The following is a 57,671-nucleotide window of genomic DNA, read 5'->3' on the forward strand; positions in this document are numbered from 1 at the left end:
TACGTGAAAGCAGCTGTCACAGGCACAGATAACTTTACAGGGGTAGAATCCACAAAGGAATTTACAATATCACAGGCGACTAACGGCTGGACAGAGAACCTTGCTATAACGGGCTGGACATATGGGGAAAAGGCAGTATCTCCAACAGCCAAGGCAATTTTCGGTAATGTGATTTTTACTTACAGTGATTCAGAGAAAGGAGCCTATACAGATGCCGTTCCGACTGATGCAGGCACTTGGTATGTGAAGGCAGCTGTCGCAGGCACAGACAACTATACAGCGTTAGAAGCTACAAAGGAATTTACAATATCACAGGCAGCTAACGGCTGGACAGAGGACCTTGCTATGACAGGCTGGACATATGGGGAAAAGGCAGTATCTCCAACAGCTAAGGCAATTTTCGGTGATGTGATTTTTACTTACAGTGATTCAGAAAAAGGAGTCTATACAGATACCGTTCCGATTGACGCAGGCACTTGGTATGTGAAGGCAGCTGTCACAGGCACAGACAACTATGCTGGGGTAGAAACTACCCGTGCCTTTACGATCACTCCAAAGAATATAGACAATAACAGCCAGATTGTCATACCTTACATTAAGAGTGATAAGGATGTAGAGAATCTTGTCATTAAGGATGGCGACAAGGAGCTGAAAAGGGGCACTGACTATGATGTTAATAAGAAGCAGGACGGCAGCAAAGTCACTGTCACGATCACATTTAAAGGGAATTATACAGGAACAGTTACAAGGACTTATACAGTAGAGAATAAAAAGCCGTCTGACAACACAGATACGCAGAAAGCATCCGACACCACGAAAAATGATAAGAACAGCGCTGTACAAACAGGTGACACCACAACTACCGGATTGTGGGCAATGCTAATGGCGTTATCCGCCGGAACGGCCGCACTCCTAAAAAGCAGGAAACGCAAGAAAGAAACAGAAGAATAACAACAAGTCATAGGCTGTCTTAAAAAGGCAGCCTCATGGATCAATCAAAATGGTTCAGGCTTTACTGCTCTTTTACTTAAACACAATAGAATAAAAACAAAGAATCACCAGAACCAGCAATTTACTGGATCTGGCGATTCTTAATTAAGGAGTTTTTTACAGCCCCTGATATTTATCTCAAGACAGTTTCCATCAATATTCAATATTAAGCACTATATCCTGATTGTAATCGCCGAAATTTTTTCCAAACAGGTTAAAACCGCCGATATATACCGCATCCGGCTTATTCCCAATGCGCACAGTGATATATGGGGCGCCGTCCAGATCCAGGTCTTCTGCACAAATCATCGAAACCTGCTCACCATTTATAAATGTTCCCTTCTGCTGTATCTCCCAGGCAGTCTGCAGGCCATACTGGCTGGAACCATTCGCAACACACGGCGGAGTCAGCCGTCCTCTTCTCTTTCCGAAATCACCAGGACATGTAAAAGTCCCGCATTCTCTCCCGTTTATCCAGAGAGTAATGTCCGACTTCCAGTCTTCCCGATATCCCGGAGCTTCAGAACAGATCTCCATAGAAATTAAAATCTTCTTCGGCTTTTTCCCCTTGGGAACACCATTTGGAAACTCATATTCAACATAGCCGGAGGACGTCCACAGCATCCCCGCCTTAAATCGCTGTGGCGTATAAAAGAAATATTCTACATCTTCATTTCCAATTGTACCATCCGTTGTGCACAAACCACAGGTAGGCGTAACCTCGCAGCGGCTGTAAGCCCCCACCGGCATCTCTACGCTGTATACCTCGTCTATATTGATATCCTTGCGTACCAGATCTATGATGGCATGGTCTACTTTACGTGTACAAAGCTTCTGGCCTCCTCTTGTTCCGGGCTGTTCCTCCATACGGATCAAGCCTGCCTGCTCCAGGATCTTCAGATGATAGGCTGTACTTGAGGCAGGCAGGTTCATCTGCCTTGCTATCTCTCCGATAATCAGGCTCTTGTCATACAGCAGCTGCAAGATCTCCACACGCTCTGGAGAAGAGATCGCCTTTCCCAGACCACACAGCACCTCCATATTTTCAACATCATAATTCCCAAACTTTGCCATATCCACCTCTATGCTGTACACAGGCCCTCGCAGCGGCTGCAAGGGGCATCATTTACAGCAAGTCCTTTATTTTTTTTGCAAGATAAAGCGGAAAATTAGTAATCGCTCCATTTTTCAAATATCCGCGCTTTGATAAACGAAGTGCATGGGCAGGTTCATGTTCGGCAATATAGCTTTTGAACGATGGTGCAGATTTATCTTCACCGCCCTTTACTTCCACTGGAATAATTTCCGTGCCGTACTGAATTACAAAATCAATCTCTCCTTTTTTGTCAGAGAAATAACGCGGTTCCACTTCAAACTGACCACGAAGCTGCTGTAAAACGTAATTTTCAGTCAGCGGCCCCTTAAACTGATAATCAGTCTTTAAGAGGATTGCACTATTATCAATACCGGCCATATGTTTGAGCAGGCCGGTATCAAAGACGAACAGCTTAAAGCAATCCAGCTTGTCAAAAGCGGAAAGCGGATGCTCCATCTTAGAGACATTGTACACACGGTTCAGCATACCGGCAGATACAAGCCATTCGATTGCTTCTTCAAAATCACGCGCCCTGCCGCCTTCACGGACAGCTCCATACATGAACTTCTCATTTGGTTTGGCAAGCTGTGTGGGGATGCTTCTGAAAACCATGAGGATACGCCCGCTGTTGACCTTGCCATTATGCTTGGAGAAGTCATTTTCATAGACTTCAATCAGTTCTCTTTGAATGCGGGAAACTTTGGCCGGGTCTTTATATTTTATCCAGGAAGTGACACACTCCGGCATACCGCCGATGATAAGATAATTGTTGTACGCTTCCAGCAGGCGATTGTGGAATATTTCCTCAATGTGCTGTTCTTTCGTAATACTTAAATAGTATGCATATAAGGCTGGGTCCGTCGCTTCCAAAAATTCGTCAAAGGTCAATGGGTAGAGGTCAAGAAGATTGACCATGCCAACCGGGTAAGATTTTGGCTGTGCAAGGAGTGTACCCAGAAAACTGCCCGCTGCAATCACATGGTATTCATTTGCTTTTTCCTTAAAATATTTTAGGGCATTGAGAGCTGAGGGACATTCCTGAATCTCATCAAAGACAATCAGCGTTTTCCCCGGTTCAATTTTTTCTCCTGCAATCAGGGAAAGCAGTTCAACAATCCGTTGTGGGGTTTTATTCGTCTCAAAGATGGATTTCAGTTCCTGTTCTTCATCAAAGTTGAAATACACGAAGCTGTCATAATAGCTCGTTCCAAATTCTTTCATAATCCATGTTTTCCCAACCTGTCTGGCACCTTTTAGCACCATAGGTTTGCGGTCTTCACTGGATTTCCACTGTATTAAATCTTTAATAGCGTTGCGCTTCAAGACAATCACCCCCCTTTCTATGTGTTCTTGTATAGTGTAACACGTTTTTCCCGTGGTTACAACTTTGTTTTTGTACATTTTTTCGATATATTTATGCCTGATTTCACACGTTTTTCAGAAACACTATTTTGCTGATAACTTAATCCACAGACAACAAAAAGACCACCCCTGGTCTTTGTTTTATGCAAAGAACAGGGGTGGTTTTTTGTTCCCATTTTAGATAAATAGATTGAATGAAAGGACTGAGAACCATGACTTCAAGCAGTAAGGGGGCAGAAAATTGGAAGCAATCTATATCCCCTTCACTGCCTCTGCATTCTCCGCAGCAGCTCCCCTCCATCAGCCAGCACTGTGGTACCTGTCATAAAACTAAATGCATCGCTCACCATACACGCCACTATATCCCCGATGTCTTTTGGACTTCCGATTCTCCCCAGCGGTATGGATTCCAGCTTTGCATCCAGTATTTCCTGTTTTGAATAGATGGCTTCGTTAATTTTGGATAGTATGACTCCGGGTGCACAGCTGTTGACCCTTACCCCGTATGGGCCAAGGCTGGATGCCAGAGATCTTGTTATCCCCTCCAAAGCATATTTAATACTGGAATACACCGCCAGATTCGGCATGGCGCTTATTCCATTGACTGATGAGATAATGACTATATTCCCACTTTTCTGTTCTTTCATGCGCTTTCCGGCTTCGATAACACCGTACAGGGTTCCTTTATAGTTGATATCCAGCAGCCTTTCCATCTCTTCATCTGTGGTATCAAGAAGCTCTGCCCGGACATTGATGCCTGCATTTGCCACAAAGATATCCAGAGGATGCCCGCTTTTGTCATATTCCTGAAAGAAGCAGCGCACTGCGTCCGCATCGGATATATCTATAATTGCAGAGTCACAGCTTCCCCCCGCCTCTCTGATACATTCTTCTGTCTGGCGCAGGCCTTCCCGGTTTCTGCCCAGCAGTGTCACATGCGCCCCAAACCCGGCCAGTGAAACTGCGATCCCGCGTCCGATACCTGAACTGGCCCCAGTGACTGCAGCGTACCGCCCGGCCAGTGACAGTGCTTTTTCCATATACTCTCGATTCACATCCATGCCTCCTTTGCATTATTGCGCATCATTCCTTTATGGCTGTTTCCCTATATATGCCAGGATGCCTCCATCCACGTACAGGATATGCCCGTTTACAAAATCTGAAGCTTCTGACGCCAGGAATACCGCAGGTCCCATCAGATCCTCAGGGGAACCCCAGCGGGCGGCAGGCGTCTTGGATATGATAAACTGGTCAAAGGGATGTCTGCTGCCGTCCGGCTGCTTTTCCCTGAGCGGCGCTGTCTGAGGTGTTGCAATATATCCCGGCCCGATTCCGTTGCACTGGATATTATATTCACCGTATTCTGAACAGATATTCCTTGTCAGCATCTTCAGGCCGCCTTTTGCAGCCGCATAGGCTGACACTGTCTCCCTCCCCAGTTCGCTCATCATAGAACAGATGTTGATGATTTTTCCATGTCCTCTCCTGATCATCCCCGGTATGACGGCCTTGGAAACTATAAATGGGGCATTTAAATCCACATCCACCACCTTTCGGAAGTCTTCTGCAGTCATCTCTGTCATCGGGATCCTTTTAATAATTCCTGCGTTATTTACCAGGATATCTATTTCTCCGACCTCTGCCTCAACTCTTTTTACAAAACTGTTTACAGCATCCTCGTCTGTGACATCACACACATATCCGCAGGCAGTTATCCCCTTTTCCCTGTATGAAGCCAGACCTTTCTCTACCAGTTCCCTGTTAATATCATTAAACACGATCTTTGCCCCTGCCGCTGCAAAAGCACAGGCAATTGCAAAGCCAATCCCATAGGAAGCGCCTGTCACAAGTGCTGTCTTCCCTTCCAGTGAAAACATATTTTTACTGTACATTCCCAATTTCTCCCATTCTTTAACTGTTTTCCTTCCGCCTAAAAACTGATTATGGTTTTTACAGAAGCGCTGTCACCTTTCATCATTTCCTCAAAAGCATGCTGTATCTCTTCAATAGGATAGACAGCCGTTATTATTTCTTTTGGACGGATCTTTCCTTCCTTCATCCACTGCAGAACTTCCGGAAAACGCCCGCAGTTCATCCTTGAGCCCGCAAGAGTGAGTTCCTTTTTTGTTATGTATACAGGAGGGATCTCCATAGGCTTCCCGTCAAATGCGATAACTGCCACTCTGGCAAAGGGAGCCGCAAGTTCGACAGCTGACTGAGTAAGAGCGGACGCCCCTACAGCGTCAATGATCACATCAGCGCCGCCCGGAAAGAAGCTCTCTGCCGCTTCTTTCAAGTCCTCTCTGCGTGTATTCACTGTCCTGTCCGCTCCAAAGGCCGCAGCCCTTTCCAGTTTCTTATCTTCTATATCGGATATGAGCACCGAAGCCCCCAGGCCTGCTGCCGCCTGCAGCACTGCCAGACCGATCGTTCCGGCCCCGATGATCACTGTCCTGTCACCCGCTTTCAGCTGTGTCCTCCACAGGATATTAGACGCCACAGAAAATGGTTCTGCCAATGCCGCCTCCTCAAAACTCAGATCTTCCGGAAATACATACAGCCTTCTGGCATCCGCTATAATATAATCCTGAAACCCTCCATCCATCTGGACTCCAAAACACTTCACATCCTCACAGACATTCTCATGTCCTGACACACAGGTCCTGCAGTGTCCGCAGGAAATGACAGGATCCATTACTACACGGTCACCCGGTTTTAACCCGGCTGCATCCTCCCCTGTCTCTACTACGATCCCGGCCAGTTCATGGCCCATGACCCGCGGCAGCTCTACGTCAGCCCGTCCTTCCCTGAATATATGGAAGTCAGTCCCGCAGATGCCCGCAGCCTTCACCTGCACCACTGCCTGTCCCCTGGCAGGTTTTTTATTAAAAACCTCTTCTGTTACCTCTATTTTCTGTACCTCTGTCAGCTTTGCTACACGCATAAAAATTCTTCTCCTTCCTTAATATGTATCCTCATATGGTGCTGACGGTCCCCTGCCGCACCACCCCCACGGTGAGAAGAATATTAGAAAAAGCTCTCTGGTCCGCACTCTCTATCACGACCCTCACTGAGCCAGAACGGCATGCTTCATAAAATTCATCTCTGGAATACTTTTTCAGCTCCACTTTTTCCAGTAAGTTCTTATAATCCAGAAAAACCTCCGGTTCTCCCTGCAGGTCCGGCGGACAGATGACTTCTGCTCCTTCTGCATTTATCAGATGCAGAAGTGCCTCCAGAACCTGAGAGGACGTGGGCAGCCCCGGGGAGAGATTCATATATATCCTCTCTGCCTGTGGATTTGTCTGGCTCTCCAGCGGGAAATTCCCGCTTCCTATCAATACTTTATCCCCGTGCCCGCATTTTGACAGCGCGGCTATTATTTCCGGATTCACACATCCTGTTTTCAGCATAATTTCTCCTTTCAACTCAAAACAAAAGTTTCTTCTTTTAACCCTGTCAGGATTTCATATCCTCTTTCTGTTACAAGTACCTCATCTTCTATCCTGACGCCTCCCAGCCCCGGAACATACACTCCCGGCTCAATGGTTATCACCATGTTTTCCTGAAGCCTTCCGCTCACATTTTCATCAATTGTCGGCCATTCATGGCTGGTAATCCCCACGCTGTGCCCCAGATGCGGGTTAAAATACTTTCCATACGGATGTCCGGCTGCAATATCAGCTGCTTTCTTTATCAGCTCCTGCATGGGCAGGTCCGGCCTCACCATTTTGATGCACTCCGACTCCATATATCTCACCAGTTCATAAAGGCTTCTCTGCTCTTTCGTGCATTCTGAGATACAAAAGGTCCTCGTCCAGTCTGATGAATATCCCAGGTATTTTGCTCCGAAATCCAGCAGTACAAGATCGCCTCTTTTTATCCTCTTATTTTCAGGAACCCTCGTTACCACCGCAGAGCGCTGGCCTGATATAAGTTTCATAGTAAAAGGCACACCATCGGATCCGTTCCTGCGCATATGGTACTCAATTTCTGCAGCTGCTTCCAGCTCTGTTATTCCAGCCCTTAAGAAAGTTTTGGCATACTCCATGGCATCTGAAGCTATGGCCGCAGCCTGTTTTATTCTTCTTATTTCATCCTGTGATTTTATCAGACGAAGCTCTGCCATCTTTGGGCCTATGTCTTTTATCATCCGGGCCAGCGGACGCAGAGCCAGGTATGTGGGCAGGTCCGTCTGGTCATATACAATCCATAGAAGAGACATATCCTCCCTGCGCAAAAGCTCAGTTAATGTTTCCAGATAAGCTTCCTTTGTATTTTCATAAGGCACAGGTTCACCAAGACCTGAAAGCTCCTGTTCCTCTATCTGTCCCTGCCACTTACGGGGATACACAAACTTTTTAACGCCAGAAGCCAATATGACTGCAGTCATGCCAATCTGTTTCGGCCTTCTGGCTGTTGTATAAAAGCCTGTGAAATAAAAAATATCCGCCTCCCCGGTGAGCAGGACCGTCCCCTCCCATTTCTGTCCATCCAGGCCCAGCATACTGTAATCCCGCTGTCTGGCCTGACCCGAAACGTTGTAATCCCGCTCTTTTTCCTGCTCTTTCACGTCCATGCTCCCTTTCTCACTGTTTCTTTTGCTGCATTTTACTGTTCTTATCAAGCGAAGTTCCTTGGCGCACTGCCTCTATACACGCACAGTTATCCGCCTTAGCCAGTCCCATATCTGCTGCCTTATTTAAAATGCTTATCGCCTGGCAAAGCGCCGGCATGGAAAAGTTGCAGGACTTGCTCAGCCTTTCACATATCTTCAGATCCTTCAGGGCATACTCCACAGGAAATGCCGGTTCATAATCGCCGTCCCTGATGGCCTCATATTTACTCTCCAGATAATAATTTCTGGCTCCTCCATATGAGACAGCCCTGGCAAAGTCATCTACACTAATCCCATTCAGCTGTGCCAGGGTAAGTGTTTCGTTTACCGCTGCCTGTATTTCATGGGACAGTGCATTCTGGCAGATTTTCATAATGATTCCTTTCCCATTTTCTCCCATACGGATTATATTTTCCCCCATATAGGACAGGACGGGATAGATCCTGTCAAAAACATCCTCTGTACACCCGGCATATATTCCCAATTTTCCTGATATGGCCGCAGCTTTTGATTTCACTACGGGACAGTCCGCAAATCCGGCCCCTGTCCTTTCCTGTACAAGCCTGGCTATTTTAAGGGAAACGTCAGGGTCAATGGTACTCATATCGATCCCCGTCTTATCCCGGGTCAGCGCAGGAAGCATCTCTTCCCACACTGCCAGCGAATGCTCAGACCTGGGAACCATAGTGATGATGATATCACTGCTCTCTGCCACTGCCAGGCTGCTTTCACATGCTATGGCCCCTGCTGCCTCAAGCTCCCGGACACGTTCCTCCTGTACATCATATACATAGACCTTATCCTGGTGTTTTTTCACAATATTGGCACACATAGCGCCGCCCATTGTACCCAGCCCCACAAACCCTATTTTCATACTAAACTGCCTCCTGCCCTGCGATACCCTTTTTCATGCAGTACTTCCTCCTGCCCTGCGGCACCCTTTTTCATTCAGTACTTCCTCCCGCCAACGCAATATCCCGGTTCATCCTTTCTGCGTCCGCTTTCTCCAGCTCTATGTTCCCGCCCTTAATATAATCCAGGACATGAGCTTCCTTCCGGCCTCCTCCCAGGATGATCAGATTTTCAGCCTTTGCAGAGGTCCAGGCCACTACGAGGTTAGCTGTATTACATTCGTATTTTCTGCACAGATCCTTCCAGCCGTCCAGCATCTCTATGATACGGAGCCTCAGTTCTGTCCGGTACCATTTGATATTGTTGCGTAGGTTTCCTTCCGGCACCACATAGTCCATGCCGATCTTACCGCTCAAAAGCCCCTGTTCAAGGGGAGAAAACGCCTCAAATGTAATGCAATTTTCCTGACAGACGGGCAGATACTTGTCCGCCTTGTCCTGATCCAGCATACTGAACCTTTCCTGAAGCACATCTATTTCCCCGTAGCTTAAGTAATCCTTGATCTCCTTTTCGGAACAATTTGAAATTCCAACTGCCCTGATCTTTCCCTGGCGCTTCAGTTCCATAAGGGCATCCATAGTCTCCGATACCGGGACCAAAAATGGCTCTCTGGCCTGGTGATGCGTTATGTACACATCTATATAATCTGTACCTAAATTTTTCAGGCTTTCTTCCACGTCCAGCATGATAGCCCGCCTTGAGAGATTTCTCCTGCACACCTTTCCGTCCCGTTCTATTATGACAGCGCCCTCATCATCCCTCCACCAGAATCCGCACTTTGTCTGTATGACCAGCTTCTCTCTTGGAATTTCCCTGATCGCTCTGCCAACCAGTCTTTCACTGTAGCCAAATCCATATGCAGGCGCTGTGTCGATGGTGTTAATCCCATGCTCCACAGCAGAATGTATCGCCTTTAAGGACGCCTCATCGTCCTGCGCCCCCCACTGGGCATCCCCGCCCATAGACCATGTACCCAGCGCGATGGCTGAAGCCGTAATACCTGATTTGCCTATCTGCCTTGTTTTCATTTTCCCCTCCTGTTTACTCTTAACCAGACAGCGGCCATGGAAGCGGCCGGCCCGGACAATACTTTTCTCTGGATTTTTCTTTCCTTTCATCTCCTACCAGTCGCACAGGCTGCCGTCCAAAGGACGGCGGCAGACAGGAATATAAGCTCTTTTATACGGATATCTTCTGGCAGCATCCTCGTCAATGTCGCAGCCGATGCCCGGCGCATCCTCCATATACAGATAGCCGTCCTTATAGACAGGTCCGCCTTTTACCACTTCCTTTACTGTGTCATCCACAGTCCCGTCCTCCTGGATCCCGAAATTATAGGCAGATACATTCATGTGCCAGTTGACTGCATGAGTGACAGGCGATACGTCATTCGGACCATGCCATGCTGTCTTGATGTCATAAGTCTCCGCGATAGCCTGTATTTTTTTCGCCTCTGTTATGCCGCCGATACGGATGATATCACAGCGTATAAAGTCCAGCCACCTGTTCGTGATCCCGGGCAGGCATTCCCACCGGCTCTTGTACAGTTCTCCGAAAGCAATAGGCACATTTGTGTGTTCTCTGACAGACTTCAGACTCTCCGCACAGTCAGGCGCTATGGGATCCTCTATAAAAAACGGATTATAGGGTTCCAGCTTATTCATGATATACACTGCCCTCTCGGGGCTGAAGCGCTCATGCAGGTCGAAGATAATTCCCACTTCCCTGCCTACTACTTCTCTGATCCTGATAAAGTAGTCTATCATGGCATCTGCCCAGAACTCCGGATCCCAGTCCTCTGTCTTAGGCATGTTCTGGACGGCATCACTGCCTAATGTCCCGTTTGCCGAAGGAAGACCCGCACGCAAGCGGATGACCTTCAGCCCCTTATCTTTCACAAAACTGGCGGCCTTCTCTATCTTCTCTTCATTTGTCTTTCCAAGCACATGGGAGTAGCAGAGCACCTTGTCCCTCACCTTTCCTCCCAGCAGGGAGTACAGGGGCAGTCCTGCCCTTTTGGCCTTGATATCCCACAAAGCCATATCGATCCCGCACAGAGCGCTCATGATGATATTCCCGCCCCGCCAGTAGGAGCCCCTGTAGATTAACTGCCAGATCTCCTCAATATTGTCAGCATCCATCCCTATCAGCATGGGCCTTAAATATTCCAGTGTGAGATCCTCCACCGCCTTCTCTCTTCCATTCAGGGATGCATCCCCGATGCCATAGATCTTTGGGTCATCTGTCATTATCTTGATAAACAGATAATTCTGCTTTGGACATGTTAAAATTGTTTTGACTTCTGTAATCTTCATCTGTTAATCTCCTCAGTCAGCTTCAGTCTTTGGCCGCAGCTTATCACCTGTCTTTAAGTTCCACTCCTCCGTCAGCTCGCACAGACCGTAGTATGCAGGTTTAGGATTATTCTCATAGTCCAGCAGCCCATCAAAATCAAACGCCTGAAGCCTGAATTTTTCATTTGGATGTCCGGCCAGAAATTCTGCCCATTGCGCCGGCTCATCGGACAGGCTCCAGCATGTCACGCCCTGCACACAGTCCATACTGTAAAAGAGAGTGGAAAACTTCCTGTACCATTCCTCCTGAAGGCGGGCATCCCATGGCCTGTGCCAGTACTTTGTGACAGGTACGGGCCTGTTGCCCATGTGGAACCTGCATCTGCCGGTATTTGAAGGAGTAGACACCTCTGTGAGCTGGATCGGCAGGTGGTATCTGTCATGCCACCAATTTATCATTTCCATAGTATTAAACAGATCGTATGGATAATCATGGAACTGCAGTCCCAGCACGTCCACCTTTATCCCCTCCTGCTTACATCTGTCAAGAAAATCAGCGATGGACACACAATACCTGTTGGGCACAGATTCCGGCAGCCCGTAGCTCTTTTTCCAGTCCCTCACTTCCGGGATGGAATTTTCATCAAACCCGTAATTTCCCTGCCATTCATCATAAAAATTCACCATTAGCTTTGTTTTCGGAGATAATCTCCGGATGACCTGGTAGACTTCTTTACAGATCTGAAAATGCTGGTCAAATGTAAAATTAAATGGATTGCTCTGAAGGGGCTCATTGAAATCTACATAAGTAAATGCATTTGGCCTGCTGGATAACATATATTCAGCTCTCTCAACCACCAGCTTCTTAAAAGCCTCATAGTCGTGATTGCCATACCTGGCCATCCAGTTTTCCCCTTCCCACCAGTCACTGAACCAGACAAGTGCATGGCCCCTCACCGGAATATTATTTTCTGTACACCAGTCCAGCATCTCAAATATCATGTCGTAATGCTTCTCACCTTCGTTTGGCTCCACGCATCCCCAGTGTGTAGGTATCACAGCTTCCCCGAACAGCCTGCTGAAATACTTCTTAAATACATCCCCTCCATCTGTAAATCCTTTCATGCACCCCATAAAGCAGAAATCATCCCTGTCTCCCCTGTCAGATATCTTTATCTGTGCCTCCAGCAGAACTAACTGCTCACCTGCTTTGAGTATTTCACAGAGCGCTTTTTCTACATCTTCATCTGTAAGAGATAAGAGAAGTTCTTCTGCCCTGCCTATTCTCTTCCTTATTCCCTCAAGCTCCAGATTATATTTTCCTGCCGCTTCTTCCAGATGGCGTTTTACTCTGAAGAGCCTGCTTTTTGTGGCCTCCCTCCAGAAATCTCTGATTTCTTCTGACGGCTCATATCCTTTTTCCTCATTATCCGCGAACAGTATTGCTCCCCCGAATCCCTGCACATCTACCTTTGACATAAATACAGCCCTGTCTATAGTGGCTTCAAAGCAGATCACACCATCCTCATGCCTGCCATAATTCTTCTGCGGATTTCTCCCGGTATCGTACATTACATAAGTCCCCAGAGTACTCTTCTGTTTCTTCCATTTATACTGCATCTTCTCTCTCCTTCTCCATATATCTAATTTCTTACTGCCTTTTAGTTATCTCATCCCATCCAGGATTCTGCTGATCTCCTCCATCTGCTGTTCTGACAAAGGCCCATACTCAAGAGCTTTCGCATTATCCATAACCTGCTTCGGAGTCTTAAATCCCGGTATTGGGATCGTCCTTGGGCTTCTCGCCCACAGCCATCCCAGCGCTCCCTGTGCCGGAGTCCTTCCGCCTTCTGTCAGTATCTCCCTAATGCTTTCCACCTTTGACAGAAATTCAGGATTTGGCCTTCCATCCTTGAAAAATTTCATATACTCAGGTGCATTTTTCCCGCGTATATCATTATCCTTCAGTGTAGTCTCCGGCCTGAACTTTCCTGTCAGCAGCCCCATGGCCAGCGGCCCTCTGTTGAAGCTGGCCAGGTCATATTCATCGCACAGCTCAAGCATGGCAGCATTGTCCTCAAAAATATTCTGTCCGTGCTGTACGGCGCCGCAGTGGGGTCCCGGAGCAAATACCCTTGCACTGTCCACATCATCTGTAGACCATCCATAGGTACGTATTTTCCCCTCCTGCACAAGCTCCTCCAGCGTCTGCCTCACTTCCTCCGTCTTTTCCCTGTCATAGAAATAGACATGGAGGAAATACACATCTATATAATCCGTCCCCAGGCGTTTCAGGGAATCCTCGCATGATTTCCTGATATAAGCAGGGCTCACATCCCAACCCAGCTTTGTCCTCGTCACCGGGTCAAACACCCAGCCAAATTTCGTGGAGATGACCACTTTATCCCGCCTGCCCTTTATAGCCTGCCCGATCAGGCTCTCGCTGTGTCCTGTCCCATACATATTAGAAGTGTCGAACAGAGTAATTCCCATATCCATTGCAGTCTGAAGGCCCCTGAGAGAATCTTCGTCGTTTACATCTCCCCAGCCTATGGGCGTCCCGTCCTTTTCAAAAGCAGGGCCTCCTATTGCCCAGCAGCCGGTTCCCATTGCGCTGACCTCTATGCCTGATTTCCCGATTTTACGCTTCATCACATCCATAATTTTTTCCCCTCCGTTTTCTTTGGGCCATTCCGGCTGCATAGCTGTGCCGGAACAGCCCTCAGCTGCTTTTTACTGCTGCTCTTTATAACGGTCATACGCTTCCTGGTAAATAGATATATATTCATCCAGCCCTACGCCGTTTAGTGAACTGATGTAAGAATCCCAGTCCTCATCAATATTGGATTCTCCTGCGATCCATCTTGCTGACATCTGAAGTATCTGATCAAGAATGCTGTTTTTTATGTTGGCAAGTGTCTCTGCCTCATCGTCTGTAAATTTCACTACAGGCATATACTCCGCTATGGCATAATCATCAAATGTTCTGCACTCAGCAGCCTTTGCCATGTTGTTTGGATTTCCAAGGAAAATATTTTTCTGGGCCATATCTGCTATATCATGTATGACATAGGCGCTTGTGGCAGGAGAATATTTATGACGGTATTCTCCAAAGGTCATGCCTTCCGGCGAAGCTGTCCAGTATTCCAGAGCCCCGTCTTCGTTATAATGAAGATTATATTTATTCTCCCCATCCTCAATCATCCCATATGATGCCTGAACACTCATCACATCACTGCTGTTCATAAAGTCCAGCCATGCGATAACAAGATCAGGATTTTCGCATTCACTTGTGACCCAGAAGTTATTGTAGCTTAAGCCCACATTGTTTTTATACATTTTTGCTGAATACCCTTCCGCTGACGGATAAGGGATTGCCACATAATCAGATACGTATGTACTTCCCACGTAGTTTGTTGCATTCCATCCCATAAGAAGGCCTATTTTTTCATCTTCGCCGGAGCCTTTTGCAGTAACCTGCGTCTCACCCTGGGTAAATGTCTCATTGTCGAGAAGCCCTTCCTGATACAATTCTGCAAAGTATTTACAGGCGTCCTTCCAGCCTTCCTGAGTGGCGGCACATTTTACCGTCCCATCTTCAATGATCAGCCCGTTCATGTCTGTGGCTACTCCAAACATGCCAAACATATTAAAAAATGAATAATCCTGCTTTGAAAAGTCTCCAATACCTGCTACCGGGATTTCGTCAGCCTGCCCATTCCCGTTGGGATCCTGTTCCTTAAACGCTCTGAGCACTTCTGTTAATTCACTTGTTGTTTTAGGAATCTCCAGGTTCAGTTCATCCAGCCATTTTTTATTAATATACATAAAACTTGGAATATCATTGCCCTCATTTTCATATCTGGGGAGTCCATAGATATGGCCATCCAGCGCTGTCGCCTGTGCCCTTACCTGAGGAAATTGGTCCAACTTTGCCATTAAATGGGGAGCCTGCCTCTCAAGAATCTCATCAATGGCAATCACCGAACCGTCTGCAGCATAATTCATAAAAGTGCTGTCGTCCATCCCGTAGCATGTCATATAGGCATCCGCCAGATTCCCGCTGGCAAAATCCAGATTGATCTTCTCACCCCAGCTTGTTTCCGGATATTCCGTCCAGTTTACATGGACATTTGTCATCTCTTCCATCATTTTTACAAAGGGCATATCGTCAAATGGGGTAGTGTGCAGGGTACGCGCCTGGACACAGATGTTTATCTCCTCCTTCTCTTCCAGCGGAAAGGTGATCTGTCCCTCCCGGGCCGCTGTATCACCGGCTGCATCTGCCTTTGCTCCTCCTGTGAGTGACAGAACCATGGCTGCCGCCACCATCATTGCAATTTTTTTCTGTTTCATGTAAAATCCTCCCTTTTATTTGATTTTTATTATTACTGCTCTTTAAAATGTTTCAGCTGTGTATCTGATTATATCTGCTGCCTGTCAGCCTTTTACAGAACCGATCATGATCCCTTTCACGAAATATTTCTGTACAAAAGGATAAAGGATCAGCATTGGCAGGCTGGCCACCACTATAGATGAATATTTCACCAGCTCCGCTATCCTCTGCATGGCCGCCACGCTCTCGGCATCCCCGAAAGCCCCTGAACTGTTCATTTGGGCCTGGATGAGGATATCCTTTAACACCAGCTGGAGCGGGAACAGCTCCTTTGAATTCAGGTATATCATGGCATCGAAATATGAGTTCCACTGCTGTATCGCATAAAACAGCACCATGATCGCCACAAGCGCTTTTGACAGCGGCAGGGCTATCTTAAAGAAAAACTTCAGGTTATTGGCCCCGTCCACCCTGGCCGCATCCAGGAGCTCTTCAGAGAGAGTCCCCTCAAAGAATGTCCTGCAGACAATCAGGTTGTAGACAGACAGGCAGGTGGGAAGTATAATGGCCCACATAGAATCCAGCAGTTTTAGATCCTTTACCACCAGATATGTAGGTATAAGCCCTCCCTGAAAATACATCACGAATACAAAGAACAGGGTACAGAACTTCCTGCACGGCAGATCCTTTCTGGACAGGGCATACCCCGCCGGAACCGTGATGGCGACTGCCAGGACTGTCCATACTAAGGTGTACAGCACAGAATTGGCAAAACCAGTTAAAATATTTTTATTTGTCAGGATATGTATGTAGGCATCCAGGTTAAACCCCTTTGGGAGCAGTATGACCTTGCCTGAGTTCACAAGATTCGGATCACTCACAGATGCGATCACCACAAAGTACAGCGGGTATACTATGATCAGGAACACGATAACCATGATAACTGTATTCGTGACATCAAAAATCCTGTCAGGCCGTGAGGCCTTCCTTCTCTTTTCCGCACTTGCCCCATTTACTCTTTTCTTCATTTTCTCTCCCCCTCTACCAAAGGCTGGTGCCGCTGATCTTCTTGGCGGCACGGTTTACCACCATGAGCACAGCAAAGTTGATCACCGTATTAAAGAGATTCACCGCAGTAGAAAAGTCGTAACGGGCCTGCTGCAGTCCCAGCTTATACACATATGTGGATATGATTTCCGACTTGGAGAGGTTCAGTGCGTTCTGCATCAGATAGACCTTCTCATATCCGATATTCATGATCTGTCCGATCTGCATGATCAGCAGGATCAGCATAGTAGGTATCAGGCTTGGCACATCGATATTGATGACACACTGGAACTTGCTGGCCCCATCTATCTTTGCCGCTTCATACAGCTCCGGATTCACATTTGCCAGTGCCGCTATATAGATGACAGCACTGTACCCCAGGGTCTGCCACACGGCCGAACCCACATACATGGGCACAAAACAGGAAGCTTTTCCCATAAAATTGACAGGTTCCATACCTATCTTCTGTCCCACCAGATTCACAACGCCAGAAGAAGGCGAGAAAAAGTTATAGAGCATCCCCACTAACACTACTGTTGAAATGAAATAGGGAGCATAGCTGGCAGTCTGCAGCACTTTTTTGAACCTGGGACTCAGCCTGTTCAAAAACAGGGCAAATATAAACGGGATAGGAAACGAGAACAGCAGCATTGTAAGGCTCAATGTAAGCGTATTCCCAAGCACCTCCCAAAAGTTATAGGAGTTAAAAAATGTAATAAAGTGTTTCAATCCCACCCAGGCGCTTCCCCAGATCCCCTTTCTGGCGGAAAAATTCTTAAACGCGATCTGTATTCCTGCTATGGGCCAGTATCTGAATATAACCACTTGTATCATAGCGGGTAACAACAGCAAAAACAAATCCATATTCTTCCATTTATGCCTGGCCCTCACCACAGGATATTTTTTTCTTCCTTTCATGTCCCTCTCCTTTCCGAGCACTTATATGTATCTGTACCTTCCTTCGCCGTCCTGCTGATTTCCCCCTGTACAGGCACTGCTTCGGTACACCCACATTATCTTGCACATTATGCACAAAATCAACGCGCAATTCCCATTTTAAATTGACATTTCCGACATTTGCAGTTTCGGTTAATATGCATTTCCGATACCAAAACTTTCCTGCTTGCATTTATTTTTATGCATTATTATAATGATTCTGTGGAACATCAATGGAAGGGGCGGGGAATTATGGTGAAAAAATTTTTCGGAAACATGAGGTACAAATATAAATTATTGTTCAATCTTATAATCGTTTTTTTTGTTCCCCTCATCTCTGCCAGTGTCTTTTTCCTCTCTAAGATCCAGGATGTGGAAAAAACAAATTACATAACTTCCTCCCAGCAGTTATTCCAGCAGTCTTCTTACAATATGGGACTGATTTTTGAGGAGATACACAGGATCTCCACCCATCTGTTAAGCAACAAGGACCTGAAAGTCAAAAAACAGTCAATAACAACAACTGAAAAAATGGCTGTATGCTATGAAGTTGACAACTATATCCTCAACAGCAGCTACCTGACCGACATAGCTTTATATTCCCCGGCAGAAGATAAGCTCTACTTTTCCGCGGGCACAGCAAGCCCCTCACTTTATTTTGACCAGATATACCGGTATGCGAGTTTTGACAGCAGCGACTTTTATGAGCTGACTGACAGGCTTTCCCAGCCGGAGGGGTTGCCGGAACAGCCCTGTGCCATACATGCTTCCAGCCAGTCTTTTGTCACTGTCTTTATCCCTTTGGCAAACTCCTACTTCAGTACTGCCATCTATACTATTCCGTCTGCAAATATCACACAGACAGAACAGGAGCTGCTTGAAGATTCACAGGATGTACTGGAAATCTACTATAATGGAATGCTTATCCACAGCAGTGCAGCCTCTGGCGGGGACTTTTCCCCAAAAAAGTCTGTTTATGAACAGGACTACCAGGAGGCGCTTCAGTCATACAAGACAGGAGACCATCTGACCCTTGTCTATTCCGCGCCGGACTCTCTTGTCCAGATCGTGCTGGAACGGAACCTGGCGTCTCTGAACCAGTCAGTGAAAAATATAAGCCTGCTCTATGTGATCCTTCTGGCAGCTTTCTCACTCATAGGCTGCGGGATCATCGTGCTGTTCTGGCGGGACAGCTACCGCCCCATAGCGGAGGTGCTGCACTACACCGGCTCAGAGCCTGAGCAGACAAAGATAAATGAATTTGACCGTGTTAAGAACACATTGATCACTATTAAAAATGAACAGGAGAAATTAAATCAGAATCTCGAGACGTCCCTCCCTGCATACAGAAAGTCTCTGCTGACTGCACTGATCAAGGATGAATTTGATTCATTGGAGGAATTTAATGAGAAAGGAAAATTTGCTGACCTTTACCTGCACGGCCGCTATTTATTTATACTGGCCACATCGATCGTGGACTCCAGCCAGAACGGGCTGACGAAAAAAACAGCGATCCTGGAAGAGATCCTCAGCTATAGTGAAGAACACATGCCCTGCGGGATCATCTGTTATGGATTTGTTGACAAAATGAATGAAAAGATAATTTACGTAGCCTGCTCTGACCGGGCCGAAGACGAGGAACTCCACAATAATCTGCTGGTCTTTTATAACAATCTCCACGAATACTTTGGGTTCGAACTGAATATGGGCTGCAGCAACCTCTGCGAAATGACGGCAGACCTGGGCAAATCCTATATGGAAGCTCTGACAGCCCTGGACTACAGGATCGTCTATGGATACGGCAAGATTATTTATTTCTCTCAAATCGGTGTTTCAGGCTATTCCCACAACTGGTACCCGGAAGAGATGACAAGGCAGTTTGAGATTGCTTTAAAAGCCAGAAATGACGAAAAGGTGCATATGGTGCTGGACCAGATCATGGAATACCTGCACAGCAATAATACACCCGTATATGTAGCTAAATATGTCTGCTATGATCTGATGCGCATCCTGGCGGACTCACTTGTGGTGGCCCAGTCCCTGCCTTACAAAAAGACCATCGGATATCACAATATTATGAATATTGCAAGGCTCACCTCTTTTGAGCAGATCACAGAGATACTCCATCAAAATGTAAATTCCGTTCTCTCTGTCAGCATACGGGAACAAAATGAGACAGCAGACAGGGAACTGAAGCAGCAGCTGGAGCAATACATCAATCTTCACTATATGGACTGTAATTTCTCCATGACCTGCCTTGTAGATGAATTCCACGTATCGGAATCTACCATGCGCAAGACCTTTAAGTCTGTCATGAACATGACCTTCATCGAATATCTGGCTGAGAAGCGCATAGAGAAAGCAAAGGAATTGCTGACTTCCACGAAACTCCCTCTGAGCAGCGTGGCACAGCAGGTGGGATACCTGGACACCTCATCCTTCATCCGCAGGTTCAAGCAGAAAACAGGGATGCCTCCCGGTGAATACAGAATGCTGAATGCCCAGGAGGATGAGTGAGCCGGAAATGAATGAGCAGAGTATCTGATATAATTACAGCTAAAATGCTGCCCTCCGGAATACATTGTTTCCGGAGGGCAGCATTAAATTTACCTGGCCTTTTCTTTTACCATATATTGATTCTTTCATCTGCGGGCACATACATTCCATCGCCCTCACTGATACCATAAGTATCATAGAATTCCTGGAAATTAGACAGTACCCTGTTTACTCTAAGATTAGACGAGCTGTGCTCATCTGCATACGCAAGAGCTTCTGATCTCTCCCTGGTAGTAGATTTTTCCCAGGACCTGGCATAAGCCTGGAAGAATTTATCATAATCAGGGTTTTCTGATTTTTTAAGCACCTCAAGGGCACATGCTACTCCGCCGATATCTGCAATATTTTCACCGAGTGTATTTTTTCCGCTGATCTCAATTCCAGGAGCAGACTCCCAGCCGTCATAAAATGCCTCCGCCTTTCTGCAGAGCTCTTCAAATTTTGCATAGTCCTCATCAGTCCACCATTGGCGCTCTTTTCCGTCTTTGTCATACCTGGCGCCATTATTGTCAAACGCATGGGTGATCTCATGGGCTATAACTGTACCTATACCTCCCAGATTCTCTTCCAGGGATGCATTCACATCATAGTTGGGGGCCTGCAGGATGGCCGCCGGGAAACACATGGTATTAGAAAATTGATCATAATACGCATTTACCATAGTGAGAGGCATGGCTATTTTTTCTCCCCTGTTATTCTGTCCGTCTTTTCTCTCCTCCTCCATCTTTGCCAGAGTGATCTTGGAAATTTCCACCTGATTCTGGAAAAAGTTATCTGTCAGTTTCAGATCACTTAAAGTATCCTCCCACTCATCGGGATAACCGATCAGAAAATTCATACTCTCCAGTTTTTCGATTGCATTTTTCTTAGTTTCCTCACCCATCCAGTCAAGCTTCTGGATCCTTTCCTTGTATACTTCAATGAATCCCTCTATCATTTCTTCTACATTCTGTTTTGCCTCAGGCGAAAAATGTTTTTCCACATACAGCCTGTCTATATATTCTCCAAGGGAATTTTCTACAAGGGCGCAGGCTATCTCTTCCGGAGTGCTGGTATCTTCTGCCTGGCCGATCGTTGCTTCATTATATTTATTATACGCCTGTCTGAAATCATCACTTAGATTCAGGTACTGCGCTGACAGAAGATTCAGCTTTACAGCTGTCTTTATACCCGGCAGATACTCTCCGCCTTCCAGAAGCCGGCAGTATCCCTCGAATTCAGCAGGGCTCATAATGTTGATCTCTTCTGGCAGTTTCCCATCATTTCCTCTGATCACAGCTTCCACATCCACATGGGGCATCATCTGCTTTAGTTCCTCAGGGGACACTATTTTATTCATTTTTTCTGTATCCAGATAATCCTCCGGCTCGGGAACATTTTCATAATAGGCATTCAGAAACTTAAGATACTCTTCTAAATGCCGTTCAGCTTCTTCCTGAGTCTCACCGCCCAGCTTCAGCAGCGTAGCATAGAGTTCCATTAAAGCATCATAGTCCTTCCCTGATTTTGATTCCAGCTCTTCTTTCTGCAGAAGAGGCTGTATGGGACTCATAACTGTAGCCACACTCTTCTTAGGATCCCTGAAATCTGTCATCCTCACAAAACCGAACATACCGCCGCTGGCGATCTCTTCTGCTGAAAGGACCTGAGAATCTGAAAGCTCCTCCACATTTCCTGCTGCGTCAATGGCGTCCAGGTACTTTCTTATGGGCTCTGCACCCAGTTTATTTCTTGTCTCAAAATCTGCTGCACTCTGATAAAAGGTCTTTATTTTCTGCTCCATGCTCCCTTCTTCATATCCGGAACCCTCTGCAATGCCTTTGATAATTTCGTTCACCTGATCCTGCACTTTTTTACTCAGGTCATAGGTGCCGCCTGCATCTGTCTCCCCTGAAGGAATCTCTTTATTATCCAGGTTATCTTTATTTACGGTATTGTAAAAATCATCTTTCAGGTTGTTACCGAAGAGTGCATATATCCTTCTGACAATATGCTCTATTTCAGTGCTGCCCATCTCTTCTTCGGGATTCAGCTTTCCGTCTTCTGTACTCGTGAGGACACCGCCCCTCAGCAGATTTTCCACTTCACTTTTCGCATCCTTGGGTATATCTGAATAACCGGCGCCAGCATCACTGATCCTGGCATTATTGCCCTTAGGCTCAGGAAGGATGCCAAAGGCGCGGCTTATCATGACAAGGGCCTGTATACGGTTTATATTCTGATTCTCTGTCCCCTCATAGCCTTTTAATAATTCTTCTTTTGTAACAGATGGATTGTAGTCATCTGCTGCTTTTGCAAGATACTCCGCAGCCTCTTCAATAGTCATTGGCTGTATTTTTCTGCTGTTTTCCTCTTCCTGCGCCCCCGCATCTTCTATCTGCTCAGCTCCATCTATCTGGCTGTCCGTGGCCTGTACCGCTGTGCTGCTTCCTGATAATACAAGTGACACTGCTGCTGCTATTGCCGCAAATCGCGCTAAATTTTTTTTCTTCAAAATCATCTTCTCCTTTACCTGTCTATTTTTTATTATATTCCTAACCAAATTGATTACGGTATTTGTTTACGTGCCTATCATAACAAACAGAAAGTTAGAAGAAAGTTAGATTTTGAAGCTTTCAAAATTTTTTATTTTTCTGTTCCGGCAGTATTTACCGGAAGCTGTACCTCTACTGTAGTTCCTGCATCAGGCTCACTCTCAATCCGAATATCGCCCCTGCATCTTTCGACAATGAGTTTTACTATGGACATCCCCAGCCCGCTCCCCTGTATCTGCTGGGAACGGGACTTATCTGCCCTGTAGAACGGATCAAATACATATTTAATATCCTCAGGCTCCATTCCCACACCAGTATCTTTTATCTGAACAGTCACGGTCTGGTCTTTCTGTTCAGCCTTAACATATATCTCTCCGCCCTCTTTATTATATTTAATTGCATTTTCAATAATATTATAAAACATCCTGTACAGCAGCGTCTGACTTCCAATAATACTGGAATCACCGCACTGCATATATATGGAGACCTTTTTTTCCTCCGCCTTCCCCGCCAGCTGCTGAACGGCCGTCTCCAGAAGTTCCCCAAGTGAATTTGATTCAAACTCCTCCGCCAAACCTTCATCTGCCAGAAACATAAGGCTGTTCACGGTATTTATCAAACGGTCAAGGCTCTGCTCCATACCGTCTGTGACCTCCTCGTAATCTTCCAGTGAAGGCTCATCATCTATCTTTAATACCTGCAGCCCTGTCTTCATGACTGCCAGAGGCGTTTTTAACTCATGGGCTGCATTGGCTGCAAATCTCTTCTGGACCAGAAAGGATTCCTCCAGCCTGTCCATCATGCTGTTAAAGGATCTGGTCAGCTGGTCGATCTCTTCTGTTGACGGCACTTTCTCCAGCCTTTTATGCAGATGCTTCTCATCAATGATGCGTATAGAGTCTGTCAGCCGGTACAGCGGCCTCAGCATTTTTCCGGTTATCCAGTATACGATCAGAAGTGAAACCGCTATTGTAACAAACATGACAACCAGCCCCTGAACTGAAAAGGAGATCATCATATCTGCAAAGGTAACTTTATCCTCCTCAATCAATTCCGGGTCATAAATTGCCTCCGATGCAGCGATTTCCGGCAGCAGCTCTATAGACTCACCTTCATAGTCCTGCAGTAAGCCATAATAATTGTTGGCAGAGTAAATAGAATTTACAGTCAGTATGATGCTGACCGCCACCAGCAGGATCCCCACCACAAGAGTGATCTGAAACTGCAGAGTCCTTATTTTTTTCATTCCTTCTCCTCCTGCACTTCCGATATCTTATAACCCAGTCCCCGCTGGTTAACAATATATCTCCCGGCCCCGCCTGCCCCATCCAGCTTCTTTTTTAATGAATGGATGTGGAATTTAAATGAATTTGAAAATAAGTCTGCGTCACTGTCCCACACATGTTCAATCAATTCCTCTGTACTGACCACATTCCCCATATGGTTCAGCAGATATTCCAGCAGAGCATATTCCTTTTTCGTCAGCGCCACTTCTTCATCCTTCACATATACTGCTTTTGCCGCAGTATCCAGAGTCAGGCTGCCGCAGCGCAGCTTCACGTCCCTGACCCTGAATTCTCTTCTGAGCAGGCTCCTGATGCGGGCTTCCAGCTCTGCAAAGTCAAATGGTTTTGTCAGATAATCATTGCACCCCAGGTCCAGGCCGGCGATCTTATCCTCTACTGCATTCCTGGCGGACAGGACAAGTATCCTGAACTCTCCGTTTTTCTTTCTGATAGTTTCAAGGACTTCCATTCCATCCTTTTTAGGCAGGTTCAGATCCAGGATCATCAGATCATAATCATTGATTTCGTACATATCCATAGCCTCTTCCCCGTCATATGCACAGTCAACTGCATATCCCAGCTTCCGCAGGCCCTTTGCCAAAAATTTAGAAAGCATAACCTCATCTTCCACTAATAAAAGCTTCATGTCTCCTGCTCCTTTCCCCATATGCATATGTCATTCAAGCTGCTCCAGTTCTTCCATCATGGCATGCCTTCTGCCATATCTGGCCTTCCAGTCCTGCACGATCATATCCACCCGTTCTTCTCCGCCCGGATAGCTCTTCATCTTCTTTAAATATTCCACCAGATGCCTGTATGTATTCCTGTCTGTGGCCGGCTCAGACCTCATCACTACATATTCCTCATACATCTGAAGGATCCGGGCGGGATAGTGTTCCCTCAGGAGAGGCTCATATCTGTCCAGCTGGCATATAATACCTGAATGACGCAGTCCGTCCAGAATGCGTTCATACAAACCTTCCTCCGCATAATAAATGTAATTAGCCGAGTCATAAGGCGCACCGGCAAAGAGCTCTTCTCTTATTGCCTCCCACTCTGCCTCCTGTGATATGCTCTTTAATTCCCTGTACAGCTCCAGCTCCGGCCTGTGATGCAGCACATAATCAGTAAGCTCCCCCTTGTACTCTGCTTCTTCCCCGGACAGCCTGTACAGCTCTATCAGCCTTCGGCTGCATCTTGCCCATATCACAGGATAATCCCTGTTTTTGTCTCTGTATTCCTTCAGACACCTAATCTCTTCATCCATCTCCATCATCTGCAATCAGTCACTTTTCTTGTATTCAGCCGTCTCTTGAGCATGCTTGAAAAATGCTCCAGCATGCAGGTGTATCGGGCTTAGTTTCATTCTAACGGGTGAATCCATTGGTGTCAATCACTACTAAAAACAGAGAGTATGGACACCCTTGTGCCCTATACTCTCTGTTTTTATATACGCCTGAAGTCCTCAGATACTTCCTGATGATATATCATTTTCACATGACAACATTTACTTTCATATAGTTCCCCGGATTTTTTTCAATATCTCTTATAGCCTCCGGAGCCTCCTGCAGGCTGATGACTTTTGTCAGTATTTTCCCCGCGTCAACTTTGCCTGTATGTATCAGTTCAATAGCTTCCTCAAATTCATTTGCACTTGTCCTCGCCCCCAGGATATCCACTTCTTTCTTTGTAATCGTCCCGGTCATGAGCGGTGTTTCGTTTTTCGGCCATCCGGTGAATGTAATACGCCCGGCATTTGCCGCTATATCAAGAGACATCTGTATAGCTGCATTGGCTCCGGAGCATTCCATGACAAGCTCTGCCATCCTTCCGTCTGTATACCCGGCTGTCTTTGCTGCCACATCTTCTTTTCCTGACTGGATCGTGTATCTGACACCAAGACGCCTTGCCTCCTCCAGCCTTTCTTCCACTAAGTCAATCATAATAGGCTCTGCGCCGTAAGCCAGCGCCCCCATTGCCGCCAGTATTCCTATTGGGCCTGCACCGATAATTGCCACGTGCTCTCCTTTTTTGAGTCTGCCCCTGTGTATTCCGTGAAGAGCAATGGTCAGCGGCTCCGCAATCGGGGCCAGTTCCCAGGGCATATCATCAGGAAGCTTCCAAAGCATATCTGCAGGATGTGTAAAATACTCTGACATCCCCCCGTCCACATGGACTCCCAGCACTTTCAGGTCCTCACAGCAGTTTGTCCTGCCCAGGGAACAAGGATAGCAGGCGCCGCAGTACATATAAGGATCCACGATCACATGATCCCCTGCCTTTAAGCCTTTTTTATTTTCAGGGATGGATATGATCTCCCCCGCTATTTCATGTCCAATGATCCTGGGATATGTAACAAGAGGGTTAGTTCCCCTGAATGCCCCTATGTCGCTGCCGCATATGCCGGCAGACCTGACTTTTATCAGTGCCTCCCCCTGCCCCGGCGCTGGCTTCTCTGTATTTACACACGTTACATCCCATGGCTTTTCATATTTAATTGCTAACATTTCCTATTCCTGCCTCTCTTCTGATTTATCTGACAGCTTTCTGATAACAGGAGCCTTTAAGATCCCTGCCTTCTTCAGCTGGTATTCGTATGACCATCCCTCACCAGACGTCCGCCAGGCGTTGGGGTCAAAATAGATTTCCCTCTCATCACAATTATGGACAGCGCCAAATGTATTTACCCTGTTTCCAAATACATAAAACTCTATCACATGAGATTTTTTTTCTGTGATATTAAATGTGACCCTGTATGGGGAATATACTATTCTGCCTGCAGTACTGCCATCTACTTTTACGAGAATGAGCGGTGCCCTGAACTTAGATACCTCCGCCTCATAATATCCCTCATCCAGCTGTATTTCTGTTCTGTATACAAAATTACCTCCGTAGAAAGGCATCCCCTGCCCATCTATTCCCTGCCATGAATATCTGCTGCGTTTCCTGCGGAGTATGGATGCTGACCCCTGCAGCTCTGCATCAAACTCTCCCAGCAAATAGCAAGGCTCTACGTTTATCTTTCTGCCAAAGCTGACCTTCAGCAGCAATTCATGAGTACCCTCAGACAAGTCCGGCAATAAGACACTGCTGATGCAGGGATCCACATAATACCCCGTGATCTTCTTCTCAAGCCTTTTCCTATCCAGAAAAATTTCTGTATTTTCCGCCGCCTCCAGAGCCAGGCTAATGCCTTTCAACTCATCAGCACATTGGATGATATATTTCAGGCACAGGATATGCCTTTCTGCTTCTTTATTTTCTACTGTCCATGGCTGTGCCAGAGCTGCCCTGCGCAGCGGGTAACCAAGCTTTTCCCTGAAGATATTGTCTATGCGCAGGATCTCCTCCGGTCCTCCGGCGCTGTCCGCATCATCATCAAACATATACTCTGCCAGATCCAGCAGAAGCACATTCGGCTCTTCTGATACAATATCCACCTTTTCACGGAACAGATTTTTTTCCCAGAGTACCGCCGGCATTTTACTGCCGGAGATGCCCCTGTCCTGCCCTGATATGTCCTGAGTACATACAGCCTTATCCCCACTTAGCGGAATGAGCAAAAGCAGAAGGCTGTCCTGCTCGTACATCCTTATATTCAGATAAGTAGCCCCATGTCCATGCAGGACATCTGCCTTATGTTCTGTCCCCGTCAGGGTATCATAGATAACCGCTTTCCACAGGCCTTTAAATCTTATTTCCAGATCATCCGGCAGAATAAGATCCTGGTTTTCCAGAGCTTTTCCATTAGCCAGAAATACCCAGACTCCTTCTTCCTCCTGTCTGACCTGGCAAAGATACTTTTTCGCACGTTCTCCGTTCCAGTTTTTCTTGTGATTTGGTTTCTTCAGGTGTTTCTCGCCAAAATATCTGATATCCAGGAATCTGTACTCTTCAAGTACCTCCATCACTGCACGTTCTGTGAATTCTGCATGCAGGCACCTCTCTGCCAGATTCTTTGCCTCCCTGCTCTCCTTTGCATCCACCAGCTGTGGAACTTCTCCCAAAAATAAGACCTGCTTTCCCAGGTCAAGAAAATCCTTTAGCATACGAAGAGTCGTACCCCTGAGCGTCACACATCCGGGAATCAGGATAATATCATAATCCATGGCGCCCAGCCGTCTTCCATCCCAAAGCTCCGGTATCAGGCCTTCAGATATATAATCGAAATCCAGATTTCCAAACAGCAGCCACTCTGTGATCTGTGTAAATCTGGTTTCCAGCTCTTCCCGTATTCCCCCTGTCTGGTCATTCGGCCCAAAATACAGCCAGTAGGATTCCACAGGGTGGATAACACCTATTCGCACCACAGGTCTTCCGCTCTTCATAGCTGTATTCACTCTGGCAAAATGATCCTCCACCACTGGATACTCTCTGTACCATGGGGACTGGAAACCGATGGCCGCAGGGTAATCCCGCTTAGCTTCCCCTGCCATACTCATCCAGTTCAGATGGTGTACTCTGTTTGTCACACCCAGGGCTGCCTGCCAGTCTCCCTGCAGCTTATGGCGCCTGAAGTCAAAATCCCAGTTTGTCACCCCGTACAGCTCGCTGATGACTCCTTCTCTTCCATATTGATGGCAAATACTCTGTGCCTGCTTGGCCGTCGTATACTCCCTGGCATCACATAGCATGTCGATCCCGGGCAATGTAAAGCCGCTGAGGCTTCGCATCACTTCGCCCAGTGCTTTTGTCTGTGACTGAAGCGCTGGTTCCTCCATCATATGTCCGCCCAGACTGATCCTGTGCTCCCTGCACCATTTCCCTGCCTGTCTGCCATATGCCTGTGAAAATCTCTGTGTCACGTGGTCGTGGTACCAGTACCTGTACCGGGATACTTGATTTCCTGCCAGCTCCCAGAGCAGCTCCGGTACATGCTCCAGAATATCCGCCCCGTATTCCTGTGCGAAGGTCTCTTTAAAATCTCCTGTCCAGGGCAGCATCACTTCTTCCAGTCCTTTTGCCCTGCCAAGAGTCCCTTTCGGTATTAATTGGGGTTCATCTGTAAAAATAGAGGGGACGGTGACTCCGAATTCATCACCCAGGGCTTCATAATATTTTTCATACGTTGTTTCCAGAAAGCAGGCGATAGCTTTCTCATTCAATGCATCTACATATGCCTGATCATTAAACCAGGGACTGTCGTAAGCTGTCTCCACATATACGTACCAGAGCCTGTATCCCTCTTTTTCAGCTTCATTTTCACAGCATCTGATGTAATCCTCAAGTCTTCCTTCACTGTCCAGCTTCACCTGGTATGCTGACAGAAACATTCCATTCCCCTGAGGAGAAAAGGCTGCCCTTGAATCAAATTCAGGTTTTTTATACTGCTTGGTGCCCTGACGGTAAGGTGTGATAAGAAGAGCCTTGCAGCGGTACTCTTTGTTCTTTGTCACCATTCCTCCCGCATAACCTGAAGGCCACCGGTCCTCATCATACAGGCCGCAGAAAAGTCCCTTCTCCTTTGCAAGCATGGCACTTTTCTTTACGCAGTCCATAAATTCTTCCCCCAGGTAAGGGGTGTCCAGACCTACGCGGGTGTGGATATAAAATCCTCCCATGCCCATATCCCGGAATTGCTCGATCTGCCATTCCAGATCTTCTTTTTTAAGCCTGGTATTCCAAGCCCAGAAAGGCATGCCCCGGTGTCTGGCAGACGGTTTTCTAAACTCTTCTATTGAGAAGGAGGATGCCTGTTTACGGCCATCCTCCTTCTTAAGTTCTAATTCTCTGTTCATATATTCCTCCCTGTAAGATCAGCCTTTTACGGCACCTTCCGTGATGGAACGCACAAAGGTCTTCTGCGCTGCCAGATATATAATTACAAATACCATTGCCCCCACAGTCAGTGCAGCCAGCACAGGTGTATATCCAAGCGTTGATATCTTGTCCTTCAGGATCGCAATGCCCACGGAAAGAGTATACTTTGAAGTGTCACTTATGGACACCAGTGCCCACATATATTCATTCCAGGCGCTCATCCCTCCCAGTATAGCCAGAGTGACCATCATTGGCTTTACAAGAGGCACCATTATGCTCAGCAGTATCCTTGGGGTGGAACAGCCGTCTATCTTGGCCGCTTCAATAATCTCATTCGGGATGCCATCCATATAATTCTTCAGCAGGATCAGTCCCAGAGGGGCAAAACCCTGAAAATATGGAAATACAATAGCCGCCAGTGTATTTTGTATATTCAGGTTAATTACCTGAAGGTACATAGGCAAAAGTATGATCGGCGTCGGGATCAGCATATTGATAAGTATCATATAAAATATCACATTTTTAAACTTCATCTTCAGTTTAGAAAAAGCAAATGCTGCAAGAGTGATAAATACGATCTCCACTACAAGTGTAGCACCTGTATTGATGACAGTATTTTTCAGGTAGACTGCCAGGTTCCCTTTAGTAAACGCCGTAATGTAATTATCCAGATGGAGGGAGGACGGCAGTGACCAGATGCTGCTCAAAAATTCCGGCTCAGTTTTAAATGACTGCAGCACCACCCAGATAAGGGGATATAATGAAATAAGTGCATACAGAAGTACAATGATGAATACAAAAACAGATACATTCTTACTTCTGCCTTTTTCTTTTTTCTGTCTATGCATTCTCCCCGCCTCCTCTTCTTCCCTTGGCCACCTGAAGCAGAACAGTAAGCCCTATCATGACCACCATCATAATAATGGAGGCTGAGGTTGCAGCCCCAAACTGCTGTGAGACAAATGCCTTTGAGTATACATACGAAGTCATGACATCTGAAGCCCCGCCGGGTCCTCCTTTTGTCATAACCCATATAAGGTCAAATGCTCTTAAGTCATTTGTGACAGTAAGGATAGCAAGCGTCATAAATGTAGGCTTCATATGCGGAATAATAATGTAGCGCAGCTTCTGCCACTGGTTTGCACCATCGATGTCCGCAGCTTCCAGATAGTCCTTTGACAGATTCATGATATTTGCGTAACAGATCAGCATATTAAAGGGTATGGTGCGCCATATCCAGGTGATGATGATAGATGGCAGAGATGTGGACTTCTGGGACAGCCACGCCTGCGCCAGGCTTTCCAGCCCGACTGCTTTGAGCAGCTGGTTCAGCGGACCGATCGTGGGATCATACAGTATCTTCCAGATACATCCCACCACTACCATAGAGATCAGGTAAGGGATAAAAAGAGATGTATTAAAAAACCGTTTAAACCTGATTCCCCTGAACATCACATAAGCCAGCAGAAAACCAATGATTATAGATATAACAAGGTCACATCCGATCAGCTCAAAGGTATGTAGGAATGCCTCATAAAAATGTTTATCCTTCAATACTGTCACATAATTGTCAAGCCCGATAAATTTTGTAAGTGCCCCGTAGCCTTTATATTTATATAAGCTGATTCTGAATGCATTAAAGAACGGGATATACAAAAAAATGATCAGCGTGGCTATGGTAGGCAGTACCAGCAGGTAACCTGGTATACTTTCCTTTAAATCTTTTAATAACGAATTTTTTGTTTTATGTTTCAATTTCTTTTCCTCCGTTGCTTTTCAGATGCGGCCGGACAGCTGCTGCCCGGCCCAGCCAGGGCAGCAGCTTCATCCCTTACAGATCTTCCAGGTAGGAATCATACATTTCCTGCAGCCGGCTGCATACATCTTCCAGACTGATATCTCCCAGAAGGTAATTTGGCAGCAGGTCATCCCTGAACTGGCTGCTTATCTCAGTGCTGGCGTTTGTCGGAACAAATACATCCGGGCAGAAGCCGCCGTCCGCCGCTTTTGCATACCCTGCCAGTATCTGGTTCAGCTCTTCTCCCTTGTCCACTCCCTCAAGCCCGGAGTTAGAATATTTCAAAGTTTCTGCAGTCTCAAAATTTGTCCTGGAGGTCAGATATTTCAGGAAGCGGACAGCTGCCTCCGGCTCCTTTGTATCGGCGCTCACTGCAAAGATATTGCTGGAACCGCCCAAAGATCTGGATGGAAGCCCTGCAGCTCCTGGAAGAGCAAATGTAGCCAGCTCCATTGTCTCCGGTGCATTATCCATAATATATGAGATCTTATCCGGTGCGATCAGTACCTGTGCCAGCTCTCCCTGAAGGAACATCTGGGCTGTTGTATCAATGTCAGCTGTAAAATAATTCTCTGCCAGATATCCTTCATCCCACATCTCTTTAAACTGGCTCAGTCCTTTCTTTACAGATTCAGCTTCAAAGGTCATGCCTTTATCCGCAAAGCTAAGTCCCTGTACTTCAATCTCATCACGGCAGTACTGGTCCCACAGAAGCCTTGGGATCCAGTCGGCACAGACATTGCTCTGTACTGTCAGAGGCGTATAGCCTGCGTCCTTCACGGCTTTGCAGTTATCCATAAATGCGTCCCACGTCTCCGGCTCAGAAAGTCCCAGATCATCGTATATCTTTTTATCATACATAACTGCCACTGTAGTCATTGTAAACGGCACTCCGTAATCGTATGATTCCATCTCCCCGCATCCGCTCAGAGCAATATTTTCAAAATTAGTCAGAAGGTTCGGAATAAAAGTATCCTTCCACGCCTTGTCACCTTCATAGGAGTTGGATGCCATGGCATCTGACAGGTCCATCAGCAGTCCCTCCTTGATCTGGTCACAATAATATCCTGTCTGGGTCCAAAATACATCCGGCAGTTCATTGGCAGATGCCAGCGCTGCGAATTTAGCTGAATAATTTCCTGAATCCACATATTCAAATTCTACAGTAATGTCAGGATTGGCATCCATAAATTCCTGCATCATCTCTTCATCTACGATCTGCATGGCAGAAAGTACCCTGATCGATGCCTTTTCTCCTCCCGCATCCGCTGTCACCTTATCAGCGGAAATATTTTCTTTTGCAGCTGTCTCTTGTGTGTTTCCTGCTTTCTCTTCTGCGGGTGCCGCTTCTGTGCTGTCTGCGGATGAGCTGCAGCCTGCCATTGCAGACACAGTCATTGTTAAACCAAGCATTAATGTTAAAATCCTTTTTTTCATGTTGTTCCTCCCAATTCTTGTGTTTTCTTATTTGTTTTACAGTCTTTCCTGTTGGTGATTTCATTATAGCAAAGTCCCGGTATACTTTTCAGAGGACGTGTGGTATACTTTTCTTAGATTTTTAGACAGGAGATTACCTTCATGAAGCTGCGCAGTAAATTCTTTATCATATTCTTTCTGATTGCCGCAGTCCCCATATTATTAATATCATCTGTGGCTTATTACCGTTACTACACAACAACCCAGAACCAGATGGATGAGTATTCCGCAAACATCTTCGGCAAGGCAGTCCAGCAGACAAACGATGCTCTGGAGGATGTCAGGCGTGCTGCAGATTTATTTACCTTTTATTCGAATGGAAATAATTCCCTGATTCAGAATCTGAAGCCTTATGCAGGTGAGGACGCCGACACTTCCCCCCTTGCCATCTACCAGACTAAGCAGAATATGAAATATCTCTGCTCCAATATCCTGAATACATATGATTTTATATATGGTCTGTATATCTTCACACCCAGCGGCGTGACTTTTAATTATGACGGAAACTCTAGATCAAAGCTCCTGTACCAATATGATCCTGCAGAAGAGGACTGGTTCCAGGAAGCCTTTGCCTTAAAAGGCCAGCTGTATATCAGCAATATTTCCTCTCATGATACAATGTTTACAGGGGGAGATGATTCCGTGTTTTTCGCTAAATACCTCTATGATATCTATTCCCACAAATATCTGGGTGTACTGTTAATGAACTGCTCCCCTGAAATATTTGATCTGAGCAATCTCAATGCACTGCCGGACATCGTAACCTTTGAACTGAAAAATACAGATACACAGGATACCGTATACATCAGTAATACAGATAACGGGCAGGGAGACTTTTTAAAGCATAGCACGCAGACAATGTCTGCCGGCATCCGTGATTCTTCTCTGGAGCTTACAGCAGCCATTAACTACGACCGCCTCTCAAGAGAATTCAACCTGACCGGGCTGATACTGATCGCCCTGGCCCTGACGAGCCTCCTGATCTCCCTGGTTCTGGCTTATGTGCTGTCTCATTACCTGACCCAGCCGATCATTCATCTGAGCCATATCATGTCAAGACAGGAGGGCAGTGGTCTGATTCCCGCCCACGAGTATCCCGACCGTACTGATGAGGTAGGCACTCTGTATAATGAATACAATAATATGGCCGAGAAACTGAATACCTACATAAAAAATGAGTACCAGAACAAACTGATCACCCTGGACGCGCAGATGAAGTCTCTGGAGGCCCGGATCAATTCTCACTTTTTATTTAATACCCTGGCTTCTATCAGCAGTATTGCTGAGATAGACGGAAGTGAACGTCTCTCAACTATGTCTATATCACTTGGCAATATGTTCCGCTATGCCATTAAGACAAAAAGCGAGCTTGTCACGATCCGGGATGAGCTGAACCATGTAAACGACTATATTATGATCCAGTCCATCCGCTTTGACAATGCATTCCGTTTCACGGTTAACCTGCCTGAATCCATGATGTCACTGAATGTCCTGAAGCTTATCCTTCAGCCGCTTGTGGAAAACGCTATCATCCACGGCCTGCAAAACTGCCAGGTGGGAAGTCTGATAGAAATAACAGGTTCACTGAAGCCGCCCTTTATCCTGCTCACCGTAGCTGACGATGGACAGGGCATGACAGACAGACAGCTGGATGCTCTTCTGAGTTCTCTGAAGGAGGAAGCTGCATTCACCGAGCTGGGACACCGGAGCAACAGCGGGATCGGTATCAAAAATATAGACAGCCGTATCCGCCTCTATTATGGGGACAACTATGGTCTCTCTATAGACAGCAGTCCCGGGCATGGCACATCGATCACTATAAAATTACCTATTCTGGAGGGAAAATAAATGTTCCGATATATTATTGTAGATGATGAATCAGTCATCCGCTCCGGTATCAAAAAAATGCTGGAGCCTCTGTCCGGCAAGCTCTCCTGCTGCGGGGAGGCTGCCAATGGCCGGGACGCTGTCAGCCTGATAGAGTCTTCCATGCCTGATATAGCCATCATTGACATGCAGATGCCCATCATGTCCGGTTCTCAGCTGCTCCCCTACCTCACTGCACATTATCCTGACCTGCAGCTTATCGTCATCAGCGGCTACAAAGATTTTGACTACATCAAGACTGCCATGTCCGCCAATGCCATTGACTATGTTCTTAAACCCTTTTCCAGAAAACAAATGCAGGAGACAGTGCAAAAGGCGATGGAACGTCTAAATAGTGCCGCAACTATAAATATGCAGATCTCCAGCAGCGAAAAAGCAAAGGAACAGGCTTACTATGAATATGATCTCCAGATGCTCCGGAACCTTGTCCTTGGAAATCCCGTGGACTCAGTGGAAATCACATCTTCCCAGCTGGGATTTCTAAATGCTCAGGAAGGGCTATTCCTGATAACCTTCAACGCCACTAATCCTCTTGACGGAGCAGCCGTCCAGGCTTATCTGGATGACTCAGGCTTTCACGAGATCGCTCTGTACCTGGCACACCTGAATAACCTGTACCAGGGTTTTGTCCTCCTGTCAGTCCCCGGCCCCAGTATTCCCAGAAGCCGTGAACTTTGCTGCCAGATCATGCAGGGGCTCTCCGCCCTCTTAAATGATAATAAGGTCTATGTCCGGTTCGGCATCAGCGGCATGCACAGCTGTCTGGACCAGCTTCCCGCAGCCTACGATGAGACTTGTACCGCACTGAATACCCAGCCTCTCTATGACAGCCAGCAATATTATTTTTTCTATACAGGAGAAAAGGATTTCCAGGAGATTGCCTGGGAGAAAAAAGATGAATTTCTGTTCCGCCTTGAATCAGGAATGAACGTGCAGGTGAGGGAGCTTTTGTATGACTTAAGCCGCTGCTGTCTTTCCGCACAGTCACTGACACTTGGCGATGTTAAATACTATCTGTACAGCCTGACTAACCAATGCTGGCCAATTATGAATTATTATTCCAAGCAGTTTAAGCCCTCCATCAGCATGCAGAATATTGTAAAAAGCATATTCAGCCTGGATGAACTGATAGAATACTATCAGAACTTCTTTACTAATCTGACCACAGCCTTAAATAATAATAATGTATATGCAGTGGATGATGTAATTGAAAAAGCCAGAATTTATATAGAAAGAAATTACCAGAAAAATCTTACCACAGAGCTGATGTCCTGCTATTTTTATCTGAATCCTGATTATTTCAGCCACCTGTTCCGCAAAAGAACAGGCCAGAAATTCGTGGATTATGTAAACTCTGTCAGGATAGAAAAATCTAAAGAAATGCTGTCTGCAACGGACCGCAAGATGTACCAGATTGCAAAATCTGTGGGATATGATAATGTAAAATACTTTTTCAGAGTATTCAAGAAAAAGGAAGGCATGACGCCTGAACAGTACAGGCTGAGATCCTGACCTGTACTGTTCAAAATAGTGTGCCATTCCCGCCGCTGTCTCCTTCTGACCGAATCCTCCCTTCCGATCAGATCCTGCCTTCTAATCAGATTCAGTCTTCTAATCAGATTCTGCCTTCCGAAGGCTGACAGGACTGGCGGGCTGTATCTGATCAGCTGCGGAGTCCCTGCACCTGGTGAGGTCCTTCACCCATATATACTTTTTGTAGTGTTTATAGACTGCCGGAAGCTTGATCATCTCATCCATATTTATAATAAAGTAGACGGCAGCAACAGGCAGGTTCAGCCAGAATGCTGCTGCAAACCCCAGAGGCACGGTTATCAGCCACATCACCACTGCATCACATTTAAAACCAAATTTAGAATCACCTCCGGCACAGAAAATACCGGCAATGGTGGTGGAATTCACTGATTTCCCAACCATATAAAAAGCACACATGGCCAGCATCCATCCCAGATAATCCTCCGCCTGTGTACTGAGGCTGGCAGCTCTCATAATTGCCGGACTCAGGGCCAGAAGCAGAAGCCCTGATAAAAGTCCGCTGATAATAGACATTTCGCATAGCCGTCTGCCATATTCTCTGGCTTTCTCCAATTCTCCGCGCCCCAGTTCATTTCCTACAATGATTCCGCCTCCGCTGCCCAGTCCCATACAGAAACAGGCAATCAGATTTTTAACCACGTTGGCAACAGAATTAGCTGCCACCGCATCCGTTCCCAGATGCCCCATGATCACAGAATACATGGTAAAACCACACCCCCACACAAGCTCATTTCCCAAGACAGGCATAGTATATCTCCACAAATCCTTACTCAATAATCTATCCTTGTGCAGTAGATATGAAATCCTTATCTTGATGTATCCTTTTTTCATGGATTCAGCCAGCACCCATAAAAGCTCAACACACCTGGAAATCACTGTTGCGATGGCCGCTCCCGCTATTCCCATTTCAGGGGCACCCAGCAGCCCAAATATAAATACTGCATTCAGAACAATATTCAGTATTACTGCACTGGAACTTATCACAGTGCTTTTTGCCGCATGTCCGCTATTTTTCATTATACAGAGATATATCTGTGAGACCCCCGTAAGCAGATAAGAAGCCCCCACGATCCTTAAGTAGAGCACGCCTTTCTCGATCAGGTCCTGTTCCGGCGTAAAGATCCTCATCAGATATCCCGGAATCAGCAGCGTGCCTGCAAAAAATACGATTGCGACCGCTGCAGATACACGCAATACGATCCCCAGGATCTTTTCAACAGAATCTGTATCCCCCTTCCCCCAGTATTGTGCTGCAAACATACTGGTTCCAATAGTAAGTGCGGCCAGAAAAAGGTTAAATACAAATTGGATCTGCCCTGCCAGTGATACGGCCGAAAGTGCATTCTGACTCACCGCCCCCAGCATAACCGCGTCAGAAGCACTGACCGCCGCCAGCATAAACTGCTGAAATGCAATAGGGATTACGAGGGTCATTAATTTTTTGTAGAAATCTTTCTTATAATTCATGTTTTTATGCTCCTGTTCGAAAATTGCTGTTTAAGATAGTAACAAGACGCTTTGTGTTGATGGATAGTGAGCTGTCAGGCAGGGCAGGGAAGGGGGTCAGGGTTCTGTCCGAACCGCTGCGTCCTGAAACTCTAAGGCTGCGTGAAACGCTAGAACCGCAAAAAGCGGCCGGAAACTCGGTGCGTTTGCCGATGCAACCGCCCCTCAGACAGCTCCGGCCTCGAGCGCAAGCGCTCGTTTTTGCTAATCGCGTTCCCCGCAGCCTAAGAGTTTCATGTCCTCACTATAGTCCGCCACCCTGACCCCCTTCCCTGCCCTGCCTGACAGCTTCAAGTTTTTCGGCACAAAGCTGGCTGTTATAAACAGGCTGTAGTGGATGTGAAAAACTACTATGTATAGAAAAAAACTTTATTAAAATTTTTCCTATAAGATCCCCGCTTTTAAAATCCGATATTCTCAAAATACGATTCAATATACCTACAAATTTAGTACCTGATTCAATATAAATATAAAGAAATCAAATATCATATATAATATTTTGATCCCAGATAATAATCGTTTCCAACATATTTACTGAAATCCAATAACGTAGTGGTCCCACCCATCCCCAGCCTCATTGCAGGAGCCAGCTTTGCACCGATAAACTTGGCATCAGCGGGAGGGGCAGGTGTGGGGAGAGGTTTGTGGTGAAGGACTGTAGCGAGGAAGATGAAACTCTTAGGCTCTGGTATCTGCGGTCAGCGAAAGTGAGCGCTTGCGCTCAAGGCCGGAGCTGTCTGAGGGGCGTTTGCATCAGGCAAACGGACCGAGTTTCCGGCCGACTTTCGCGGTTCAAGCAGATTCCGGAGCCTTAGAGTTTCACTCCGCAGCGGTTTGGACTGAACCGCGAACCTCTCCCCACACCTGCCCCTCCAGCTGATTCACATCATAAAATGCAAAGCGTCCTCCTCTCCTCCCCTAAACACTATAATAATATTCCATCCCCCCTCCCTCAACAATCAACATATTACATAATCCTATAACAATCTTCTATTCTATGTTATAATAGTTCCATAGTAAGCCGGACATCCTTCGGCAGAAAGGTTATGACGTAGCAGAATATGAATATTACTATTGATTTAAAAGATGACCGCTCAGAGAGGGTACATTATGATACTCCGCACTTTCCTGTGTATGCCCGTAAAGGGTACCTCTCCTACTATCCCAATTATGCCGCAGCTAGCCATTGGCATGATGATGTGGAACTTATTGCAGTACTGTCCGGGCATATGAATTATAATGTAAATGGAAATATAGTAACTTTGAAGGAGGGCAGCGGCATTTTTGTGAATTCCCGTCAGCTGCATTATGGATATTCTAAAGATTTCTCCGAGTGTGAATTTATCTGTGTCCTGCTTCATCCTGTCCTGCTCTGTACTACAAGGGAGATGGAAGAAAATTATGTTTCTCCTGTATTGTCAAATGCAGACTTTGCTTACAGGTTCTTATCCTCTGATACCTGCTGGGAAAATGAGATACTTGCCTCTGTACGGCAGATATATTATGATAAATCAGAACCGGCATCTATGCTCCGGATACAGAGCCTTTTCTTTCATATATGGGCGATACTATATGAGCATATGCCTCCGGCGGTAAAACAGGCGCCCAAGCCCAGCCAGAGGCTGACATCCCTCAGGGATATGATGGGTTTTATACAAAACCGGTACCGTGAAAAAATATCCCTGGATGAAATAGCCTCTGCCGGAAACGTGTGCAAGAGCAGCTGTTGTTCTATCTTCCAGAGTTATCTGCACAAGACGCCTAACGGGTATCTGACAGACTACAGGCTGGACAAAAGCCTGGAACTGCTGCGGGAGACTGATATGAGCATCGCGGAAATAGGCTGCGACACAGGATTCTGCAGCCCCAGCTACTATACAGAAACCTTCCGCAGACACTTTGGGTACAGCCCCGCCATATACAGGAAAAACTTTGCACAAAAAGTCACGCCTCTTGCATGTAACTGTGAAGATGCCAAACAGTTACCATCACGAAAGGAATATATCTGATGAATAAATATAAAATAATGGTTGTGGATGACGAGCAGGATATTTTAGACTTGCTTGAAAAAGCATTAACAATTGAAGGCTTTCACAACATAATCAAAGTTACAACAGGGTTAAACGCTGTAGATTTTTGCAAAAAAGAACAGCCGGACATTATTATTTTAGATGTCATGCTGCCGGATCTGGACGGTTATGAGGTCTGCAGACAGATCAGGCAGTTTTCTCATTGCCCTATTTTGTTTCTCTCTTCAAAGAATGATGAAGTTGATAAAATACTTGGCCTGGCTGTCGGGGGCGATGACTATGTAACAAAGCCTTTCAGCCCAAAAGAAATAGCTTACCGTGTAAAAGCGCAGCTGCGCCGGGCTGAGTATAAACAGAGCCCGGTACAGGCCCAATTGATTAAAATTGGGGCAATCACCATTGACCCGGACGGCTGCCGCATTATGAAAGACAACAGGGAAATAGGATTAACTGCACGTGAGTTTGAAATTTTACATTATTTAGCCCAGAATACCGGGCGTGTTATCAGCAGGGAACGTCTGTATGAAACAGTTTGGGGGGAGGACAGCTTTGGCTGTGACAACACGATCATGGTGCATATCCGGCATTTGAGGGAGAAGCTGGAGAGTGATCCGGCAGCTCCTGAATATATCATTACAATGAAAGGATTAGGCTATAAGTTGGTGAATCCCTATGAAAAACAGACTAAAATATAGTCCCTTATTGCGTATCATCGCTTTTCTGTCCGCCTTATTCCTCATAATCGTAGCTTTGGCAATCGGTATGTTTTACTATGCCTTTTCCATTCCGGAGCCGGAGGGACTAAGCCTTGCTTCATGGCCAAATACATTTACCAACAATTTTTCTATATGGATAGAGTATGAAGATGAAACCGTCAGTGTAAAGGAGATCGGACTTGACAGATTAGATGAATATGGATTATGGGTACAGATTATTGATGAAGCAGGACAGGAGGTATTTTCCCACAATAAGCCAGAAAACTATCCGGCAGAATACAGTATTTCGGAACTTGTAACTCTTGCTGCAGGCAAATCTGAAGATGGAAATACTCTTTTTATCAGCAGCTTTGAAGATTCCGATAAAACTTTGAATTATATAGTAGGCTTTCCATATGCCGTAGGAAAATATACGTTATACTATAATGGCGAAAACGTAGCCCGGCTGTCGCCAATGGTGAGAAATATAATATTGATCGCTGCCTGTATGCTTGTTATTTGTGCATTTGTATATGCCTTTTGGCTCTCACGGAAATTATCAGCCATCATGGACAGTATTAGAAAGATATCCCTTCACTGCTATAAGCCTGCAAAGGAAACAGGTATATTCGGCGAGGTTTACGGCGCCTTGAATCAGATGGACATGGAAATAAGGCGCAGCAGCGAAATCCAGGAAGAGACAGACCGCACCCGAAAAGAGTGGATTGCAAATATTACTCACGATTTAAAAACACCCCTTTCCCCCATAAAAGGATATGCTGAATTTCTTACGGACGGCAGCAGCCCTGACCGAAAGACGGTTCGTGACTATGGGAAAATCATCTTAAAAAACGTAACCTATATTGAAAATCTGATAAATGACCTGAAGCTGACATATCAGCTTGAGGCCGGTGTTATCCCATATACCCCGCAAAAAATCAGGACCATACGTTTCTTAAAAGAATTAGTGATCGATATTGCAAATGATCCTGGTTTTTCGGAACGTGTGATAGAGTTTGAAAGCAGTATGCCGGAAATGACAGCAGAGTTTGACCCTGATCTGATCTGCCGCGCTGTTCAAAACATTATTATCAATGCCCTTGTGCATAATGGCCCTGATACAAAAGTAAAAATATCCGTCAGTAAAGTATCTGAAAACAGATTTCATATTTCCATCCGTGATAATGGGAAAGGCATGAGTCAAGCGGAGCTGTCAGGCTTATGGCGCCGTTATTACAGAGGTACAGATACTCAAAAAAAGCCGGAGGGCAGCGGCCTTGGCCTTGCAATTGCAAAGCAGATTATAATACTTCACGGCGGCGATATTACAGTCAGCAGCGAACCCGGCAGGGGTACGGAGTTTTTAATCATACTCCCGCTGAAAAATGAGAATGCTGATAACTAAGGCAACTATTCAGCAGGTCTGTGCATTTACTGCACAGACCGTAAGAAAATGATTCAAGGGTGCAAAAATCCCATCGCCGGAGGCGATTTTAAATGGATTTTTGCATGTAACTGTGAAGGTACTGAACAGTTACTAATTAAGGTTAAATTAAGACAGGAAAAAACCACACATAAGACAGGCAGTCTATTCTATAAAGCATAGGCTGCTTTCTTTTTTATGCGCCTATAATTAAATATAGGGAGGTCCGCAATGAAATTACAATTACAGCATTTGAGTAAACGCTATGGTACAAAATACGCTGTCAATGATGTGAGCACTGTTTTAAAACCAGGCATATATGGTTTGCTCGGCGCAAATGGTGCTGGGAAAACAACTTTAATGAGAATGATATGCGGCGTACTAAGGCCTGCTTCCGGCAATATATATTTAAATGGGAAAACCATTGAAGATCTTGGGCAGCGCTATTACTCTCATTTGGGCTATATGCCGCAGGATCTGGGATTTTATCCTGACTTTACCGCCCGTGAATTTATGCTCTATATGGCGGCAGTAAAAGGACTTGACAAAAAAGAAGCCAAAACACGCACTGAGAAATTATTAGAAATGGTTAATTTAAGTGATGTGGCAAATAAAAAGATCAGGTCCTACTCCGGCGGAATGAAGCAGCGGTTAGGAATAGCACAGGCTGAATTGAACGATCCGTCCATTCTTGTATTGGACGAACCCACGGCCGGGCTTGACCCGAAAGAACGCGTGCGCTTCCGTAATCTGATATCTGACTTTGCAAAGGAAAAAATCGTCATTTTATCCACCCACATTGTTTCTGATGTTTCCTATATTGCAGATACGATCTTAATGATGAAGGATGGCAGATTTTTACTGCAGGAACCTATGGCTACCGTTACTGACTGCATTGACGGCAAGGTATGGGAGATTGTGGCGGACAGCCGTGAAGCCGCAGAATATAGCAGGCGTTTTTCCGTAGTCAATCTCCACCACGAAAACAATATGGTGCGTCTGCGCATTATCCATGAAACATCCCCGGCTGCGGGTGCATTTACCGTTCCGCCGAGTTTAGAGGATCTATTCTTGTACTATTTTGGGGAAGAAGCTCAGAATGAAAGGAGTGAGTAGTAAAATGCTGGTAAGATGTGAATTTCTAAAAATACTGCGAAAAAAATCTACATTGATCATCATGGCTGTAAGCCTGCTTGTAACAGCCTTCCTTTTTGGTCTTCCGGTTCTGCAGTTTCAGACATACAATAAAGACGGTGTACTAAAAGGAACTAAAGGTATTGCCTATGAGAAAGAGCAATTCTCAGCTGTATCTGTTCTTTTGACAAATGAATATATCACCCAGACAGTCCGTGAGGTACAAGAACTTTTTAAGGATCCCAATAATGTGGGCTATGACGGAAATGAACAATTTTTAATAGGTGACGCATACTGGAACAATATCGCTCCGAGAGAAAAACTGCTTAATACGATCGCCTCAACATATGCTGCTCCAGGTGAAAGCGCTGGATATAATAAACTGCCGGATCTGGACATAACAGGAGGAGGTACAGACTTCTATCAGGCAAGGGAAGATAAGATTGAAAAGCTGCTTAATACTCCGTCCCGTGAATTGTCCGAAGAACAAAAAGCGTTTTGGCGGAAGATGAACAGCAATGTGGAAGAACCTTTTCAATACGGCTACCATGAAGCGTGGACAACAATCATAAGCAGCTTTGAGCTGCTGATGTTTGCACTTCTGGCAATATGTATCGTGCTTGCCCCTGTTTTTTCCGGTGAATATCAGGCCGGAACAGATGCCGTGATTTTATCTGCAAAATACGGCAAAACAAAACTGCCAGCAGCAAAAATCATAGCTTCGCTTCTGTTTGGACTGCTTGCCTTTACGCTTCATATTATAGCCGCCTTCGGAATACCTCTTGCAGCATTTGGCGCAGATGGATGGAACCTGCCTTTGCAGGCTGCAGGCACAACTGTACCTTACCCCTATACATTTCTGCAGGCCACACTAATTAGTCTGGGTGTTGTATATATGATCCTGATAGCCATGATCAGTTTGACGCTGCTCTTATCCGCAAAAATGAAAAGTCCGTATATTGTGCTGACTGTGCTTGTGCCTGTCCTTTTTATTCCCATCTTCCTGTCCCCTGATGGTACCTCGGGAATATACAATCAGACTTTGTTTCTGCTGCCATACCGTGCCTCCATGCCCGAAGTCAGCAAATATATATCTTACCAATTTGGAAGCTTTGTTTTAGACGCTTTTTACGTCAGGACGATTCTGTATGCTGCTCTGGCAGTGATCATGCTTCCTTTGGCAAAGCTGGGATTTAAGAAGCATCAGGTGTCATAAAACTGCAATCGGAATTTTCTCACCGCCAAAGCCGCACAAATATAATATTTATGCGGCTTTGCAGCGGTTAAGACAGCTCATCCGGCTGTTCTTTATTCTACTTTTTTACAATCATTCCATCCGGCATCTGCTTCCAGCAGGATGTCTCCTCCAGCTGGCCGCCTGGCGTCAAAACAATTACAGATGTATGCCTCTGTATATTGTAATCCTTCTCATATCCGTTGTCCTGATACAGTTCATATTCGGCGCCATCTTTTATATATCCCAGTACTCTCAGCCTGTTCTCGTCTACTTCTTCCACACAGCGGCCCCCTGAGGATACAGGCACCAGATGGTCCGGCCTGATAAACATAAGGACTTCGTCCAGTTTGGCCTGGATATAGTGGTATCCCTTTTCCATGATCTCTGTATCCATATCCTCCAGGCTGCGCATGCGGTACATTTTCATATCTTCCGGCAAGTATACACAGCGTCCCTGGGCATTCTGCTCATATACAGGGGCGATCATTATACTTTCTCCCACCAGCAGCTGGTCTTCCACAAGCTTTGCCTGGCTGTCATCTCTGTATACAAAAGACAGGGGACGGAAGAGCATCTCATCCTTGATGGCAGCCTTCATATATTCACTGTACAGATATGGGAGCAGCCCGTATCTCAGCCCAATGATACCAGCAAAGCTTTCCAGCTTCTTAAACTGGTATGCTTCCTGCCTTCTCGTACCTGATGCAGAATGGTTTCTCATAAGAGGCGTAAATATACCCAGCTCCAGCCAGCGCATCAGAAGGTCCTCTGTTGCGTCTGAGCCAAAACCGCCCAGATCTGCACCTGTATACAAAAATCCGCACATATTCAGGGACGGCAGCATATGGATATTCAGGAGCAGATGTGACCACCAGGAATGGTTATCTCCCATCCAGATACCCCCGTAACGGTGCATGCCAATATACGACGACCTGGAAAACATAAGTATTCTTTTCTCAGGCATGAGCCTCTCAAATGCTTCCCCTGCCGCTCTTGTCATGTAATACCCGAAGAGGTTGTGAACCTTGTCATGCCTTATCTTCTCCCCTTTATACTGGTGGTAAAAGCTCCTGTAATCTTCAGGGTTGTTGGCAATACTCCTTACAAGATCCTGGAATTCAAAAAATGTATTCACATCCAGGTTCTTGTCCTTATATTCCTCCAGCTGTTCAAATACTTCATTCAGATGGTCCTCTGAATAAAAGATGGCCGGCTCATTCATGTCATTCCAGAAGCCTTCAATCCCCTGGTCCAGCAGAAACTTATATTTGCTGCCGAACCATTCCCTTGCCTCATCATTCAGCATGTCGGGAAAGTGCACACGTCCCGGCCACACTCCGGCCGTAAAGTATGTCCCGTCCTCCTTGCGGCAGAAATACCCTTTTTCTGTACCTTCCTCATAGATGTCATACCCTTCTTCTATTTTCACTCCGGCATCTATGATTGGCACCAGATGTATTCCCTGTTCCCGCATTTCTTCTGCAAATCCTGCGAAATCCGGGAAGGTTTCCTCATTGACTGTAAAATCCTTATACCTTTCCATATAGTCTATATCCAGATAAACGCTGTCAAGGGGAATATTGTTTTCTCTGTGCCTGCGGACTACCTCCCTGACTTCATCCTCATCCCTATAGCTCCAGCGGCTCTGGCCGTATCCAAAAGCCCATTTCGGAGGAATGTAGCTCTTCCCTGTTATCCTGCGGAATTCTTTTACAATATTTTCAGGGTCATCCCCTTTTATCAGATACAGATAATAGTCATTCGCCGCCATGGACACATCAAGGATATCCCGGTCTGTATATCCGATGTCAAACCGCACTCTCTGTGGTGTGTCCACAAAGATCCCAAAGCATTCTTTTCCGTCAATGATCAAAAAGTTATGGACACCGTACAGGGATCTTTTATTCTCTGTATGATCAGGATCATCTGAGCACCAGCTCTCGTAGACCCAGCCCCGTTTATTGATCCCTCTTATCTGCTGCCCCAGACCGTATACAATATCATTTTCGCTCAGGCTGCAGGTAAATCCGCATCCTCCCTCTTTCATTTTAAGACAGTCCAGGCCGCTCTCCGGCAATACGCCGTCCTCTGCCGGCACGCTCTCTGTCAATCTGATTTTTTCAATTACAGCCTCTGTCTCCAGAGGATTTCCATAGCAATATTTTAATATCATATCTTATCCTTTCACGCCGCCCTCAATAGAACCTTTTTTAGACTGGGTCTGGGCAATTATATATACTAAGATTATTGGTATCATCGACAGAAGGCTGCCTGCCATAAGCACATTGTATGCAGTTCCATATTGTCCGTTTAAGCTGTTTAAGGCCAGGGTCAGCGTCATCTTATTTTTATCAGTCAGCATCAGCAGCGGCCACAGGTAATCGTTCCAGCAGTCCATGAACGTAGTGATGCACAGTGTAGCGATAGTGGGCATACACAGCGGCAGTATCACCTTTCTGTATATCCTGAAAAGATTGGCTCCGTCTATCTTGGCTGCCTCTATAAAATCATCCGGCAGCGACCTCATATTCTGTACCAGCAGAAATATTCCAAATACCCTGAACAGAGAGGGCAGTATCACACTTGGATATTTATTTATGAGCTGGAGTTTATTCATTATAATAAACAGCGGGATGAGCGTCACCTGTGTAGGTATCATCATTGATGCCAGATATACCTTAAATAGCTTCTCCGAAAACGGAAACTTTATTTTCGTAAATGCAAAAGCCGCCATAGATGCAGAGATCACTGTGATCAGTGTATATGTAAACGTGATAAAGAGGCTGTTTCCGGCAGCTTTCAGAAACGGAAACATAGTAAATACCTGCGAGTACGCTTTCGTGGTAGGCTCTTTTGGTATCCATTGGATAGGCATAGCCATCAGGGCCCCCTTGCTCTTCAGGGATGTGGAGATCATCCAGAAAAACGGGATCATGACAATGACCGCAATTAAAGTCGTCAAAAAATAGTACCCGACACTGCCCCATATTTTTTTACGATTCATAGTGCACCCAGCCTTTCTGCAGCTTCAGCTGTACTGAAGTCAGCGCAAAGATTATAATAAAGAGGAGCCATGAAAATGCGGCGGCATATCCCATCCTGAAGTAACTGAAACCGTAAGTATAGATACGCTCCACCATTACCTGCGTGGCCCCGTTAGGTCCCCCTTCCGTCATGATCATGACCTGTGGAAACAGCTGGAACGCGTTTATCAGCGCCATGACAAGGCAGAAAAATATAGAAGGAGTCAGCAGAGGTATGGTAATCTGAAAAAATGTCCTTATCCTACCGGCTCCGTCAACCTTTGCAGCCTCATAAAAGGTCTTGTCAATAGACTGCAGTCCTGAGAGCAGGAAAAGTCCAAAGAACCCCATATCCTTCCACACAGAGGCCAGAACTATCGCGGGCATGGCCCAGACTTCACTGGTCAGCCAGTTAGGACCTGTGATCCCGATAACTGCCAGCAGCTGGTTTAAAATACCATACTGGGGACTCAGCACCCATTTCCATATCAGGCTGGCTGCCACCCAGGAGGTCAGCACTGGTATGTAATACATGACCCGAAATACCGATACCCCTCTCCTCGCCTTATTCAGCAGCGTGGCAATGGCAAGTGAAGCAATAAATACAAGCGGGATATATAATACAATATAATAGCAGGTATGCCCCAGGACTGCCCAGAATTCTTTGCCTCCCAGAATCTGTGCATAGTTGTCAAGTCCCACAAAATGGCTTACCAGAGTGTTCAGATTTAATTTTTCAAGCCCATCCCAGTCAGTAAAGCTCATGATAATAGACACAACAATAGGAAGCAGACTAAAGACTATCATGCCTAAGAAGCTGGGCAGCATAAAAGGGACTGCTCCCAGCGCCTCCCGCTTTTTCTTACCCTTATTTTTCATACCGTTACCTCTCTCCTCTAAAAAATCACGGCTCTCCCATAAGGCTATCCTGCACTGCCGGGCACAGGATAACCCTGCTGCCGGACATCCTCCGGCAGCCTGGAGACTACTGCTGTAACTATTTTAATTTGATCTTCTGTGTACATTCTTCCTGTGCCTGGTCAAGCGCTTCCTTTGCCGTGATCTTCCCGGATGCCGCTTCGCCCAGTTTTTCTGTAATGATATCTGACATCATGCTGTAATCCTCAATGATCGGCGGTGTGATCAGGTAATCCAGAGAATCAAATACAGCCTGCCTGTTATCCGGCGGTGTTGTTTTTAAATAGTCAGCCAGAACTGTTTCATCTGTGATTGCCGGAAGGTCCCATCCGTCTGCTATTCTGATCTCTGCCGCTTTAGGGCTGGAGGCAAGCCAGCTTACCCATATGGATGCCGCTTCCTTTTGGCTGCTGTCTGCATTTACTACATAAGCATTGCTGAAGAAATGTGTAGCCTTCTGTGTTCCGCCCGGCTCTACGCAGATATCCCAGTTAAATTCACATGCCTCTGTAAATTCGCCGAATGCCCATATGCCTGTAGGAATCATTCCCAGCCTGCCGCTCTCGAACAGATCCCAGTCCTTCATTCCGCCCATCTGGGCCTCTGTAGGCTGTACATTAGAATCCACGATCCTTCCAACCATCATCTCTGCAGCTTCCTGGTTTGGAGCTGAGTTAATTGTAAACTCTGTCTTGTCCTCATTGAGCAGGGAACCGCCGTACTGTGCTGCTACTTTAAAGAATTCATTATAAGTAGTGGGAGCGTAGATACCGTAAATATCATCCCCAAGGGCCCTGATCTTCTCTGCCGCTGCCTGCGCATCATCCCAGGTCCAGTCTGCGTCCGGGTATTCCACCCCTGCCTGGTCAAACAGGTCTTTATTGTAAATAAGCACTACATTGGAGAAGCTGCCTGGTACGCCGTACTGCTTGCCGTCTACATTAAATGCATGTAAGGCTGTCTCATTAATGCCGCTTGTATCCACATCTTTGATCTCCGCAAGTACACCCTTAGCCGCATACGCCGCAAAATTCTCTATATTCAGTTCATAACAGTCCGGGGCTGTCCCCCCTGCCACTCTTGTCTGCATCTGTGTAAAGTAATCATCATAACCAACTGTCTCTATGTCAACCTTAATCGTAGGGTGTTCCTCTGAAAAAGCCTCATACATCTTCTCCAGTGTCTCTTCATGGCCGCCTGAAGCATTAAAATTCGTAAATTTAATAGTTACCTCTTCCTCCGGGTCCTTCACCGGAGCCATAGCCGCCTCCGTCTCAGAATCAGCTGCATGTACTGTTGCGGCAGTCCCGCATCCGGCCATGGATGCTGCCATAACAGATGCTAACATAATGGACAATGCTTTGTTAACTTTCTTATTTCTCATAAATTCCTCCAGTCTGCCGCATACGGCGGCATAAGCTTAATCTGTTCTGTTTTTAGTTGCATCTTCTCTGCCGATACGTTAGAATAAAACTGGAGTAGCACGATACTGTACGGCACCTTCAGTGCCGTTCGTTTGCCGACGACAGGTATTTTGCTATTCCTTTTTATTCCCCGTATCCCGGACTTCATGTCCCCCGCGGCAGGTACTGACGCCTTCTTTTTTCTTTTTGCACAATACTCTCCTCCTTTCCCATACAGACCAGGAATATAAATTTTATATCAGACCCATATCTCCCAGGACAGGCCGTCTATGTGTCCGCCTGCCACGCTGACATCAGGGTAATCCCATGTTATACTGACCGGCTCTCTGTCCGACAGATAAGTGTACTCACCGCTTCTTCCTGCAAGTATCAGGTGAAGCTTCCAGTCTGCAGCCTCCCGGTGCTTAACAGGCTCTCCCAGCTTCTTACCCTGCTCTGTCTGCAGTGCGATTCCCTGATGCTCTCTCACGAAGACTCCTGGTCCGCCGCCGGTTGTCATCACACTTCTGCCTCCCTCTGTGCGTTCCTTCGTAAAGAAATTGTACCAGCCGCCTTCCGGCAGATACACCTGCCTCTGTGTACTGTCCTCCTCCATCAGAGGTGCAACCAGCAGCCCGTCTCCAAAACAATACTCATCCTCATTAGCGGCAGCCTCTCTGTCCTGGGGCCAGCCATATACCAGCGGCCTCATAAATGGCATATTCTCTCTCACACATTTGCGCGCGCTGCTGCAGATATAAGGCAGAAGGTTTATCCTCAGCCAGTGCCAATATCTCATTTCCTCTATAAAACCTGGGCAGCCGTATGCTTCGGCCATATTCCAGGGACTTCTCTCATTATTTCCGCTGCCTCCGGCCATCAGCTCACGGAACTGGCCTCCATCCGGCTCCGAGTGCCACTGCATCACAGGACAGAAGCAGGCCATCTGAGTAGCCCTTCTGTACAGATCCAGACTGGGAAGGGGTCCCGCAAATCCTCCTATATCGAAGCCCCAGAAAATTATACCACTCACTGAAGCAGACAATCCGGCATGAAGAGTACTTACAAATTCCTCATTATCAGACTGATGATCCCCCGCCCAGTGCATGGGTACAGTATGCATCCCAGTATACCCTGCCCTTGAAAACAGCACACGGCCTGAACCAATGAATTCTGTATACGCCCTCAGATAATCGGCGGCATATCTGTTTATACCTTCTCTGCCCGCAGAACCATCGGCAAACACTACATCATCCCTGTAGATAAACTCTCCTCCGTCCGTCTTGAATCCGTCCACCCCCATATCCAACAGGTACTGCCTTTTTCCAAACCAGAAGCTTCTTGTCCTGGGATTCGTAAAGTCGGGGACCCATGACCCGGCGAACCAGTGTCCTTCTGGTATCTCATAGGGGGTATTATCCGGATTCATCACACAGAGGCGGTTCTCCAGCGCTTCCTGCCTGTCCTTCTCATTCTGCACGCTCACTTCTTCATCCCCGCCCTGCTTTTTATAGACAGGTATCTGCCACAGGACAAGATGGAGCCCTTTCTCATGAAGCTTCCTGATCATTTCCGCAGGATCTCTGAAACGGCTGCTTTTGCTGAAATCAAGGTCAGAGACTGCCAGCCTCTCTTTGTCTCCTCCGGTACAACTGGCTCCGTTAAACAGGTAGAATGTGGCCTCATCGCTCCATGCCTCCATGACAAGTACAGAGGCTGGAAACACAAACTTCTCCAGATTCTCCATCTGCATGTATACGTCTGCCTCTGAATTCCAGTGATTTGCGGATATCCAGGGACCGAAGGCATAGTCAGGCGGAAGGACTGCCCTGCCGCAAAGCTCCATGTATTCCGATATGACAGACGCTGGCGTGCCTGTAAAAATTACTATTTCTGTGCCAGCGGGCAGTACACAGCGTATCTTCTCCTTAAACTCAAACTCTGTCACACAGCTTGTATCTGCGTAGAATCCAAATCCTGTGTCAGTAAAGAAAAACGGCATGGGACAATATGTCTTTTCTCCCTGGTAGCAAAATTTCTCTTCGACCTTTATCACCAGATTCTTACCCTTCTGATTTAGTCCGTTAAACCTTTCTCCCAGTCCGTAGACCCCTTCATATGGAAGGCTGATCTCCAAATGGATCTGTTCCCCCTCCTGATTCCACGAAACTGCTGCTGTCTCTTTGCCCGGAAGTTCTGTAAGAAATCTGTCCGTGCTGCACTCCATCCTCTGATCAGCGCTGCTGCCTGTATTGTGACCACTGTAATCTGGCGTTTGACATAATTTAATTCTTTTCACTTTCTTTTTCTCCTCATCCGTCCTGATGTTATATCTGCTTTATGCTGCCTCTCTCCACCACCATAACAGGCAGTATTTCTTCCTGCTTCTCCATATCAGGGTTGTCCATGTTCTCTACAAGAAGTTCCACAGCCCTCTCCCCTTTCAGCGCTATATTCTGCCCCACTGTTGTCAGACCGGGGATGATAAACTGAGACATTTCCAGGTTATCAAACCCCATTACTGACATGTCTTCGGGCACATTTATTCCTGCTTCGTAAAATCCCTTTATGGCGCCAATGGCCTGGATATCTGCTGCCGCTATAACTGCTGTTATGCCCTGATGTTTTTCCGCTATGAGGCGCGCCAGCTCCTCTCCGCTTTTATAATCAACCTCGCCTTCATATATGTACTCTTCACAAAAAGCTATCCCGGCCTCTTCCAGAGCTTTTTTATAACCCAGGAACCTTTTCTTCATAACCCCGTTTTCCTTAAGCATTCCTGAGAGGAAGGCAATTTTCCTGTGGCCGCAGCCAATCACATGCTTTGTTGCCTCATAACTCCCCATCGTATCGTCTATCCTGATATTGTGAAAGAATTTATCCTTGCAGTAGCTGTCCACCAGTACTACAGGGATGTCGATTTTCTTAAACTGCTCGTAAAGCTCATCAGGATACATTCCAATAGCTATGATGCCGTCCAGATTCCTCTCCTTTGCCAGCCTCATATAATTGGCATCCACATCCATCCCTGATATGATCAGCTGATATCCGTTCAGACGCGCCTGATACTCTATGCTGCTCAATATCTCACCGTAGAAGGGATTGTGGAACATCAGCTCTGAGCCAGGCTCTGTCTGGGGGATCACCACCCCTATTAATTTCGTATCCCTGGCAGCCAGTCCTCTGGCATTCATGTCCGGAATATAATCCAGCTCCTCCACCGCCTTATAGATCCTCTCCTTTGTTTCCTCTGATATATATTTTTTTTTGCCGTTGAGCACATAAGACACTGTTGCCACAGATACCCCAGCCCGTTCAGCCACATTCTTTAAAGTAGGTCTTGCCATATGACACCTCCGCCCGGTTAATCGAATAACCGCTTAATCGTTTAACCTATTTATAGCACAAATTATTTTCCTTGTCTATATCTTCCTTTTAACTTAATATTTTTTGGCATTTTGCATTAATATGGATAACAGAAACTGTATAAAAGAGCAGTATTTTATGCATTTTATCCAACAAAAAGGTGGAATGCACTATATCTGTGCATTCCACCTTTTTCAGCTTCTGTCTTTTTTGATGTCTTTACTGATAATACTATTCCTTGACCCTGTACACGCTGCAGTCGGCAGCCCTGTCCATAAATCCATATTCTATAAGAGCCCTCCTGATACCCGGATAGTCCTCTTCATAGATCCTCTTCAGCACCCTGTTCACCTCTGCCTCTGTGTACTCCACATCCCTTTTAAAATTCTTCATTATCTCTCTCAGAAGTATGATCTTCTTCTTCTCTCTTGCAGGGAACTGCTTCAGCCCGCCATTCTCATCCATATAAGTTTTCACAGTCTTAATGCGTTCCTGTTCGGTGATCCCATACCTCTCATCTATCATTGTAGCTGAAGAATGTATCTCTTCAATTACTCCCTTATCACTGATATCGATCCTGCTCCTGGTCTTTTTCTCCAGGGCCTCCGTCAGAGCCAGAAACATCCTGGCCTGTTTTTCCTTCTCCCTCAGTTTAAATCTGTGGTTTCTGACCGTAGACTGGGCTATCCCCACAGCAGAAGCTATCTCTTTATCATTTTTGCCGCCTGACATCAGCTGCATGATCTGTCTCTGGACTTCCGACAGTCCGGTCAGCCCCAGCTCCTGCCCCAGGATGTAGTCTGCCATGTTCCCGTGCTCAGCGCTCACATGCTTTCTGACCGCGCCGCAGGCGTCATATAATAATTCATTTTCAGGATATATCCTTCCTCTTTCAAAGGTTCTGCCGCATACGATACACTCATACCCATCCTCACTCTCAGTGTACCCTTTTACAATATCATCGATTGAATGGTTCCATATCTCTTTCTTACTGTTCATCTAAATACCCCCTTAATCTACCCCTCATAATACAGCATAATTATATTTTTGTCTATATATTTTTAAACATTTTATAATTATGTTGTCAAAACCAATCTCTAACATCAGTTAGTTAAGAATCATACCATTGTTGGCTTCCAGTTGCTTTCTGCAAAAAACGTTACCGCTCACTGTTCCGCGAGGTGTTTTCATGCAAAAGCATGAAAACACCCGTATTTCTGTGCCTTTCGGTTGCAGAAATACGGGTTTATGATACACTATATAAACGCTATTGTGTGTCCCGGTAATGTATTTTAGGACTGTCCGCCTTCAATGCGTACCACATATGCATGCATACAAGGTTTCTCATCCGGCAGGCTGATGATCAATACTTCCTCCTCCTGCACCCAGGAGACAGGGCTGCTGCTGCCCACAAGTGAAAGCCTGGAGTTCTCATCCAGGGCAAGTTTCCCCGGGCCTTTTCTTCCAAGTGTGCGGATACGCAGGGTATTATCCTCCGGCCAGCCCATGGCAATCCCATAGACTACTCCGTCTTTCTGAGTGAAACGGAAGTCCCGGCTTGTGAGGATATCGCTTTGAACATCAGCCGGCCCTTCGGCAGCGACTCTAAATGGACGTGTCTCATAGATGGCTTCCCCATTCACTGACAGCCAATCCCCGATTTCATACAGCACTTTTACAGCTTCGGGATGAAATGAGCCATCGGCATATGGCCCTGCATTCAGGAGCAGACATCCATTTTTAGCTACGATATCGCAGAGCTGGTGTATGATCGTAGCAGCGGATTTATACTTTGGTTCCTGTACCATACACCAGGTGTTACTATCTTCCAGATGATCGTCTGACTGCCAGGGAAAAGGCTTTTGCTCTGAAAATCGCCCGCACTCAATATCAAATACACCAATCCCCTTCGGAAAATCTTCCTTCTTATAGGTGATGATCCCGTCCTTATGTCCTGTCTTATTATAGTAATAATCTGCAATTAAAAAACGGCTTTCCTCATCAATGATACATGTACGGCTGTCAAAATATATGGCATCCGGCTGGTATTTATCAATGACCTCAAATACTTTTTCACGCCACATTTTACAGAACTTTTCATCAGGATACCTGTACGGGATATAGCGGTTCGTCTCAAGCGGGAGAGCCGGGCCATAAAATTTTTCATTTGCCGGATCATAGACATCCGCCTCACTGTCAGTAGACATGAACCAGCCCCATAGCCACTGGTGGTGGAAGGTAGAAATAAACTTGATCCCGCGTTTCCTGAAGGCTTCTGCGCATTCTCCCGTAATATCCCTGTGGGGTCCGTAATTCACACTGTTGACAGGATTGACCCGGCTGTCCCACATGGAAAAATTATCACAATGTTCTGTCACCGGCCCTGCATAGCGTGCCCCGGAACGCACAACAAGGTCCGCCCAGGCGTCGGCGTCAAACTTACCTCCGTCCATCATGTCATAAAAATCTTTATACCCAAAATCATGAAGTGTGCCAAATGTTTTCTCATGATAGATATTTTGCTTCAGGCCCCGTGTGTACATTTTTCTGGAATACCATTCATTCTGATAAGCCGGAACGCTGTACGGGCCCCAGTGGAAAAAGAGGCCGAACTTGGCATCACGGAACCATTTGGGAGCTTCCTGCATAACCCTGCTCCACTCCGGTGTTATAGTTTTGTTTTCTGTATTCTCACTCATACTCTTCCACCAACCTCAGGGCCTTCTCCCACTCTCTGGTATAATACTCAGTCACCTGGTCAATTCCCAGTTCTTCCGCCTGGTCTGTCATCTCATCCCACATCCTTTCGAATTCAGCTTCTTCTTTTGCATACACCATTTTCCAGGAGTATTTTTTAACAACTTCGCCAATATCATTTATAATAAGCTCTAACTCATGATCTGCCGTTGGAACCATGTTAATAGCCTGGGTCGATTCTGCCACCATATGATTCTTATACAGGTATTCTGCCAGAGTATCACACCCCAGCATTTCCATTACCTCCTGCTTCATCAGGGAGGGATCTCGTTCCAGGGTGGAGGGCCAGTACCTGTAGCTCAGAGAATAACCATCCTCCATAACTGTCGCCGCTTCCATACCCAGGGTTCCTAAAAACTCAACCCCGTCTTTAAATGCTCCCCCTCCAATGCTCTCCGGCATCAAAGGTTTATCCGAATCATCTACCAACTCCCAGTTTATGATTTCAGGCTCTTTTTTTTCATTATAGTCCCATGTTATTCCCTGGGGGCCGTTTGTCAGATATTGCTGTACAGCCGGATCATACAGCCAGTTCAGAAATTCCAGAGCAGCATCTATGTCTTTACAGTTTTTTGATATGGAAAAATACCACTGCCTTCCGATAGTCTGCTCAGGCGCCTTAAACAGTTTCATATCCTTCGCTGCCACACTGGCCATACCGTCAGCCCCATCAGGATTGTTTTGATTTTCTGAATTATAACTTCCATACAGCCAGGAGAACCATGAAAACATAACCTGCCCTGAACTAAACTTATCCTCCACATCCTGGTATTTCTGTGACATGGAATCGGGATCGAGAAGCCCTCTCTGATTTGCCTCAAAATAAAACCTCAGCGCTCTTTTATAAAAACTGTCCTCTGCCAGAAGAGACTTTGTCTCCCTGGTAATCATGCTCGTCTCCATAAGAGGGGAAACAAAATTTGAATCGATCCCATACATGTAGGAGAGTGTAGATATTTCAAGCGCTGATACAATATCCCATTCATTAAACAGTGAAAATCCATATACCTTTTCACCTTTTTCTGTAACCGGCTTGATAGCAGTCATCTGTTCTGCCACGTCCAGATAGTCCTCAAGCGTATTGATTTCCGGCATGCCAGCCTGCTTATATGCATCCCACTGCAGAAGAGGCACCCAGTTAAACGAATGAAAATCAGCAGGTCCGATAGCCACCGGCATAATAAATAAATGCCCCGTGCCGCCGCTTGTATGGTCCCTGGAATATCTGACTGCGTCTGCATAAGCCTCATTCTGGAATATATTGGGCAGCCTGTCCTCATATTCGTCTAATGGCAGCAGCATATCTGCATCCATCACCAGCTGTGCATAGTCTGTTCCCTTCAGCCCCATGATATCCGGCAGCTGCCCGGCAATGAGATAATGTGAAAGCGTAGTTCCTGACTTTACTCCTGTGGGAAAAAAATTTAGCTTTATCTGCAGGTCATCGTACAGCTTTTTTGCTCCCCAGCCCTGCCAGATTCCCTCCTTTGTCTCCTCTGTCCTCATCACAAGTATGCTCAGCGCTGCCTCTTCATTTCCGGCAGTACTGCTGTCTTCTTCTGCAGTTTTCCCTGAACACGCACCCAGCAGGAGCACCATGCAGCATACCGCTGCAATAATTCCTTTCTTCATTCCGATACCTCCAGGTTACTGCCCGTACATCCAGTCCAGAGTCTCCAGCCCCTCTCCCCCCAGATCTGCATTTCTGGGCGCCAGCACCGTCTGCTGTGAAACTAC

Annotated in this window: 44 protein-coding genes (1 of these 44 running past the window's edge); 9 read left to right on the plus strand and 35 right to left on the minus strand. The window is 46.3% G+C overall.

Annotated elements, in window-relative coordinates; translation table 11 throughout:
- Positions 1 to 951, plus strand: a 951-nt coding sequence (locus NSB28_RS22835; RefSeq protein ID WP_257517615.1) for a PcfB family protein, incomplete at its 5' end; no start/stop codon positions are given.
- Between the two features lie 192 nt (positions 952 to 1,143).
- On the opposite strand, the gene NSB28_RS22840 is transcribed toward NSB28_RS22835, so the two are convergent.
- The 15 genes from NSB28_RS22840 to NSB28_RS22910 all read right to left on the minus strand — a co-directional run bounded on the left by NSB28_RS22840 (position 1,144) and on the right by NSB28_RS22910 (position 17,573).
- On the minus strand, positions 1,144 to 2,064 hold the full coding sequence (locus NSB28_RS22840) for an ArsR/SmtB family transcription factor (protein ID WP_109626997.1): 921 nt from the start codon (positions 2,062 to 2,064) through the stop codon (positions 1,144 to 1,146).
- A gap of 52 nt (positions 2,065 to 2,116) precedes the next feature.
- Positions 2,117 to 3,409, minus strand: coding sequence for an ATP-binding protein (locus tag NSB28_RS22845; protein ID WP_257497712.1), 1,293 nt, complete (start codon positions 3,407 to 3,409; stop codon positions 2,117 to 2,119).
- Between the two features lie 302 nt (positions 3,410 to 3,711).
- A complete protein-coding gene (locus NSB28_RS22850; protein WP_257497713.1) occupies positions 3,712 to 4,509 on the minus strand; it encodes an SDR family NAD(P)-dependent oxidoreductase in 798 nt (265 codons plus the stop codon).
- 30 nt (positions 4,510 to 4,539) lie between these two features.
- Positions 4,540 to 5,340, minus strand: a complete 801-nt coding sequence (locus NSB28_RS22855) for a gluconate 5-dehydrogenase (RefSeq protein ID WP_109626999.1) — start codon at positions 5,338 to 5,340, stop codon at positions 4,540 to 4,542.
- A 38-nt stretch (positions 5,341 to 5,378) separates the two neighbouring features.
- Complete coding sequence (locus NSB28_RS22860) at positions 5,379 to 6,392, minus strand: zinc-dependent alcohol dehydrogenase (protein WP_109627001.1); 1,014 nt, start codon at positions 6,390 to 6,392, stop codon at positions 5,379 to 5,381.
- Between the two features lie 31 nt (positions 6,393 to 6,423).
- A complete protein-coding gene (locus NSB28_RS22865; RefSeq protein ID WP_109627003.1) occupies positions 6,424 to 6,861 on the minus strand; it encodes an RbsD/FucU family protein in 438 nt (145 codons plus the stop codon).
- 11 nt (positions 6,862 to 6,872) lie between these two features.
- Positions 6,873 to 8,027, minus strand: a complete 1,155-nt coding sequence (locus NSB28_RS22870; RefSeq protein ID WP_257497714.1) for a M24 family metallopeptidase — start codon at positions 8,025 to 8,027, stop codon at positions 6,873 to 6,875.
- Between the two features lie 10 nt (positions 8,028 to 8,037).
- Positions 8,038 to 8,940, minus strand: a complete 903-nt coding sequence (locus NSB28_RS22875; protein WP_109627007.1) for an NAD(P)-dependent oxidoreductase — start codon at positions 8,938 to 8,940, stop codon at positions 8,038 to 8,040.
- Positions 8,941 to 9,010: 70 nt separating this feature from the next.
- Entirely contained in the window at positions 9,011 to 10,006 is a 996-nt protein-coding gene (locus NSB28_RS22880) for an aldo/keto reductase (RefSeq protein ID WP_109627009.1), read from the minus strand.
- Positions 10,007 to 10,099: 93 nt separating this feature from the next.
- Entirely contained in the window at positions 10,100 to 11,293 is a 1,194-nt protein-coding gene (locus NSB28_RS22885) for an enolase C-terminal domain-like protein (RefSeq protein ID WP_109627011.1), read from the minus strand.
- A gap of 12 nt (positions 11,294 to 11,305) precedes the next feature.
- Positions 11,306 to 12,892 carry an endo-1,4-beta-xylanase gene (locus tag NSB28_RS22890; RefSeq protein ID WP_109627013.1) on the minus strand — a complete coding sequence of 529 codons (1,587 nt, stop codon included), beginning with the start codon at positions 12,890 to 12,892 and terminating at the stop codon, positions 11,306 to 11,308.
- A gap of 45 nt (positions 12,893 to 12,937) precedes the next feature.
- The gene (locus tag NSB28_RS22895; RefSeq protein ID WP_257497715.1) at positions 12,938 to 13,933 is read right to left on the minus strand and encodes an aldo/keto reductase; all 996 of its coding nucleotides are present in this window, start codon (positions 13,931 to 13,933) and stop codon (positions 12,938 to 12,940) included.
- Between the two features lie 72 nt (positions 13,934 to 14,005).
- Positions 14,006 to 15,628: an extracellular solute-binding protein gene (locus NSB28_RS22900; protein ID WP_109627015.1), complete on the minus strand. Its 1,623-nt coding sequence runs from the start codon at positions 15,626 to 15,628 to the stop codon at positions 14,006 to 14,008.
- A gap of 84 nt (positions 15,629 to 15,712) precedes the next feature.
- Positions 15,713 to 16,636, minus strand: a complete 924-nt coding sequence (locus tag NSB28_RS22905; RefSeq protein WP_109627017.1) for a carbohydrate ABC transporter permease — start codon at positions 16,634 to 16,636, stop codon at positions 15,713 to 15,715.
- Between the two features lie 13 nt (positions 16,637 to 16,649).
- Positions 16,650 to 17,573: an ABC transporter permease gene (locus NSB28_RS22910; RefSeq protein ID WP_109627020.1), complete on the minus strand. Its 924-nt coding sequence runs from the start codon at positions 17,571 to 17,573 to the stop codon at positions 16,650 to 16,652.
- A gap of 270 nt (positions 17,574 to 17,843) precedes the next feature.
- On the opposite strand from NSB28_RS22910, the gene NSB28_RS22915 reads away from it, so the two are divergent.
- On the plus strand, positions 17,844 to 20,108 hold the full coding sequence (locus NSB28_RS22915) for a response regulator transcription factor (RefSeq protein ID WP_257497716.1): 2,265 nt from the start codon (positions 17,844 to 17,846) through the stop codon (positions 20,106 to 20,108).
- 106 nt (positions 20,109 to 20,214) lie between these two features.
- Here the strand turns inward: NSB28_RS22915 and NSB28_RS22920 are convergent, their stop codons facing one another.
- The 9 genes from NSB28_RS22920 to NSB28_RS22960 all read right to left on the minus strand — a co-directional run bounded on the left by NSB28_RS22920 (position 20,215) and on the right by NSB28_RS22960 (position 32,962).
- Entirely contained in the window at positions 20,215 to 22,641 is a 2,427-nt protein-coding gene (locus NSB28_RS22920) for a M13-type metalloendopeptidase (RefSeq protein ID WP_257497717.1), read from the minus strand.
- A 131-nt stretch (positions 22,642 to 22,772) separates the two neighbouring features.
- Positions 22,773 to 23,927, minus strand: coding sequence for a sensor histidine kinase (locus tag NSB28_RS22925; protein WP_109627027.1), 1,155 nt, complete (start codon positions 23,925 to 23,927; stop codon positions 22,773 to 22,775).
- Positions 23,924 to 24,613, minus strand: coding sequence for a response regulator transcription factor (locus tag NSB28_RS22930; protein ID WP_109627029.1), 690 nt, complete (start codon positions 24,611 to 24,613; stop codon positions 23,924 to 23,926). The genes NSB28_RS22925 and NSB28_RS22930 overlap by 4 nt, the downstream gene beginning before the upstream one ends.
- Before the next feature lie 30 nt (positions 24,614 to 24,643).
- Entirely contained in the window at positions 24,644 to 25,234 is a 591-nt protein-coding gene (locus NSB28_RS22935; RefSeq protein WP_257497718.1) for a hypothetical protein, read from the minus strand.
- Between the two features lie 226 nt (positions 25,235 to 25,460).
- Entirely contained in the window at positions 25,461 to 26,474 is a 1,014-nt protein-coding gene (locus tag NSB28_RS22940; protein ID WP_109627034.1) for a zinc-binding alcohol dehydrogenase family protein, read from the minus strand.
- Positions 26,475 to 26,477: 3 nt separating this feature from the next.
- Positions 26,478 to 29,705, minus strand: coding sequence for a hypothetical protein (locus tag NSB28_RS22945; RefSeq protein WP_109627036.1), 3,228 nt, complete (start codon positions 29,703 to 29,705; stop codon positions 26,478 to 26,480).
- A gap of 18 nt (positions 29,706 to 29,723) precedes the next feature.
- Positions 29,724 to 30,575, minus strand: coding sequence for a carbohydrate ABC transporter permease (locus tag NSB28_RS22950; RefSeq protein ID WP_109627039.1), 852 nt, complete (start codon positions 30,573 to 30,575; stop codon positions 29,724 to 29,726).
- The gene (locus tag NSB28_RS22955) at positions 30,568 to 31,482 is read right to left on the minus strand and encodes a carbohydrate ABC transporter permease (RefSeq protein WP_109627041.1); all 915 of its coding nucleotides are present in this window, start codon (positions 31,480 to 31,482) and stop codon (positions 30,568 to 30,570) included. Before NSB28_RS22955 ends, NSB28_RS22950 begins: the two co-directional genes overlap by 8 nt.
- A 76-nt stretch (positions 31,483 to 31,558) precedes the next feature.
- Positions 31,559 to 32,962, minus strand: a complete 1,404-nt coding sequence (locus NSB28_RS22960) for an ABC transporter substrate-binding protein (protein WP_109627043.1) — start codon at positions 32,960 to 32,962, stop codon at positions 31,559 to 31,561.
- Positions 32,963 to 33,103: 141 nt separating this feature from the next.
- Here NSB28_RS22960 and NSB28_RS22965 point away from each other — a divergent pair, with 141 nt between their 5' ends.
- Together NSB28_RS22965 and NSB28_RS22970 are read left to right on the plus strand one after the other, a co-directional pair.
- On the plus strand, positions 33,104 to 34,849 hold the full coding sequence (locus NSB28_RS22965) for a sensor histidine kinase (protein WP_109627046.1): 1,746 nt from the start codon (positions 33,104 to 33,106) through the stop codon (positions 34,847 to 34,849).
- The gene (locus NSB28_RS22970; protein WP_109627048.1) at positions 34,850 to 36,400 is read left to right on the plus strand and encodes a response regulator transcription factor; all 1,551 of its coding nucleotides are present in this window, start codon (positions 34,850 to 34,852) and stop codon (positions 36,398 to 36,400) included.
- 99 nt (positions 36,401 to 36,499) lie between these two features.
- On the opposite strand, the gene NSB28_RS22975 is transcribed toward NSB28_RS22970, so the two are convergent.
- Complete coding sequence (locus NSB28_RS22975) at positions 36,500 to 37,909, minus strand: MATE family efflux transporter (protein ID WP_109627051.1); 1,410 nt, start codon at positions 37,907 to 37,909, stop codon at positions 36,500 to 36,502.
- Positions 37,910 to 39,009: 1,100 nt separating this feature from the next.
- On the opposite strand from NSB28_RS22975, the gene NSB28_RS22980 reads away from it, so the two are divergent.
- From NSB28_RS22980 to NSB28_RS23000, 5 genes are all read left to right on the plus strand, one after another.
- The gene (locus NSB28_RS22980) at positions 39,010 to 39,957 is read left to right on the plus strand and encodes a helix-turn-helix transcriptional regulator (RefSeq protein ID WP_109627053.1); all 948 of its coding nucleotides are present in this window, start codon (positions 39,010 to 39,012) and stop codon (positions 39,955 to 39,957) included.
- Complete coding sequence (locus NSB28_RS22985; protein WP_109627056.1) at positions 39,957 to 40,673, plus strand: response regulator transcription factor; 717 nt, start codon at positions 39,957 to 39,959, stop codon at positions 40,671 to 40,673. Before NSB28_RS22980 ends, NSB28_RS22985 begins: the two co-directional genes overlap by 1 nt.
- Positions 40,651 to 42,078: a sensor histidine kinase gene (locus tag NSB28_RS22990; protein WP_109627058.1), complete on the plus strand. Its 1,428-nt coding sequence runs from the start codon at positions 40,651 to 40,653 to the stop codon at positions 42,076 to 42,078. Before NSB28_RS22985 ends, NSB28_RS22990 begins: the two co-directional genes overlap by 23 nt.
- A gap of 249 nt (positions 42,079 to 42,327) precedes the next feature.
- Positions 42,328 to 43,212 (plus strand): ABC transporter ATP-binding protein, encoded by an 885-nt coding sequence (locus tag NSB28_RS22995; RefSeq protein ID WP_109627061.1) that lies wholly within the window; start codon positions 42,328 to 42,330, stop codon positions 43,210 to 43,212.
- A 4-nt stretch (positions 43,213 to 43,216) separates the two neighbouring features.
- On the plus strand, positions 43,217 to 44,446 hold the full coding sequence (locus NSB28_RS23000; protein ID WP_109627063.1) for an ABC transporter permease subunit: 1,230 nt from the start codon (positions 43,217 to 43,219) through the stop codon (positions 44,444 to 44,446).
- Between the two features lie 97 nt (positions 44,447 to 44,543).
- On the opposite strand, the gene NSB28_RS23005 is transcribed toward NSB28_RS23000, so the two are convergent.
- From NSB28_RS23005 to NSB28_RS23050, 10 genes are all read right to left on the minus strand, one after another.
- Positions 44,544 to 46,640 (minus strand): glycoside hydrolase family 31 protein, encoded by a 2,097-nt coding sequence (locus NSB28_RS23005; protein WP_109627065.1) that lies wholly within the window; start codon positions 46,638 to 46,640, stop codon positions 44,544 to 44,546.
- 3 nt (positions 46,641 to 46,643) lie between these two features.
- Positions 46,644 to 47,471 (minus strand): carbohydrate ABC transporter permease, encoded by an 828-nt coding sequence (locus tag NSB28_RS23010; RefSeq protein ID WP_109627068.1) that lies wholly within the window; start codon positions 47,469 to 47,471, stop codon positions 46,644 to 46,646.
- Positions 47,461 to 48,369, minus strand: a complete 909-nt coding sequence (locus tag NSB28_RS23015; protein WP_109627070.1) for a carbohydrate ABC transporter permease — start codon at positions 48,367 to 48,369, stop codon at positions 47,461 to 47,463. The genes NSB28_RS23010 and NSB28_RS23015 overlap by 11 nt, the downstream gene beginning before the upstream one ends.
- Positions 48,370 to 48,487: 118 nt before the next feature.
- On the minus strand, positions 48,488 to 49,792 hold the full coding sequence (locus tag NSB28_RS23020) for an ABC transporter substrate-binding protein (RefSeq protein ID WP_109627073.1): 1,305 nt from the start codon (positions 49,790 to 49,792) through the stop codon (positions 48,488 to 48,490).
- Between the two features lie 278 nt (positions 49,793 to 50,070).
- On the minus strand, positions 50,071 to 52,110 hold the full coding sequence (locus tag NSB28_RS23025) for a glycoside hydrolase family 31 protein (RefSeq protein ID WP_257497719.1): 2,040 nt from the start codon (positions 52,108 to 52,110) through the stop codon (positions 50,071 to 50,073).
- Between the two features lie 28 nt (positions 52,111 to 52,138).
- Positions 52,139 to 53,158 (minus strand): LacI family DNA-binding transcriptional regulator, encoded by a 1,020-nt coding sequence (locus NSB28_RS23030; protein WP_109627075.1) that lies wholly within the window; start codon positions 53,156 to 53,158, stop codon positions 52,139 to 52,141.
- 250 nt (positions 53,159 to 53,408) lie between these two features.
- Positions 53,409 to 54,176, minus strand: a complete 768-nt coding sequence (locus NSB28_RS23035) for a DUF2087 domain-containing protein (protein ID WP_109627078.1) — start codon at positions 54,174 to 54,176, stop codon at positions 53,409 to 53,411.
- Between the two features lie 293 nt (positions 54,177 to 54,469).
- A complete protein-coding gene (locus NSB28_RS23040; RefSeq protein ID WP_109627081.1) occupies positions 54,470 to 55,876 on the minus strand; it encodes an alpha-L-fucosidase in 1,407 nt (468 codons plus the stop codon).
- Positions 55,869 to 57,566 (minus strand): extracellular solute-binding protein, encoded by a 1,698-nt coding sequence (locus NSB28_RS23045; protein ID WP_109627083.1) that lies wholly within the window; start codon positions 57,564 to 57,566, stop codon positions 55,869 to 55,871. The genes NSB28_RS23040 and NSB28_RS23045 overlap by 8 nt, the downstream gene beginning before the upstream one ends.
- 15 nt (positions 57,567 to 57,581) lie before the next feature.
- On the minus strand, positions 57,582 to 57,671 hold the final stretch of the coding sequence (locus NSB28_RS23050) for a hypothetical protein (RefSeq protein ID WP_109627086.1). Its footprint extends 2,631 nt past the window's final position; the window shows 90 of its 2,721 coding nt (coding positions 2,632–2,721); the start codon falls outside the window, past its right edge — the gene reads right to left on this strand; its stop codon occupies positions 57,582 to 57,584.

Origin of the sequence: Murimonas intestini, assembly GCF_024622195.1 — a bacterium.
GTDB classification, from domain to species: domain Bacteria; phylum Bacillota; class Clostridia; order Lachnospirales; family Lachnospiraceae; genus Murimonas; species Murimonas intestini.

Coding starts and splice junctions, on each gene's coding strand:
- NSB28_RS22840 (WP_109626997.1), bottom strand. CDS start 2,064: ATGGCAAAGTTTGGGAATTATGATGTTGAAAATATGGAGGTGCTGTGT.
- NSB28_RS22850 (WP_257497713.1), bottom strand. CDS start 4,509: ATGGATGTGAATCGAGAGTATATGGAAAAAGCACTGTCACTGGCCGGG.
- NSB28_RS22855 (WP_109626999.1), bottom strand. CDS start 5,340: ATGTACAGTAAAAATATGTTTTCACTGGAAGGGAAGACAGCACTTGTG.
- NSB28_RS22860 (WP_109627001.1), bottom strand. CDS start 6,392: ATGCGTGTAGCAAAGCTGACAGAGGTACAGAAAATAGAGGTAACAGAA.
- NSB28_RS22865 (WP_109627003.1), bottom strand. CDS start 6,861: ATGCTGAAAACAGGATGTGTGAATCCGGAAATAATAGCCGCGCTGTCA.
- NSB28_RS22870 (WP_257497714.1), bottom strand. CDS start 8,027: ATGGACGTGAAAGAGCAGGAAAAAGAGCGGGATTACAACGTTTCGGGT.
- NSB28_RS22875 (WP_109627007.1), bottom strand. CDS start 8,940: ATGAAAATAGGGTTTGTGGGGCTGGGTACAATGGGCGGCGCTATGTGT.
- NSB28_RS22880 (WP_109627009.1), bottom strand. CDS start 10,006: ATGAAAACAAGGCAGATAGGCAAATCAGGTATTACGGCTTCAGCCATC.
- NSB28_RS22885 (WP_109627011.1), bottom strand. CDS start 11,293: ATGAAGATTACAGAAGTCAAAACAATTTTAACATGTCCAAAGCAGAAT.
- NSB28_RS22890 (WP_109627013.1), bottom strand. CDS start 12,892: ATGCAGTATAAATGGAAGAAACAGAAGAGTACTCTGGGGACTTATGTA.
- NSB28_RS22895 (WP_257497715.1), bottom strand. CDS start 13,933: ATGGATGTGATGAAGCGTAAAATCGGGAAATCAGGCATAGAGGTCAGC.
- NSB28_RS22900 (WP_109627015.1), bottom strand. CDS start 15,628: ATGAAACAGAAAAAAATTGCAATGATGGTGGCGGCAGCCATGGTTCTG.
- NSB28_RS22905 (WP_109627017.1), bottom strand. CDS start 16,636: ATGAAGAAAAGAGTAAATGGGGCAAGTGCGGAAAAGAGAAGGAAGGCC.
- NSB28_RS22910 (WP_109627020.1), bottom strand. CDS start 17,573: ATGAAAGGAAGAAAAAAATATCCTGTGGTGAGGGCCAGGCATAAATGG.
- NSB28_RS22915 (WP_257497716.1), top strand. CDS start 17,844: ATGGTGAAAAAATTTTTCGGAAACATGAGGTACAAATATAAATTATTG.
- NSB28_RS22925 (WP_109627027.1), bottom strand. CDS start 23,927: ATGAAAAAAATAAGGACTCTGCAGTTTCAGATCACTCTTGTGGTGGGG.
- NSB28_RS22930 (WP_109627029.1), bottom strand. CDS start 24,613: ATGAAGCTTTTATTAGTGGAAGATGAGGTTATGCTTTCTAAATTTTTG.
- NSB28_RS22935 (WP_257497718.1), bottom strand. CDS start 25,234: ATGGATGAAGAGATTAGGTGTCTGAAGGAATACAGAGACAAAAACAGG.
- NSB28_RS22940 (WP_109627034.1), bottom strand. CDS start 26,474: ATGTTAGCAATTAAATATGAAAAGCCATGGGATGTAACGTGTGTAAAT.
- NSB28_RS22945 (WP_109627036.1), bottom strand. CDS start 29,705: ATGAACAGAGAATTAGAACTTAAGAAGGAGGATGGCCGTAAACAGGCA.
- NSB28_RS22950 (WP_109627039.1), bottom strand. CDS start 30,575: ATGCATAGACAGAAAAAAGAAAAAGGCAGAAGTAAGAATGTATCTGTT.
- NSB28_RS22960 (WP_109627043.1), bottom strand. CDS start 32,962: ATGAAAAAAAGGATTTTAACATTAATGCTTGGTTTAACAATGACTGTG.
- NSB28_RS22965 (WP_109627046.1), top strand. CDS start 33,104: ATGAAGCTGCGCAGTAAATTCTTTATCATATTCTTTCTGATTGCCGCA.
- NSB28_RS22970 (WP_109627048.1), top strand. CDS start 34,850: ATGTTCCGATATATTATTGTAGATGATGAATCAGTCATCCGCTCCGGT.
- NSB28_RS22975 (WP_109627051.1), bottom strand. CDS start 37,909: ATGAATTATAAGAAAGATTTCTACAAAAAATTAATGACCCTCGTAATC.
- NSB28_RS22980 (WP_109627053.1), top strand. CDS start 39,010: ATGAATATTACTATTGATTTAAAAGATGACCGCTCAGAGAGGGTACAT.
- NSB28_RS22985 (WP_109627056.1), top strand. CDS start 39,957: ATGAATAAATATAAAATAATGGTTGTGGATGACGAGCAGGATATTTTA.
- NSB28_RS22990 (WP_109627058.1), top strand. CDS start 40,651: ATGAAAAACAGACTAAAATATAGTCCCTTATTGCGTATCATCGCTTTT.
- NSB28_RS22995 (WP_109627061.1), top strand. CDS start 42,328: ATGAAATTACAATTACAGCATTTGAGTAAACGCTATGGTACAAAATAC.
- NSB28_RS23000 (WP_109627063.1), top strand. CDS start 43,217: ATGCTGGTAAGATGTGAATTTCTAAAAATACTGCGAAAAAAATCTACA.
- NSB28_RS23005 (WP_109627065.1), bottom strand. CDS start 46,640: ATGATATTAAAATATTGCTATGGAAATCCTCTGGAGACAGAGGCTGTA.
- NSB28_RS23010 (WP_109627068.1), bottom strand. CDS start 47,471: ATGAATCGTAAAAAAATATGGGGCAGTGTCGGGTACTATTTTTTGACG.
- NSB28_RS23015 (WP_109627070.1), bottom strand. CDS start 48,369: ATGAAAAATAAGGGTAAGAAAAAGCGGGAGGCGCTGGGAGCAGTCCCT.
- NSB28_RS23020 (WP_109627073.1), bottom strand. CDS start 49,792: ATGAGAAATAAGAAAGTTAACAAAGCATTGTCCATTATGTTAGCATCT.
- NSB28_RS23030 (WP_109627075.1), bottom strand. CDS start 53,158: ATGGCAAGACCTACTTTAAAGAATGTGGCTGAACGGGCTGGGGTATCT.
- NSB28_RS23035 (WP_109627078.1), bottom strand. CDS start 54,176: ATGAACAGTAAGAAAGAGATATGGAACCATTCAATCGATGATATTGTA.
- NSB28_RS23040 (WP_109627081.1), bottom strand. CDS start 55,876: ATGAGTGAGAATACAGAAAACAAAACTATAACACCGGAGTGGAGCAGG.
- NSB28_RS23045 (WP_109627083.1), bottom strand. CDS start 57,566: ATGAAGAAAGGAATTATTGCAGCGGTATGCTGCATGGTGCTCCTGCTG.